Here is a 57671-nt window from a genome sequence, read left to right as displayed (position 1 = left end):
GCCGCCCGGTCGACCTCGGCGTAACGGTCGGCGGCCTCTCGCACCGCCGCCGCGGCGGCGGCCAGTCGACCGGCGGCTGCGCGGGCCTCCCGGGCCCGGTCGTCGGTGGCGGTGGTCCACTGCCGGTGCAGCGCCCGACCGATCTCACCCGGGCGGCCCGGCGCGTCGGCGCCGAACGCGGCCTGGGCCGGATCGCAGGCGGTGACGGTGTGCGAAACGAGGGTGAGCGTGGCGCTCGCCTCGTCCAGTCGGGCGGAGAGCGCGCGCAGTGTGTCCATCTCAGGCCCCCGCGAGCGGTCGGTAGGCGGCGAACGTCTCGTTGTGCAGCTTTTCCCGGGCCCATTCGGCGGCGTCGGCCGCCGCGGTGACCGCCGCCTGCACGGAACCGGCCACGTCGCGCGGGCTGCGGGTGTGCAGCGGCCCGAGGAACCGGACGTCGGTGATCCGTCCACCGGCGGTGACCACCACCTCGACCAGACCGTCGGGCGAGCGGACGGTCACCTCGACGGTCGACACCGCCTGGTCGAACTCGGCCTGGAGGGACTCGATCCGGCGGTAGCGTCGCACCGCCTCCTCGATCCAGGCTTCGTCGATCTCCCCCCGCGGCATCGGCGGACTCCTCCCGGGCGATCCATTACTCAGTGTGCTGCCACCGTCACCACGGCACACGGACCGTACCGCACCGCAATCGGGCCTGTCGATGCCTGTGGACAACGCCGGGAAGGCGCGGGTCAGCCCTTCCAGAGGGCGAGCATCATCGCCTCGACCGCGATCCGCGGCTTGACGTTCGCCTCGATCGCCGCACGGCAGGCGAGCACCGCCTCCAGCCGACGCAGCGACCCCTCGGCGTCCCACTTCTGGGCGCCGGCGCCGGCCAGCGCGGCGGTGTCGGTGTGCACCGGGGCGACGGGCGCGCGCAGCGCCATGGTGAGCGCGTCCCGGTAGAAGCCGGCCAGGTCGACCAGCGCCCGGTCCAGGGCGTCGCGCTGGGCCCGGGTGGCCCGGGACTTCTGCCGCTTCTCCAACTCCTTGAGCTGCCCGGCGGCACCCCGGATCGCGCCGGCCGCGCCCCGGCCGGTGCCGCCCGCGCCGAGCGCGGTCTCCAACGCCGCCCGCTCGGTCGTGTCGGACTCGGTGACCGACGCCTCGGCCTCCGCCTCGGCCGCCTCGATCAGCGCGGACGCCGCATCGAACGCCGCGCCGACACCGGTCAGCCGGCGGGGCACCGCGAGCACCGCCTCGCGCCGTTTGCGGGCCTCCGGGTCGCGGGCCAACCGGCGGGCCCGACCCACGTGACCCTGCGCGGCGGCCGCCGCCCACTGCGCCACGTCGGGCGTGATGCCATCCCGACGAACCAGCACCTCGGCCACCGCGGCGGCCGGCGGCTGCCGCAGGGGTACGACCCGACAGCGCGACCGGATGGTCACCGAGATGTCGTCCGGGTGGGTGGACGGCGCGCAAAGCAGGAAGACCGTCCGCGGTGGGGGTTCCTCGATCGCCTTGAGCAGCGCGTTGCCGGCGGCCTCGGTGAGCCGGTCGGCGTCCTCGATGACCACCACCTGCCAGCGCCCACCGGACGGGGTACTGGCGGCGCGGAGCACCAGCGCGCGCATCTCGCCGACGCCGATGGAGAGCCCTTCCGGCACCACCATCCGCACGTCCGCGTGGGTGCCGCCCATCGTGGTGTGGCAGCCGGGGCACTCACCGCAGCCGGTGCCGTGCACGCACTGCAGTGCGGCGGCGAACGCCCGGGCGGCAACCGAGCGGCCGGAGCCGGGTGGCCCGGTGAAGATCCACGCGTGCGTCATCCCGGACGACGGGTCCATTTCACCGGCGGCCGGCGCGGGCTCCTCATCGCTGGCCGGGCTGGCGGCGACCAGTGCGGGTGCCCGGTCGGCCGCGCCAGCCCGCAGCACGGCGGCGGCTGCGGCTGCGGCGCGGCGCAGCTCGACCACCGCCTCGTCCTGACCGACCAGGTCGGCGAAGACGTCCGACATCAGGTCTTGTGCTCCATCGTCACCAGCTCCGCGTCGGATAACTCAGGCTGCACCGAGGTGTCCGGGCCCTGCGCCGGTCGCGGGTGCACGATGCCGCCCGGCTTCCCGAGCATTTCCTCGACCCGCCGGACCACCAGCCCGTTGATCTCGTCGACCGGTCGGGAAGCGTCGAGCACCAGGTAGCGCTTCGGGTCGGCGGCGGCGAGGTCGAGGAACGCGTACCGGACCCGCTCGTGGAAGGCGATCGACTCGGCCTCCAGGCGGTCGGTGCCGGTGTTGCGCGAGGCCACCCGGGACAGGCCGGTGTGCGGTTCGACGTCGAGCAGCACCACCAGATCGGGCTTGAGCCCACCGGTGGCCCAGGAGGAGAGCCAGGAGACCTCGTCGACGGGCAGCGTCCGGCCGGCGCCCTGGTACGCCAGGGACGAGTCGACGTACCGGTCACTGATCACCACACCGCCCCGGACCAGCGCGGGCCGGACGACGGTGGCCACGTGGTGCGCCCGGTCGGCGGCGTAGAGCAGCGCCTCGGCCCGGGGGGAGGGCGCGTCGTCGCCGGAAGTGTCCAGCACCAGCGACCGGATCCGCCGACCGACCGCGGTGGCCCCGGGTTCACGGGTGACCACGACGTCGCGCCCCTGGCCGCGCAGCCGCTCGGCGAGCGCGGCGAGCTGGGTGGACTTGCCGCCACCCTCGCCGCCCTCGAACACCACGAACAGCCCGGCGGAGACGAACGGCTCGGCCGGCATCAGCGGACGACCCCGGATGGAGCCCCAGAGGTCGGCGAGAACGGGGACGCCCTTCTTGTCGTCCATCTGGCCGAAGGCGCTGATGCCGGCGAAGATGCCGGCGGCACCGGCGGCGAGCAGCAGCAGTCGAGTGGATGAGATGGAAATGCCCAGGTCGGCGATGGTCAGCTTGCGGGAGCCGCCGACGCCGACCAGCAGGCTGCTCAGCCCGATGGCCAGGATCAGCACCAGCCGGGTGCCGATCTGCACCACCGCGAAGACCCGGCCGCGTACCTCGTCCTTGATCTCGCCACCGAGCAGGGTGGTGCCGGCCAGGAAGGCCATGCCGGCGCCGGCACCGACCAGCACCGCGCCGACGATCGCCATGGACAGGTGGATGGCGAAGGCGAGGGTCATCACGGCGGCGCTCGCCAGCACGATGCTCATGCCGAACCACCGGCGCCGGGACATCTCCTTGACGACCATCGGGCCGAGGCCGATGCCGAGGGCCAGGCCGACGAAGATGGCGCCGAAGAGCAGGAAGAAGGCGGCGTCGCCGGCGCCGAGTGAGGCAGCGAAGAACTTGGCCGTGCCGATCACGATGCCGCCGCCGGCGAACGCGCCGAAGATGCCGAGCACCAGGCCGCGGACGAGCCGGGTCTGGCCGATGTACTTCCAGCCCTCGGCGAACTGGCGCCGCATGCTCTGCTCGTGGCGCTGCCGATCGCCGGTCTGCGCCTGGCTGATCTCCTTGATCCCGAAGGCCACCACGAGGGCGGTGGCCAGCCGGGAGAAGGAGTTGACCCAGAGCGCGAGCTGGGCGGGCTCCGCCCAGCCGAGGTCGCCGCCGACGAGGGCCCGGACGCTGCGGTCGAGCGCCGCGGCGACCAGCGCCGCGAGGATCGGGGTGAGGCCGTACGTGGTGATCAGCGTGAGCTGGTTGGCCGCCTCCAGCCGGGCGCGCGGGATCAGGTTGGGGACCGCGGCCTCCTTGGCCGGAATCCAGATCAGCGTGATCGACTCGATGAGGAAGGTGGCGACGGTCGCCCAGAGGACCACCACCGCGCCGCTCGCCCCGGCCAGCGCCACCATCGGGATCGAGGCGAAGAGCACGAACCGGAGCACGTCACAGATGACCATCGTCCAGCGTCTGTCGAACCGGTCGGCGAGCACGCCGGCGATCGGCCCGAGCACCAGCGCGGGCAGCAGCCGGATGGCGATAACGCCACCGAAGGCCGCGCCCTTCGCGGTGCTGCCCTGCACCTGGGAGGCGGCGAAGACCGAGGTGGCCAGCAGGCCGAGCCAGTCACCGAAGGAGGCCGCGCCGAGCACGATCCAGAGCCGGCGGAACGGCTGGATGCGCAGCACGGACCGGATGGCGGCATAACCGGATGGATCTACCTGACCACCGCTGGACGGGTTGGCGGCGTTGCCTGACTGGTCGCTCGATCGCGACACGCCGGGCGACTCGCCGCTGTTCTGGCTTTCGATGGCCGTACCTCCACGTGCCGGCCCATCGCTGGGCACCTCCGGTGCAACACTCTAGACCCGGTGGGGGGCCACCCCCCGGGCGACATTCTCCTGCTCGCTGAGCCTAGGCCGCCGAAGGTACCGGCCGCAGCCCGGACGTACGCGAGGGTATTTCGCATTCTTCGTCAGACAGTTAGCGTGCACACGTGGCCATCGAAAGCGACAAACTTCGCGAGCGCCTGGATCGGGCGACTGCCCACCTCGACCCCCCGTACGCGGTGGTCGACCTCACCGCCTTCGACGCCAATTCGGTCGCCCTGGCCGATCGTGCCGCCGGAAAGCCGGTCCGCCTCGCCAGCAAGTCGGTCCGCAGCCGAGAGTTGATCAGCCGGGCTCTCGCGCGTCCCGGCTGGCAAGGCGTGATGGCGTTCACCCTGCCCGAGGCGATCTGGCTGGTCCACGCCGGCGTCAGCGACGACGTGCTGGTCGCGTACCCGAGCGCGGACCGGGCCGCCCTCACCGAGCTGGGCGCCGACCCGACGCTCGCCGCGGCGATCACCCTGATGATCGACGGCACCGGCCAACTCGACCTCATCGACGCCATCAGACCCCCGGGGCAGCGCGCCGAGCTACGGCTCTGCCTGGATCTGGACGCCTCCTGGCGACCACTGCGTGGCCGGGTGCACGTCGGCGTCCGCCGCTCACCGGTGCACAGCGCCCGGGCAGCCGGCGCGCTCGCCGCCGCCGTCGCCGGTCGGCCCGGCTTCCGGCTGGTCGGGCTCATGTCGTACGAGGCGCAGATCGCCGGCCTGGGCGACGCGCCGCCGGGGCAGACGCTGCTGGCCGGCGCGATCAGGCTGGCCCAGCGCGGGTCGTACCGCGAGTTGCTGGCCCGCCGTGGTGCGGCGGTGGCCGCGGTACGCGAGCACGCCGACCTGGAGTTCGTCAACGGCGGCGGCACCGGCAGCGTGGCCGCGACCAGCGCCGATCCCGCGGTCACCGAGGTCACCGCGGGGTCGGGCCTGTACGGGCCGACGTTGTTCGACGCGTACCGCGCCTGGCGGCCCACCCCGGCGGCCTTCTTCGCCTGCGCGGTGGTCCGCCGACCGACGCCGGAGCTGGCGACGGTGCTCGGCGGCGGCTGGATCGCCTCCGGCCCAGCCGCCGACAGCCGGCTGCCCCGGCCGTGGTTGCCGGCGGGGCTGAAACTGGTCGGCACCGAGGGCGCCGGCGAGGTGCAGACTCCGCTGTCCGGGGCGGCGGCGGCCGATCTGCGCGTCGGCGACCGGGTGTGGTTCCGGCATGCCAAGGCAGGTGAGCTGTGCGAACGGGTCAACGAGCTGCACCTGGTCGAGGGGGACGCGGTGGTGGCGACCGTCCCCACCTACCGGGGTGAGGGGCAGGCCTTCCTCTGAAGCCGGGCAGCCGCCCCCGCCGCCGGCCGAGACCCGCGCCCGCGTCGACTCAGACGGCCGGGGCCACCTCGGCTTGCTTCCCGACGGTGGACCGGCCGCTGTCCGGGCCGTCGACCTGGCGGTGCAGGTACTCCCGGATCAGCGCCTTCGCCTCCAGCAGCACCCGCTCGTCGCCGTCGGACTTCCGACGGAACGCGAGTTTGATCAGCGCGTCCGCCGCCTCGACCGCGATCTCCAGCACGAAGCGCAGTTTGGGTACGTCGGTGAGCCCGAAACGCTCGGTGAGCACCCGGGCCAACTGGTCGGCGATCACGCCGTTGTTGTCCCGCTGCTCGTCGAGCAGGTGCAGGTCGACCACGTCGCCGAAGTGCAGGGTACGGAAGCCGGGGACGGTGCGGTGCATCGTGATGTACTCGTCGATGCCCGCGTCGACGCCATCCCACCAGTGGGTCATCTCGTCGGACGCGAACCGCTCGTCGAGGCGCTGGAGGTAGGACTCCATGGTCCGCAGGGTCAACGCCTGCACGATCGCCCGTTTGTCCGGAAAGAACTGGTAGACCGACCCGATCGCCACCTCGGCCCGCTCGGCGAGCAGGGTGGTGGTCAGTCCCTCGTACCCCACCTCGTCGACGAGTTCGGCGCAGGCATCCAACATGCGCTGTACCCGCGCGACACTTCGACCTTGCACCGGTACGCGGCGCAGCGGCCCGGTCGTGGCGGCTGGTGTGGACACTCTGCGCCACCCCCCTTCGACGGATGAACATATCTCCACGTCACGAGTCCGTGACTACCGGTACAACGAGCGGATCGCAATTGCGGTATTTACCAGCTAGAACGTTCCTGATATGAAGTCAGTTCATATTCATGAATGAGGAGTGCGCATGGTCCGCACCACACCGCCCAGGGTTGGATGGTCCAACTGGGCCGGGAACCAGCGTGGCAGCGCCAGCGCGATCCTGCGCCCCGGCTCGCCGACCGACGTCGCAGAAGCCGTCCGATCTGCCGTGGCCGACGGCGCTCGGATCCGGGTGACGGGCAGCGGCCACTCGTTCACCGCCGTCGCACTGGCCGACGACCGTCGGATGGACCTGTCCGAACTGGACACCATGGTCAGCGTGGACGTCGCCCAACGGCTCGTCACCGTGCCGGCGGGAATGACCCTGCACGCCCTCAACGGCCTGCTCGCCCGGCACGGCCTCGCGCTGCCCAACCTCGGCGACATCGACGCGCAGACCGTCGCCGGCGCGATCTCCACCGGCACCCACGGCACCGGCGCCGGCTACGGGTGCCTCTCCACCTTCGTCGAGGCGATCACCCTGGTCACCGGCACCGGCGAGGTGCTGCACTGCACCGCCGACGAACATCCCGACGTCCTCGCCGCCGCCCGGGTGTCACTCGGCGCACTCGGCGTCCTGGTCGAGGTGACCCTGCGCTGCGTGGACGCCTTCGTCCTGCGCGCCCACGAACGCCCAGCCGAACTGGCCGACGTGCTCGGCGAACTGCCCGAACTGATCGGCCGGCACGACCACGTCGAGTTCTACTGGTTCCCGTACACGACCCGGGTCCAGGTCAAGGCCAACGACCGGGTACCCGTCAACGACCGGCCGCTGTCCCGTTGGCGCGGCTGGATGGACGACGACTTCCTGTCCAACACGGTCTTCGCCGGGGCCTGCCGACTCGGCCGAGCCGTGCCCGCGCTGGCCCCCGGAATCAGCGCAGTCTCCGCGCGCGCCCTCACCGAACGCCAGTACACCGGCCGCTCCGACCGGGTCTTCTGCACCCCGCGCCGGGTCCGCTTCATGGAGATGGAGTACGGCCTGCCCCGCGAGGCGTTACCGGAGGCACTCGCCGCGCTCCAACGCATCGTGGACGGCCTGCCGTTCAAGGTGCTCTTCCCGGTGGAGGTGCGATTCACCGCCCCCGACGACATCTGGCTGTCGCACGGCTACGGCCGGGACAACGCCTACATCGCCGTACACCAGTACGTCGGCATGCCGCACGAGCCGTACTTCCGGGCCTTCGAGGACGTGGCCACGGGGCTGGGCGGTCGCCCACACTGGGGCAAGCTGCACTACCGCGACGCCGCCTCGCTGGCCACTGCCTACCCCCGCTTCCCGGACTTCCAGGCAGTCCGCGACCGCCTCGACCCCCACCGCATCTTCACCAACCCCCACCTGAACCACATCCTCGGGGCCTGATGACCCCCGGCGGTGCGCGCCGGCCGCGAGTTGTCGAACGCGCGCTAGAGGGCGAGGTCGTCCAGGTGCACCGCGTCGGCCATGGCCGACACCGCGTTCGACGCCGTCGAAGGTGAGGGCCGCCCGCTGGTCGCCGACGGCGACAGTGGCGGCACCAATGGTCAACGGAGTACGGCCGTAGCGGTTCGTCAGCCGTACCCGGAATGCCTCCCCGCCGCCCAAGCAGGGCCAACGGGCGTAGATCTTGGACAGTTTCCGTCTTGACGGAACGGAAACTGTCCAAGATCTACAACAGATCGGGGCGAAGCGCGGTTTACTCGGTGCTGGTGGCGGCCTTGCGCGGGGCGGCCTTCTTCGCCGGGGCCTTCTTGGCCGCCGTCGCCTTCGCAGCCGTCGTCTTGGCCGCAGTGGTGGCCTTCGCCGTGGTGGTCTTCTTCGCGGCCGTGGACTTACTGGCGGCGGCCGTCTTCTTGGTGGCCGCGGCCTTCTTCGCGGGGGCCTTCTTCGCCGCCGCCTTCTTCCGCGGCGCCGGACCCTTCGCCCGCTTCTCAGCCAGCATCTCGGACGCTTCCTCGAGGCTCAACGCCTCCGGCGTCTGCCCGCGCCGCAGCGACGCGTTGAACTCGCCGTCGGTCACGTACGGGCCGAACCGGCCGTCCTTGATCACCAACGGCTTCTCGGTCGCCGGGTCCACGCCCATCTCGCGCAACGGCGGTGCCGCGGCGCGCCGTCCACGGGCCTTCGGGGCGGCCAGCAGCGCCAGCGCCTCGTCCAGGCCAACCGTGAACATCTGCTCCTCGGACTCGAGCGACCGGAACTCCTCGCCCCGCTTCACGTACGGGCCGTAGCGACCGTTGTTCGCGAAGACCTCGACGCCGTCCGGCGCGACACCGATCAGCCGGGGAAGGCTGAGCAGCTTGAGCGCATCCTCCAGGGTCAGCGAGTCGGGGGTCTGCGTCCGCAGCAGCGACGACTTGCGCTCACCGCTGGACACGTACGGGCCGAACCGGCCGGACTTCAGCACGATCGGCTCACCGGTGGCGGGGTCGTCACCGAGCTTGCGCTCGCCGCTGCCGCCGAGGAACAGCTCGTGCACCTTCTCCGGGGTCAGCTCGTCCGGGGCCAGGCCCTCGGGGATCGGCGCCCGGTCACCCTGGGTGCCGCCCTCCTCGCCCTCGCCCGAAGCCGCCGCCGCCGGCTGCTCGCCGCCGGGCAGCTCCCGTTGCAGGTACGGCCCGTAGCGGCCGACCCGCACCACGACCTCGCGACCGTCGTCGTCGGTGAAGAGCGGGATCGAGTTGACGCTGCGGGCGTCGATGTCGCTGAGGTTCTCGGTGACCAGCTTCTTGAGCCCGCCGGAACGAGCGATGTCCTGGTCGCCGGCACCGTTGGAGCTGCCGAAGTAGAACGCGGTGAGGAAGTCGACGGCGGCATGGTCACCGCCGGCGATCTCGTCCAGCTCGTTCTCCATGGTGGCGGTGAAGTCGTAGTCGATCAGGCGGGGGTAGTGCCGCTCCATCAGCCCGATCACCGCGAAGGCCAGGAAGGTCGGGATCATCGCCTGACCGCGCTTGGTGACGTACCCCCGGTCCTGGATCGTCTGCATGATCGACGCGTAGGTGGACGGGCGGCCGATGCCCAGCTCTTCCAGGGCCTTGACCAGCGACGCCTCGGTGTAGCGCGACGGCGGCTGGGTGTGGTGGCCCTGAGCGGCCAGCTCGTCGGCGGTCAGCGGCTGGTCCTTGACCAGGGTGGGCAGCCGACGCTCGGCGTCCTCGGCCTCGGCGTTCTCGTCGTCGCTGGACTCGACGTACGCGCGCAGGAAGCCCGGGTCGGTGATGGTCTTGCCGGTCGCGCCGAAGTCGGCTTCCTCCTGCGCGGTGGAGACCGCCCGGATCCGCACCGACACGCTGGAGCCGACCGCGTCGGTCATCTGCGAGGCGATGGTGCGCCGCCAGATCAGCTCATAGAGCTTGAACTCCTCCGCGGACAGCTCCTTGGCCACCTCGCCCGGGGTACGGAAGTTGTCCCCCGCCGGGCGGATCGCCTCGTGCGCTTCCTGCGCGTTCTTCACCTTGCCGGTGTAGCGGCGCGGCTCCGGCGGAACGCTGCGCTCGCCGTACAGCTCGACGATCTGTCGGCGGGCCGCCGAGATGGCGGTCTCCGACAGGTTGACCGAGTCGGTACGCATATAGGTGATGTAACCGTTTTCGTACAGGCGCTGCGCGGTGCGCATCGTCTGCTGCGAGGACAGGCGCAGCTTGCGGGCCGCCTCCTGCTGGAGGGTCGAGGTGATGAACGGCGCGTACGGGCGACGGCGGTAGGGCTTCTCCTCGACCCGGGTGACGGTGAACGGCCGCCCCTCCAGGCGGGCCGCGAGACCCCGGGCACCGCTCTCGTCGAGGTGCACGACGCCGGCGCCGGCCCGGACCCGACCGGTGGTCGGCTCGAAGTCCTTACCGGTGGCGATCCGGTCGCCGTTCAAGGCGATCAGGGTGGCGTTGAAGTTTCGCGGACCCTCGCCCGCGTTGGCCACCGCGAGGGTGGCCAGAATGTCCCAGTATTCGGCGGTGCGGAAGGCCATCCGCTGCCGTTCCCGCTCGACCACGATGCGGGTCGCCACGGACTGCACCCGGCCTGCCGAGAGCCGCGGCATGACCTTCTTCCACAGCACCGGGGAGACCTCGTAGCCGTACAGGCGGTCGAGGATCCGGCGCGCCTCCTGGGCGTCGACCAGGTCACGGTCGATCTCCCGGGGGTTGGCCACCGCCGCCTGGATCGCCGGCTTGGTGATCTCGTGGAAGACCATCCGCTTGACCGGCACCTTGGGCTTGAGCGTCTCGACCAGGTGCCAGGCGATCGCCTCGCCCTCGCGGTCCTCATCCGTCGCCAGGAAGATCTCGTCGACCTCCTTGGCCAGCTTCACCAGCTTGCTGATCTGCTGCTTGCGGTCGGCGGAGACGACGTAGAGCGCGTGGAAGCCGTTGTCGACGTCCACCCCAAGTCGAGCCCAGGGCTCCTTCTTGTATTTGGCCGGCACGTCGGCGGCGTTGCGCGGCAGGTCGCGGACGTGACCGAAGCTGGCCTCCACGACGTACCCCGGGCCAAGGTAGCCCGAGATCGTCTTGGCCTTCGCCGGTGACTCGACGATGACCAGACGGGTGGTTCCAGCGTTACTTGGCACGTCTCTCCCCGACCTCACTCCTGCTCGTGGCCTGCCGGCCCCCGGACAGCGACCGTTCTCGACCCCGCCGTAGCACCGGCGGTCCGGATGTCCAACGTAACGCGTCGCCCGCGATTCGGGTTTCGCGGGCCGCAAACCGCTTCGACGCGGCGGTCGCCACCGCCCCGCCCCGTTCGGCACTGCCGGACGGCGCCACCGTACACCGTGGGTAGGGCTCCAAGCGGGTCACTGTGACGATGGCGGGCTCACGACCGAGGTCCGACCCGCCCGTTTTCCGCCTGGATCAACCCGCCAGCTGTCCGGCACCGGACACCCGGACGCCGCAGCCCCGACCCCACGCCGAGGGTCAGACCGGCCAGGCTTCCGGTGGTGCTGCTCGCGGCGGTTCGCCGACCAGTTCGGCCAGCCGGGCCAACCGGCGGCGGCTGGTGATCCGGTAGGCCGGGCCGCCGTCAGCCGGGCCGAGCAGCGTCCCGGCCAGTCCGGTCGCCGCGAGCGCGACGCCGATCGACTCCCAACACTCCTTGTCGTCGGGGCCCAGCCGCAACAGGAGGCAGTCGGGAGGCTCCGGCGTACCGGCGGCGGCGAGCCACAGCCGCAACCGCCGGCCGGTCAGATGAAAGGCAGCCGGCGGGCGTTTCGTCGAACCGTGCAGCCAGGCGGCCGCGAGCGGCTTCAAGATCCGGGTGTACGACGTACGAACGGCGTGTCGCTCGCCTTCGATCGGCTCCCAGCTCGCCGCCAGCCCGCGCGACGCCAGTTCGGCGACGAGCACGTGCACCCGCCACGCGGCGTCCACCTGCACCGAGAGACGGGCGGTGCCGCCCATCCGGACCACCTCAGCGGGCCCGGCGAGCAGCCCGGCGAGGTCGGCGACGGTGGGTTCGGCCGCGTCCGCGCCGAAGAAGACAAGTTGCCGGCCCGCGTCGTCGCTCTGGACCGGGGCCTGCTGAGGGGAGCTGCTCTGCGCGGGGAGGTTCTGCCGCGCGCCGCCGCGGCGTCGCCCGGGGGTGGGCGTGTCGGATTCGGGCGCGGGAAACAGCGCCGGGGGCGGCTGCGCCTTCCCGGTGTCACCGAGCCCGCTCAGCGACACTCCGGCACCTCGTCGAATGCCTGTTTCAACTCCTCGGAGTTGAGTTTGCTGGTGTCCAGCGCGCTGGCGTCGTACTCCTTGTTGAGGGTCTCCACCGCGGCGCGCACGCCGTCGTAGAAGACTGTCGGCTCACCGGTGCCCAGGCCGTCGATGGTGTCCCGGGCGCGGCCGTAGGCGTCCCGCATCTTCCCGAGCGAACTGCGGAAGCCCGCGGAGATGGCCTCGCCGTTGTCGGTCTCCGGGATGCCCGCCTTCTCCACCTTGCGGCGCGCGGCCTCGCTGGCCTGCTCCGCCCCATCGAAGAGCCGCACCAGGTTCTCCTTGGCCTGCGCCGGCGTGGTCTGTGCGGTCATCTGCTCGTCGGTGCTGCTGGTCAGCTTGTTGATCTCGGAGCGCCACGGGGTGAGCGCGCCGCAGACCGAGGCCGCCCAGGCTCGTGGGCTGGGGCCGCTGCTACAGCCGGCCAGGACGACGATCGTGGCCAGGACCACCGTGAGCTTTCCGGCGGCAGACGCCCGGCACGTACGCATGCGTTGCAGCGTACGGCCTTTGGCCAGGTGTGGCACCGGGCCGTTCCTGGGTCAGGCGTTGACCGTCTCCGGGCGGTGATCGGTGCTGCCCGCGCCGGTGTTGCCATCGGCGTCCGAGTCGGACATCGCGATGCCCTTGCGCTTGCTGAACACCACCGACGCCACGATGATCAGCGTCGCGACCAGCGCGATGCCGACGCGCAGGCCGACGTTGCGGTCGTCGCCGACGCTCCAGGCCACCACGGCGGGCGCGATCAGCAGCGAGACCAGGTTCATCACCTTGATCAGCGGGTTGATCGCCGGGCCGGCGGTGTCCTTGAACGGGTCACCGACGGTGTCGCCGATGACCGTGGCCGCGTGCGACTCGGAGCCCTTGCCGCCGTACGCGCCGTCCTCGACCAGCTTCTTGGCGTTGTCCCAGGCCCCACCGGAGTTGGACAGGAACACCGCCATCAGGGTGCCGGCACCGATCGCACCGGCCAGGTACGCGGCGAGCGCGCCGGGCCCGAGGCCGAAACCGACAGCGATCGGCGCCAGGATGGCGAGCAGGCCGGGGGTCATCAGCTCGCGCTGCGCGTCCCGGGTGCAGATGTCGACGACCTTGCCGTACTCCGGGCGCTGGGTGCCGTCCATGATGCCGGGCAGCTCACGGAACTGCCGGCGGACCTCCATCACCACGGCCCCGGCGGAGCGGGACACCGCGTTGATGGCCAGACCGGAGAAGAGGAAGACCACCGCCGCCCCGATGATCAGGCCGACCAGGTTGCGCGGGTTCGCCACGTTCAGCGCGTTGAGGATCTCGTTGCCGACGTCGTTCACGCCAGCAGTCGCGTACGCGCTGCGGAGCGAGTCGGTGTACGAGCCGAACAGCGCCGTCGCGGCGAGCACCGCCGTGGCGATCGCGATGCCCTTGGTGATCGCCTTGGTGGTGTTGCCGACCGCGTCCAGCTCGGTGAGCGTGCGAGCGCCGTGCTCGTCGATGTCGCCGGACATCTCGGCGATGCCCTGGGCGTTGTCGGAGATCGGCCCGAAGGTGTCCATCGCGACGATCACGCCGACCGTGGTGAGCAGGCCGGTGCCGGCCAGTGCCACCGCGAACAGCGACAGCGTGATGGAGCTGCCGCCGAGGAGGAAGGCGCCGAAGACACCGGCGCCGATCAGCAGCGCCGAGTAGACCGCCGACTCCAGCCCGATGCTGATGCCGGCCAGGATCACGGTCGCCGCACCGGTCTGCGAGCTCTTGCCGATGTCCTGCACCGGCCGCCGGTTGGTCTCGGTGAAGTAGCCGGTCAACGCCTGGATCGCGCCGGCCAGCACGATGCCGATCACGACCGCGCCGATGGCCACCAGCCGCGGGTTGCCCGGGGCGTCGGTGAGGCCGCTGTCGAACTCGCCGAAGGTCGCCGGCAGGTACGCGTAGGCGGCGATCGCCACCAGCACGGCGGAGAGCGCCGCGGACAGGTAGAACGCCCGGTTGATCGCGGTCAGGGCATTGCGGTCGGACGCGCGCAGCCGGGTGATGAAGACGCCGACGATCGCGATCAGCACGCCGATGGTGGAGATGATCAGCGGGAAGACCAGGCCCTCCTCGCCGAACGCGGCGCGGCCGAGGATCAGCGCGGCGACCAGCGTCACCGCGTACGACTCGAACAGGTCGGCGGCCATGCCGGCGCAGTCACCCACGTTGTCGCCGACGTTGTCGGCGATGGTGGCGGCGTTGCGCGGGTCGTCCTCGGGGATGCCCTGCTCGACCTTGCCGACCAGGTCGGCGCCGACGTCGGCGGCCTTGGTGAAGATGCCGCCGCCGACCCGCATGAACATCGCGAGCAGCGCGGCGCCGAAGCCGAAGCCCTCCAGCACGGTCGGCGCGTCAACCCGGTACACGAGGACGACCAGCGCCGCTCCGAAGAGGCCGAGGCCGACGGTGAGGAAGCCGACGACGCCACCTGTTCGGAAAGCGATCTTCATGGCCGCCTCGCGGCCACCTGCTCGCTCCCTCGCGGCGGCGGCCACGCGCAGGTTGGCCCGGGTGGCCAGCCACATGCCCGCCCCGCCGATGAACGCGCTGAACAGAGCGCCCACCACGAAGAAGAGCGAGCGGCCGATCTTCACCGCGAGCTCGCTGCCATCGGTGTCGTGCACCGGGAGCAGGAAGAGCAGTACGACGGCGACGACGACGAAGATCGCCAGGGTGCGGAATTGACGGAGCAGGTAGGCCGAGGCGCCCTCCTGGACCGCCCCCGAGATCTCCTGCATTTTCTCGGTGCCCTTACCAGCGGCCAGCACCGTTTTTGTCAGGGCGGCAGCGAAACCGAGCGCCACCAGCGCGACAACCGCAGCGATGACGACGTAGGTGACATTGCTTCCGGTAAGGGAAAGCCCGCCGCCGTCGGCGGCCAAGGTCTCGGACATCTGTGTCCTCCTGTTACCGAACAATCGCGCCGGTGAGTGGAGACGCACTGACCGACGCCTGGATGCGGACTCGCAAGCGCGGCCAACCCACCAGCGGACCAGCGATGACCACCCATACCCGCTGGCTGCGGGATGGGTCACTTGCTGACAACCCGGGTACTGTAGCCCTCCGCAGTGTTGGAGGTCACACCCAGGTGGCGCCGTGTCGCGATGATCTTCGTCGCTGTGTTATGAAACGAAATCTGATATAGGGCCCGATCCATGCAAAGAAGGCCGCATCCCCAGCAGGGGACGCGGCCTACGCAGCGGAATCGGTCAGCGGCCGACCGGCCACACCATCCGCACCTCGGTGCCGATGCCCTCGTCGACCGGGCGCACCTGCAGGTCCTCGACGAAACCGGCGAGCAGCGCGAAGCCGACGCCGGTGGTCAGCGCCTCATCGGTCAGCGACTCGTTCGCCAGCTCGTCCGGCGGCAGCGCGGTCAGACCAATGCCCGCCTCGATCGGCGCCCGGTCCACCACCCGCACGGCGTACGACCCACCGTCGGACATTTCCACCAGCACCGGGTCGGCCAGGCCGTACTGCCGGTGCAGGGCCACCGCGCGCGTGCACGCCTCACCGATGGCCAGGCGCACCTCGTCCAGGAGATCCTCGCGGACACCGGCCCGTCGGGCGACGGCGACGCCGACCAGGCGGGCGGTGCGCACGTGCACCGGAGCGGGCGAGAACGAAAGCTTGACTGTCGCCATCACGCGCCGGCGCCCGCCGAGTCGGCGCTGACCGCCGCGTCGACCGTCGGGTGCAGCGGAAACACCTGGTCCAACGCGGTGATCCGGAAGATCTTGAGCAACGGCTCCTTGTCACAGACCAGGGCGAACGAACCGCCGGCCGAGCGGAGCCGCTTGAGCGCGCCGACCAGCACGCCCAGCCCGGTGGAGTCGAGGAAATCCACCCGACCGAGGTCGACCACCACGTGACGAGCCCCACCGTCGATCAGTTCGAGGAGCCGTTCCCGGAGCCGGGGCGCGGTGTAGACGTCCACCTCACCACCGACCTCGAGCACCGTGTGCTCACCCACGGTGCGGGTCGCCAGCGACAGCTCCATCGGTCCTCCTCGCCAGAGCCGTAAACTCTCGTGGGCATCTAACCACTACCGCCGGGGCGCCCTGCGAACGCCAGCGGAGGCTTCCCCTTACCCCGGTGTCCGACTTTTCATCTCCGAACACCAGTGCGAGAGTGCAGGGCGTGACCTCCAACGACTTCAGCTCCGCGCGCCACACGCCGCGCCACGACCTGGAGTCGTCGCCCGCGGCCACCGTATCCGCTGGTCCCGGCCCCGGACCAGCGCCAGCCGATCTGCTGCGCCGGTTGCGCGCCCGGGGTGCCGGCGACCCGGTCACCCACGTCGAGCGGGTGCCGGCCCGCGCCGGGGTGCCCGCGCCTTGGCCGTCGTGGGCACCGGCGGAACTACGCACGGCGTTCGCCGGGCGCGGCGTGGTCGCGCCCTGGCAGCACCAGGCCGAGGCGGCCACCCTGGCGTACGAGGGCCAGCACGTGGTCGTCGCCACCGGCACCGCGTCCGGCAAGTCACTGGCGTACCAACTGCCGGCCCTGGCCACGCTGCTCGCCGACCCCCGGGCCACAGTGCTCTACCTGGCGCCGACCAAGGCACTCGCCGCGGACCAGTTACGCGCCGTCGCCGCGCTGGAGCTGGAGGGGGTACGCCCCGCCTGCTACGACGGGGACACCCCGCGCACCGAGCGGGAGTGGATCCGCCGGCACTCCCGGTTCGTGCTGACCAACCCCGACATGCTGCACCACGGCATCCTGCCCGGGCACGCCCAGTGGTCCGGCTTCCTGCGCCGACTCGCGTACGTGGTGATCGACGAGTGCCACACGTACCGGGGTGTGTTCGGCTCGCACGTCGCGCACGTGCTGCGTCGACTGCGCCGGCAGTGCGCCCGGTTCGGGGCCACCCCGGTGTTCGTGCTCGCCTCGGCGACCTCCGGTGACCCGGCTACCGCAGCCGGGCGGTTGACCGGCCTGCCGGTGACGGCGGTCACCGAGGACGCCTCGCCGCGCGGCGGCGTGACCTTCGCACTCTGGGAGCCGCCGCTGCTGCCACCGGACTCGGGCTCCGCTTCCCCGGTGTCACCGGGCTCGTCGTCCCCGGCGCCCCCGCAGGCGAGCGGTGACCACGACGACCTCCGGCAGGTCCGCCGGTCGGCGCTGCGTGAGACGGCGGACCTGCTCGCCGACACGGTCGCCGAGGGGGTACGCACCCTCGCGTTCGTCCGCTCCCGCAAGGGCGCCGAGGTGGTGGCCGCCAACGCGCGTCGAGCGCTGGACGACGCGGTGCCGGGGCTCGGCGACCGGGTGGCCGCCTACCGGGGCGGTTACCTGCGGGAGGAACGGCGCGAGCTGGAACGGGCGCTGCTGCACGGCGACCTGCTCGGTCTGGCCTCGACCAACGCGCTGGAGCTGGGCGTGGACCTGGTCGGGCTCGACGCGGTGCTGATCTGCGGCTACCCGGGCACCCGGGCGTCGCTGTGGCAGCAGGCGGGCCGCGCCGGGCGTTCCGGGCAGGAGGCCCTCGCGGTGCTGGTGGCCCGCGACGACCCCCTGGACACCTACCTGGTGCACCACCCGGAGGCGATCTTCGGCGCGCCGGTGGAGGCGACGGTGCTCGACCCGGCCAACCCGTACGTGCTGGCACCACAACTCGCCTGCGCTGCGGTCGAGGCACCGCTCACCCCGGCCGACCTGGCGCTCTTCGGCGAAGGGGCGAAGGAGGCGATTGACGAGCTGGTCGCGGCGGGGGCGCTGCGACAACGGCCCACCGGTTGGTACTGGCGGCACCGGGAGCGGCCCGAGGTGGACCTGCGCGGCGAGGGTGGTGCCCCGGTCGCCGTGGTGGAGTCGTCGACCGGCCGGCTGCTAGGCACTGTCGACGGCGGCTCCTCGCACTTCCTGCTGCACCCCGGCGCGGTCTATCTGCACCAGGGCGTCTCGTACGTCGTCGACAAGCTCGACCTCGCCGACGGTTGTGCGCTGGTACACGCCGAGGAGCCGGACTGGTCCACCCACGCCCGCGACGTCACCGACCTGTCCGTGGTGTCGGTGCGCTCCTACGTGGACGCCGGACCGGTCGGCATGTTCCTCGGCGAGGTGGACGTGACCAGCCAGGTGGTGTCGTACCAGCGGCGGCGGATCGCCACCGGCGAGGTGATCGACACCCGGCCGCTCGACCTGCCCACCCGGGAACTGCGCACGGTGGCGGTCTGGTTCACCCTGTCACCGCAGTCGCTGGCCCTCGCCGGGGTTCAGCCGGCCGATGTGCCGGGTGCGCTGCACGCCGCCGAACACGCCGCGATCGGCCTGCTGCCGCTGATGGCCACCTGCGACCGGTGGGACATCGGCGGACTCTCCACCGCGCTGCACCCGGACACCGAAGCACCGACCGTCTTCGTCTATGACGGGCATCCGGGGGGCGCCGGGTTCGCCGAGCGGGCGTACGGGACGGCGGCGGCGTGGCTGCGGGCCACCCGGGACGCCATCGCGGAATGCGGCTGCGAGACCGGATGCCCATCCTGCGTGCAGTCACCGAAATGCGGCAATGGCAACAACCCCCTCTCCAAACCGGACGCGATCCGGGTGCTCGACGTGGTGCTGACGAACCTGCCGGACTGAGCACCTTGCATGAATCTGTATGGCACGGGGCACAATGATGTGGGAGCGCTTCCATCGATGCCTATGTTGCTGATCGCCCCCCGTGCCCGAGGAGAAGCTGTGGCCGACACCATCGCCGAGACCGTCGACCTGCTCTACACCATCGACCAGGACAATCTCACCCTCGACCAGCAGATCGCGCTGGGGTCGGCACTGGCCGCCCTGGCCCAGGCGGAACGGCTGGAACAGATCAACGAGCGGCTGCGCGGCATCCACCAGGTTCTCAACACCTGGGCGCTGCGGGCCGCGACCTCCGTCGACAGTCGCTGAGGTTTCCTGGAGTGATCCTGCAAGGGCACCAGTGATCACTCTGTGCTGGGTAGTCGTCCAACGGGCTCGACGGCTACCCAGCCGCAACTGATCGTGGGCAGCGGGGAGGGCGGTATGTGTCGGGCTGTGCGAGACTCCGGCGCACCAACCCCCAGAGGAGTTCACATGCAGCTCGACAACTTGCAGGGCCAGCACCAGTTCTACATCCGCCAGCGACTGCGCATGATGGTCAACCAGTACGAGGTCCGGGCCGTCTCCCCGGATGGCACCGAGGGTGAGTTGTTGGCGTTCGCGCAGCAGAAGCGGCTCGCCTTCAAGGAGCAGGTGACCATCTACACGGATGACTCCAAGCAGCAGCCGCTGCTGGGCTTCAAGGCCCGCCAGCGCATCGACCTCGGCGCCACCTACGACGTCACCGACGCGACCGGCAACCCGATCGGCCTGTTCCGCAAGGACTTCGCCCAGTCGCTGCTGCGCTCCACCTGGCACGTCGAGCAGGCCGGCCTGCCGCAGGTGACCGGCCAGGAGCGGAGCATGCCGGTGGCGCTGCTGCGTCGATTCGTGGACTCGCTGTCCTGGTTGCCGTACCACTTCGACTTCACCGCGGGCGGCCAGCCGGTCTTCACCGTGGTCAAGAAGTGGGGCCTGCGCGACAAGTACATCGTCGAGATGCAGAACCCGCAGATCGACCGCCGCCTGGTCATCGCGATGGCTGTCGCTCTCGACGCGCTCCAGGCCCGCTGACGCACCCGGCCCGGACGAGGGCGGTGCGGTGACCCTCAGTGGTCGCCGTCGCAGCCACCCACTCCTCGGCCGCCGGCCGGGACCTGGACCTCGACCAGTCCCGGCCGGCAGGCCGCTGGACCGCACTGCCCCCGGACGGCAGGCCGTTGATGACTCGGCCCCCTGGCTCGTCCGGTCGCCCCTCTGGAGCTGATGTCGTAAACGCATCGCCCTTGATGTCATAGCCGATTCAGCTCCACAGCACCCACCAATCCCGCGAGAGCCCCTCGGTTTCCTTCGACCACGCGCCGGCCGTACCTCTCACTTGGGGCCGCGACGCGGGTCAAGCCACTCCCTTCACCGGCCGCGCCCCTGCGCTGGCCGCAGCCGCCCCCGCTGCGGCGGTGAGCAGAGACACCACAGCGAGGGGTCAGCCCCGCACCGGGCCGGCACGGGCGCTCGCCGCAGCCACCCGGGCCAGGCCGGGTAGTGGCGTGAACGCCACCTCGACTGTCACCAGCACGTCCAGCCCGTCGAGGTGACAGCCGACCAGCCGGCCATCGTTGCGACCGGCGAGGTCGGACGCGGACGCACAAGCCACAGCGTCGCCGTCGAGCGCCCGGGCTGCCCCGGCCAGCGCGCCGAGGTCGGCTGCTACGGCCGCCCGCTGACTCGCCATTCCGGCGGCGGCGATGGCAGCGCCAAACGTCCCGAACACCACGAAGACGAGCCCCATCGCCAGCAGCAGGACGGTCGCGCCACCTCGTTGCCGGTCCAGCCGACCGGCAACGAGCCCTCCGACAGCCGGTGAGTTACTGGCGTGGCGTGACGGATTGTCAGTTAGTGGCACTACCAACTCCCCTCGTGAGCGCCCGGTTCGACGGCCGCGACGGCGGTGGCGACCACGGTGATGCGCGGTAGCCGCCCGCCCAACGTCCGGACGGGTGCCCTTACCGTCGCGTGCGCCCGGTCGCCTTCGACGGACACCGACACCGCCGCCCCCGGCGGCGCCGCCCGGTTACCCTCCGCGCTGCCGTCCGCGCCCCGGGCGGCGGCCAGCGCCGCCTCCCGCGCAGCGTGCAGGCAACTCGCCCTGGTAGTGACGGCGTTGACCGCGGTCAGGCCGGCGAGCAGGAGCAGAAGCAGCGCCGGCAGGCCGGCCGCCAATTCGGCGGTGAAGGATCCCCGGTCTGCGCCGGTACGGACTGCCCTCCCACCACCACCGGCTACCCGAAGGGATCTCTGCTCGTCGCCGGACACCCGGCCGACGGGGCGGAACCTCCGCCGGCCGACAGACGGACGTCCGACGACCGCAGACCTTGGGATGCGGCTGGCCTGCCGGCGCCCGCTCACTTCAGTGCCCGGTCGATGACGGCGGTCAGCGCCGACTGGACGTTGCCGGAGGTCAGCACCTTCAACAGGATCCCGGCGAAGGCGACCGCGGCGAGCGTGCCCACGGCGTACTCGGCCGTGTTCATTCCGGCATCGCCGCGCAGGCGTGCGATGAGTTTGCGCATGACTGTTTCCCTTCTCGATGGGTCAGAGCACGTCGCCGAGAACGGCGACGATCACCGGCACGAGGCCGGCGAGAATGAACGCCGGCAGGAAGCAGAGCCCCAGCGGCAGGACTATGAGCACACCCGCTCGGCGGGCCGATGCCTCGGCAGCGGTGGCCCGGTCGGCGCGCAGGTCGTCGGCGAGCCGGGTCAGTGCGCCGGCCAGGGCGGCACCACTGTTGGCCGAGCGCAACGCCGCCGCGGTGAGACGCTCCGCGCCGGGCACTCCGTCCAGCGCGGACCATGCCTCCGCTTGCCCGCCACCAAGCTGCAGCGTGCGGCCCACCCGGGCCAACCGGCCGGCGAGCGGCCCATCCAGCGCCTCGGCGACGGCCAGCACCGAGCGGTCCACGGGGGCGCCCGCCCGCATCGCCGCGGCCAGGAGGTCGGCGGCGAGCGGCAGGTCGGCGGCTTCCCGCTGCCGCCGCTTACGCACAGCGGGCGGCTCGATCCGCCGCAGCAGGACATCAAGCAGGACCGCTGCCGGGAGAGCGCCGAGCAGCCCGAACCAGCCCTCGACGACGACGGCCACGGCGAGCCCGCCCAGCACCGCCACGAGCCGAACCGCGTCCGGCCGCCGCCTGGCTGAACTGGGCCGACTCGCCGAACTGCGTCGGCCCGCCGAGCTGGGCTGGCCGGCAGTGCCCCGGGGCGTCATCCGGCCCGCCCCGGCGTCGCGCCCAGCCGTTCTGCCCAGAGGAGACCCACGACCTGCAGGGCGATCGCGACAACAGCGCAGGCACCACCAATTGTGCTGTGCAGAAGCACCGCCATGGGGTCGACACCTATGCCGTACCCCAGCCCGATCCCACCGACCGGCAGCGCCGCCAGTAGCCAGGCGGTAGCCCGGGCACCGGCCGCCTGGGCCGCCGCCGCGGCCAGGCCCCGGTCGGTCGCCCGAGCATCCGCCTCGATCCGTTCGATGAGCTCCGCCAGCGGCGCGCCGGTCCGGTCGGCCAACCGCACCGCCGCCGAGGTCAGCTGACCTAGCCGGTCCGCCCCGTCACGGTCCACGGCCGCGACTTCGAGCGCTTGCGGGACGGGAAGACCGGCCCGTAGGTCCGCCGCGAGACCGCACAGTTGGTCCAGCCCACGTCGTCGGGTCCGCTCGGCGCTCCGGTTGAGTCGCCAACGCAGCACGGCGCGCACGGCCAGCGTGCCGTACCCAGCCATCGCTACCGCCGCCACCGGACCGCCGACCACGGCACCCACACCGCCGCCGAGCAGACCGATCACCGGCAGCACGCCGGCGGTCGATCTGGGGATGCGCACCGACGGCGCCGTACCTGATGTTCTGCCGGTCGGGCCGACGCCCCGGTGGGCGCGGCAATCGGCGATCGCGCACCCGCCGTCCCCCACCACGCCGCACACGTCGCTCCGACATCCCGGGTCCAGGTCGCCGTGTCCATCGGCGGTCGCGGGGCCGGAGACGTCGTGTGGACCGTCCACGTCCGATCGGCAGGCACCGAGCGTGATCGTGGCCGCCGACGCGGCAGGCCGTTGAGCCGGGTCGGGCATGGTGATGGCCTCCTCCGGCCGAACGGTGCCGATCGGGCGTCGGGGATCTCGACGGGCCGGCGGACGCGTCGGGCCCTCCGGACGGGTGAACCCGCCTGTCGCTGCCGGCCACCTCGGGCTGCGGGCAACGTCCCGGCCGGGCCAGCCCAGTGCCGTCCGCCTTCCGTTGAAACCGGCAGTGGCACCCGGCTCGTCAGCGATGCCGACCAGATGACCCGAGGTCGGGGCGGCGCCAGTGCCGTCGACCAGCCCATCCGCCGTGCGACCGAGTTCCCTGATCCACTGCACCAGGGCGTCATCCGGATCGAGACCGCCGGCCCGCCGGCCCGGTGCCAGCACGCGACGTCGACGGGCCCGAGTGCTCCGTACCGGCCATGCCACCAGGGCGGCGGCGATCAGGAGCAGCGCCGCGACCAGCATCGTCTCGGCGGTCATACCGGACCCGCCGATCCGGGCCATGGCTCGCTGAGGATGGGCGGCACCGCCACTCCCCGCTCCCGCAGCAGCGCCCCGAGGGCACGGGCGGCGAGCCCGAGCCCGCTGCCGCGTACCCAGGCGGGCACCGCTGTCACCAGCCGTTCGGGTCCCTCGGGCAGCAGCAGGCAGACCGACTCCAGGACGCGGCCCTTATCGCCCCGTCGCACCTGGAACAGCACCTGCAACGCGGCGGCCACCTGGGCGTGCAGCGCGGCGCGGGGCAGCCCACCCAACATGCCCAGGGCCTCCAACCGGGCCGGCACGTCCGACGGTGTGTTGGCGTGCAGCGTGCCGGCGCCCCCGTCGTGGCCGGTGTTGAGCGCGGCCAGCAGGTCGACCACCTCACCGCCGCGGCACTCGCCGACCACCAGCCGGTCCGGGCGCATCCGCAGCGCCTGCCGGACCAGGTCCGCGAGACTGACCACGCCCGTGCCCTCCACATTGGCGGTACGCGCCTGGAGCCCCACCACGTGCGGATGCCCCGGACGCAGCTCGGCGGCGTCCTCCACCAGCACGATCCGTTCAGTGGCCGGCACCATCCCCAGCAGGGTGTTGAGCAGGGTCGTCTTGCCTGACCCCGTGCCCCCGGTCACCAGGTACGCCAGCCGGGCCGCGACGACGGCGGCGAGCAGGGGTGCCAGCGGTCGTGGCACGGTCCCCTGGCGCACCAACTCGTCGAGGGTGAACGGGCGGTGCCGGAAGGTCCGCAGGGACAGGTAGGGACCCTCGGTCGCCACCGGCGGCAGCACGGCGTGCAGTCGGGTGCCGTCGGGAAGCCGCGCGTCCGCGTACGGCGAGCCGTCGTCGAGCCGCCGCCCCGCGCTGGCGATCAGCCGCTGCGCCAGCCGGCGGACGTCCTCGACCGAGCCCACCGGCACGGCGACCTGGTGCAGCCCCGAGCCGCGGTCCACCCAGACCCGAGCGCCGTTGACGAGGACGTCGGTGACCTCCGGGTCGGCGAGCAGCGGCGCCAGTGGCCCGGCACCGACAAGGTCGTCGCGCACCCGGTCGGCGATGCGCAGCATGGCCGTGTCGCCGAGCACTGCGGCGGTGGGCTCGGCGCGTACCGCGGAGACGATGGCCGCCGCGGTCACCGGGGTGGTGGCGGCGGCGATCCGCTGCCGTACCCGGGCGGCGAGCGTGCCGTCCTCCGGCTGGCCGGTCATGCCACACCCGTAGCCGGCACGCCGGTCAGGTCGGTGACGATCCGTTGGCAGAGCGCGGCCAGTGGGCCCTTGCCCCCGGCGGCCGGCGCCTCCCCCCGTTCCAGCCCACGGCAGAGCCCCGGCTCGGGGCGCAGCGTGCCAGCCAGGGGAAGGCCCAACGCGCGGGCCACCTCGGTCGCCCGCAGCCGCCCCGGCGCGGGCCCACGCACCACCACCGAGAGCGCAGCGCAGTGCGGGGCGGCTGCGGCCACCACCCGAGTGGCCGCCGCGGTGGCACGTAACTCGGCCGGCACCACGACGAATGCCTGGTCGGCGGCCTGCAACGCCACCACGGCCGCGTCGTCCAACTGTCGGGGCAGGTCGATCACCACGAAGTCCCGCCCACGCCGGGCCGCGTCGACGGTCGCCGCCATCGCTGTCGCCGGCAACGCCAGCATCTCGCCGCGGTCCCAGGAGAGCACCACGAGATCACCCCGGCTGGGCAGGGCCCGCACCAGCGCCGGGGCGTCCACCCGCCCGTCGGCACCGGTGAGCGACGGCCAGCGCAGCCCTTCCAACTGCTCCCAACCCAGCACGAGGTCGAGGCCACCACCGAGCGGGTCGGCGTCGACCAGGAGAGTGCGCAGCCGCGCCCGGGCGGCGGTCACCGCAAGACCACCGGCGAGCACACTCGCGCCCGCGCCGCCCCGCCCGCCAAGGACCGCGACGACCCGGGCATCGACGCCGGCAGGACGGTCCGGATCATGTTCGGCGAACCGGTCCATCAGCCACGGCTCCGCGGCCGGCAGCGTGGCGACGTGCTCGGCCCCGATCAGCTCCGCGATCTGCCAGCCGGGGTCGAGCTGACCGGCCCGGCCGAGCAGCACCAGCCGGGGCCGCTGCGGCAACCGGGCGCGCAGACACGCCTGCGCCTGGTCGGCGCCGAGCAGCACCAGCGGCGCGGGAAGCCAACGGGTACGGGCAGCCGCCGGATCGCGGGCGAGCTCCAGCTCGGTCCCGCCGACGGCGGCGAGCCGGAGCACATCATCGAGCAGTTCGTCGTCGCCGGTGACGACCAGCGGGAGCCGGCGGATCGGCGGAACCGTGGTACGGGGTGGCATCGCGGCCTCCAGCGGTCGGGCTCTGGTATGCCGCCGACCCTGCTCGGAATCCGCCCCACGAGCCGCCCCGATGTCGTCGCCTGTGGACAACCTGGTCGCCTGTGGAAAACCTCCGCCGGGACAGTTGATCTGCTACGAGCGCGGGCAACTCCGCAGGTACTGCCGCTGCGGGAAAGACAGCGGGGCCGCTCCCGAAAGGAGCGGCCCCGCTAGTCGGCGGTCAGCCGACCCGGTCGGTCCAGGCGGTATCGAGGATCACCTTGTACGAGCTGATCCGCACGGGCGACAGCGTCAACCGCTCATGAGCGAGCAATTCACCCGTCTCCGGATCGAAGATCAGAAGAGATTGCGCGTCGTGTTCACGGTCGTCGAAGGTGACGGCGACTCCGTTCCGACCGGCGCGGTCGGTGACCTGCCCCCGCCAGCGGTAGCCGGGCACGTCGGCGAGGACCCGCAGGACCGCCGCTCGGGTCACACGCGGTACGACGTACCGCCCGTAGAGCGTGCTGACCTCCTTACTCGCCGCCCCCGCGCCGTGCTCGACCTTCAGCAGCTCCCGCAGCTCGGACGGGACGGCCGACGGCGGCCTAAGCTCCCTGGGCGGTAGCGGAATGACACTCGGTGCCGGGGTGCCGGTGGCTGCTGGCCGCGCAGCGCTTTCGCGCTGCCAGTAGTCCCGAGACTCCTGGTCGGGGTACTGCGCCTCCAGTTGCAAGCTGGCCTGGTTACCGGTCCCGTCTGCGGCCTGCCAGATCTTCGTCTCGCTGGCAAAGGCCACGTGGTGGCGGCCGTCGGCGGACGTAATCACCGGATCGCCCCACAGCTTCGTGTGGTGGTACATGTAACGCCCGCTCTGGTGGTCGTACCCCGCATCTTTGATCTTGTCGGCCAGCAGGCGTAGCTGCGGGCCCGCCGCTGGCGGATCCGCGTCGAACTGGTACGCGACCGGCACGAGCACCGTGCCCGGCGCCGACTCCGGGGTGTCCGGTGTGGTCCCACCGAACGGTTGGAGCACCGCCACGGCACCGGCCGCGACCGCCAGCGTCCCGGCGGTCAGGACCAGCCGGCGGGTCGGACGTACCCGAGGACGCTGGGCGACCATCGCGGTCGCCCCGACCCGGTCGATCAGCTCACGCGCCGAGACCAGCGGTGGCCCGACTTCGGCGGTCCGCGCCGGGTCGGCCGGGCCGAGAAGAGTACGGGTCCGCTCTACTCCGAACATCACAGCTCCTCTCTGGTTGCCAACATCGGGCGACGTCGGGCCCGAGCGGGCTGGTCCGCCATTGCTTCGGCGAGACGACGCCGGGCCCGATGTAGCCGCACCGCCGCGGTTGGGCCGGTACAGCCGAGCACCTTCGCCGCCTCGGAGACCGTCAACTCCTCCCAGCCGACCAGCCGAAGAATCTCCTGATCAAGCTCGTTGAGGGTGGCCAGCGCGGCCCGGACGTCCGCGACGCCGACGGTCGTGTCAGCACCCGGTGAGCCGGCCAGCCGCGTGAGGTCGACATCGGTGATCGGTTGGAGATCCGGGGCGGCACGCCGCGACCGCCACTGGTTCGCCAGAAGGCGCCGGGCCACCCCGTACAGCCAGGGCAGGCTGCGGTCCGGCACCTCGACGCGGCGACGCCAGGCGACGACGAAGACCTCCTGGGCCAGCTCCGCCGCGGCGTCCCCGTCGGTGAGTCGACGCAGGCCGTATCGAACGATGTGCGCGTACTCGGCGGCGTAGAGACTGGTAAACCAGCCCTCGTCCCGCTGCGGTGGACCCACTCGAACCCCCAACTGCCTCGGCGACTCTCACAGTGGCTTGTGTCGCTGAGGGCAGCGGGATTACCGCGCGGCCGAGGGCAGGTGCCGCCCAATGGGAAACGAGCGATGCGGTCAGTCGTCGATCGCCTGGTAGACGGTGGTCCAGAAGTCGTGCCACATCGGCAGCCGCTGGTCGCCCGCGTGGGCGCGCTGCATGAACACGATCGCCGTCAGGTCTTCGGCGGGATCGTTGTACCAGGCGGTGCCATAGAAACCGGGCCATCCGTAGCTGCCGACCGACGGCCCGAGGTGCGTGCGGCGGGTGCGGACCGACAAGCCGAGACCCCAGCTGATGGCATCGAAGTATCCGGGCCAGAACCCGGAGACGGTTTTCTGCTCCGCCGTCAGCTGGTCGCTCGTCATCAGCGTCACCGCCGGCCGCGACAGCACCCGCTCGCCGCGGTGGGTGCCGCCGGCGAGTAGAGCCGAGGCGAAGGCGAGGTAGTCCTGGGCGGTCGAGACGAGCCCGCCGCCACCGGACTCGAACACGCGGGGTCGACTGAACCGCCCGTCGGGGGCGTCTTCGACAACCGGCTCGCCGGTGGGCGCGTTGTCCTGCTCGTACGCCGTCGCGAACCGGCCGATGCTGTCGCTACCCACGCTGAAGGCGGTGTCGGTCATGCCGAGCGGCTTGCAGACCCGCTCACGGATGGCATCTTCGAAGGACATGCCGGTGGCCCGGGCGATGAGCACACCGGTCACGTTGGCGGCGGTGTCGTACATCCAGCGCTCACCTGGCTGGTGAACGAGGGGGAGGGCGCCGAGCTGGCGAATCCACTCGTTCGGCGACGGATATTCGAGTGCGTTCAGCGCGTCGGCAATGGGTACGGTTCCCGGCTCGGCGGGGACCATACCGGTGCCCAGGGTGCCGTCCAGTACGTCCCGCAGCGTTATCGGGCGTTCCGCCGGAACGGTGTCGTCCAGCGAACCGTGCGGATCGGCCAGCACCGTCATCTCCGCCAACTCCGGCAGCAGATCGTCGACCGGGCCATCGAGGCGGAGGGTGCAGTCCTCGACGAGGGTCATCGCGCACACGGCGACGATCGGCTTCGTCATCGAGCCCAGGCGACAGATCGTGTCGGCCGCCATCGGCGTCCGCGACCCGGCGCCCTCGAACGCGAGATGACCCGTTGCTTCGATGTGCACCTCACCGTGCCGGGCGAGGACGGCCACCACTCCCGGTACGAAGCCGGACTCGACGTGGTGCTCAAGCAATCCCCGTACCCGAGCCAGCCGTTTCGACGAGAAACCACCGGTAGCCACCTGTTTCCTCCTCAGCTCGCCCAGTTCGGCAAGTTACACGTCACGCGGCGATCACACGGTCCGCGACGAGGTGGGGCGCGGTAGGACGGGCTGGGCTTCGCGGTCGGAACCGAAGCGGACGGCCGCTTCGTCCCACCGTTGACGGCTTCGGTGTCGCCGTTGAAGGATGGGCGATGTCCGAATACGGCCGGGATCTACTCACGTGATTACCTATGGCTCAGGGCCAGGCCAGGGAGCCGGTAGGCGTCGCGGATCCGCCCGGGGCACTCACTGTCACGCGACCCGAAATCATCCGGCGCACCCAGAAGAGGTCTTGTGAAGTTTCTTCTCACTTCCGCGGGCATCAGGAACCCGAGCATTTCCGGCGCACTCGTCGACCTGCTGGGCAAGCCGATTGCCGAGTCCAGCGCCCTCATCATCCCGACCGGTGTGTACCCCTTCCCCGGCGGTGCTGGCCGGGCGTGGCAGGCGATCACCGGTAAGGCACCGCACCCGATGTGTGACCTGGGCTGGAAGTCCCTGGGGGTGCTGGAACTCACCGCGCTGCCGACCATCCGGGAAGAGAACTGGGTCCCGGCGGTCCGAGAGGCCGACGCTCTGCTCGTCTGGGGCGGCGACGTGCTGTATCTGACCTACTGGATGCGTGAGTCCGGCCTGGCGGAGCTCCTGCCATCGCTGAATGAGTCGGTCTACGTGGGGATGAGCGCCGGGAGTATCGCGGTGACCCCCTACAACTGCGACGCGGAGTTCGACCTGGATTTCGTGCCCGCCGGCAGCGATATGGCGGTCGGAGCCGACCGGGCGCTGGGACTGCTGGATTTCGCGCTGTATCCGCACCTCGATTGCGAGGGCATGGAGGACGCCACGGCGGCCAACATCGAGAAGTGGGCGTCCGGGATTCCGGTCCCGACGTATGCGATTGACGATGAGACAGCCATCAAAGTGGTCGACGGCGCCGTTGAGGTCGTCTCCGAGGGGAACTGGCGGCTGTTCAACCCGTCTTGATGTTTCCCGAAGCTTCGAACCGATCACATCGCCGGCAGTCCACCTGTCACGTCCCACCAGATGCTTGACGCCTCCAGCTCTGAGCGTCTGAATCGACGCGGCCGCGACCGCCGTCCCGCCTCCCCGCTGCCCTCGCAGATTTCGCCCCAACGGCCTTCGCTGGCTCTCTGCTGCCTCCGGCGCCGGGGGACACCGCCCGGGAGCGACGTCAACGACGACGGCGACCTGTGACCAGCTGCGGAGCGCTCCCAGGAGAAAGGGACGACCCCCGTCGGGGGGAAAGTGACCTGACGTAGTAGCGAGTGTGACCAAGTGCCGTGCCGCATGGTCAGACGTAGCGGTCGTGGTGTTGAGCGTGATCGAAAGTCACCGTTCAGTACGGCGCTTGCTGACGATCCGATGACTGATGGATGACGCGCTGCGGGCGCCCGAGGACGGCCGGAGGCCGCCCGCAGGGCAGTCCGCGAGCGCGTGGCCAGCTCCGGGACCTGCCTTGCACTGGTGCCGCCATCTGATCGGCAGATTCCGAAGACCACGCCAAGGCCGTCCGATGCCGTCCGCCTGGTCCTGGACCTCAAGCGCTCGGCAACTCGATCGGTCCTGCCCCGTCCGCCAGTCAGCCCGGTGGCTCCCAGACTGTCAGATTGGAAATTGACAAGAACCCTCTCGATACAGCGCTTCGCGTGGCAGAACCGCTCACGAGCGGCCTGATATGGCCCCGGCGGCACCACCTTTTGACCCAAGGAAGGACATTCCCCTCAGCGCCTACGGCTTCCATTGCCCCCGAACGTCCACCAAGGCCACCCGTTCAGCCAGAGCTTGCGACGATGGCGGGAACCCCAACGACAGCCCACCCCTGTACTTTCCTTGCCCAAGCGGGCACGGCGGGCTCTCAGCGTCAGACGGTCTTGACCGTACGCGCTCGGGATAGCACTCTCAGTCCACGTTCAGGGCTGCGTAACCACGGGGGAGGGTTTACAGTTGACTAAAGTCAGCCGCAGGTTGATCTGCGAGGGGGACTGTTACGTGATCCACTGCGCCGTTCGTGCGGATGGTCTCACCTCCCCTGCCTCCGCCTTCCTCGATCATCTAAGTCAAGGAACGTGGATCGAAGATCCAGAGTTCACGGACATTCCAGATGAGGCACAAATTAGCCATTACGACAAGTTCTTGGTGTTCTGTAAAACGTTGGCAGACTCTGGAGAGCCCTACTACGCGGGAGCAGTCAACAGCCTGCGGGACGGGGTATGGGAATTCAGACTGGGAGCCAAGCGATTGTCATTCTACGATACTCCGGGGGACGGAACTTACGAGCCAAAGCTACGCCCTGGCACTGCGGCGGAGGCTAGTCGAGGCGAATATTATTGGTTTCCCGACTTCGATGAGTTCATTAGGCTCGGCCACGCTTTTCCTAAAGAACAACAATGCACCACGGATAAGGACCTAGAACTAACCGTTGTTGTACGCGAGGAGGACCTGAGCCATGACCGAGCGAGCTAACAAGGAACTCTCGCTTTACGACGAACGCGCGTCTACGGTCACAGGAACGCTGGGGCTCGCCGCCGCTACCGCAGCCGCGATGGTTGCCCGGCTCTTCAATGCGGGTAAGAACGCCTCTGGGCTCACCTCGCGAGAGGTGGCATCGAAGCTAGGTATCACCGAAGGTCGGGTCTCACAGGTGCTGAAGGGTGATGGCAACGTCCACATCGCAACCGCAGCTCGCTTCCTTCGCGCCATGGGCTACGAAATTTCCATTTCTGCGGTTCCAGTTGAGCCGGACCGCGGACCCCTTAACCTCACGGGCCGTCGTTCGCGCCGACGGACGGTCCTAGAAACAGAAAAGTCTTTTGAGGTATATATGCAGAAATTCCTGACCCATGAAGGACCGATGGAGGTGCCGATGATCGTCCCAGCCGACGATACTCTGCACACCGTCCCATTCGGTGGTCCGTCTCAGGTCGCGAAGGTACGAGTTTCCGCTAGCGGGCGCACTCGCCGCCTTCTACCAAAGGGTGAGGCTTGGCAAGCCGACGATGTCGAAGTTCACCACGTGGGAACGTGAAGAGCGACATGCCGAGCGCCAGCCAAAGTCTTCTCGAGCAACTGAAGCTCGACTCACTTGTTCTTGACGAATGCCAAGTTGTGCGCGGTGAGGCAGGAACCGCCAAGCCAGGGAAGGTCGAAACCGAAATAGATGTCTCCTTCTCTAGCCAGGACAACGTCGTATATGTCGTCAAGTCGACCCACAGCTTCATGAACTCTAGTGGGGAATTACTAGCTCGAATTGAGGCGTCATACGTGGCGTCTTACTCATACGACGGTCCCGATCCGGAGGATGAAGAAATTGAAAATTACGCTCAGACCGCTCTGATGATCCAAGTGCTACCTTTCATCCGCGAATTCCTCGCGTCGATGACGAACCGGCTCGGCCTCACGCCGTTCTATCTTCCTCTCTTCGGGAAGAGGGCTACAGTTCTTTACCGACCCCAACCCGAAGCCCAGTGAAGCCTCTGCCCCGACTAACTGTGGAGCATGGCGTCGATACAGGGTTGGGACGGATCTCCTCTTCGGGCAGTTGCAGACCTTCCAGTCTTCCTAGACGGGGACAAGGTGGAGCGCGCTACTGGCCGACCTTGGACCGCGCCCACCGGCTGGCTTGGCTGTACGGATGGCTGTACACCCGACCTTTAATCCGCGCCCCCGGGTGATGCGATCCCCCGGCCACTCCTGGCTGTGAGCGTCGGCGGTCGCCCCCAACGCTCGCCCTGCTTATGAAATAGCATTAACCAGGGCGCCAATCGGTATCGAGGCGCCCAACAGACATAGGGTTACCAAACGGCGGGTGCCAGACGACTGCCCCCCTTCTCCTTGCAACTCAAAAGCAGGAAACATCCAATTATGCAGACGCTGCATTAAGAGAATCGGCCAGGTCGCCATAAACACCAGGCCCCCGACCACGAGGCGGACATCCCACCCAGCCGACTTTGCCAATACAAGCCCAACGAAACCACCGAGGACTGCCGCCACAGACACAGCGAGACCGAATCTAGAATTCTCTGACCGCAACGGGGACCAGCGAGGCACCCCCTTCTCGATCTCGTCCGCGAGCCTGGCGTATGCCTGCTTGGCCCATCCGGTCCGCCCAGACACCACATCGATAACAACTGCCTCGCTTGCATTCCGCGAGAAAGTTACGCTAAGTCGCTCAGCCGGCCAAAGCGCGGCCACAAATTTTAGACTCGCGACACTTCTCCGATCAATCTCCGGCAGCACCTCCGATATGGGCCCTGCCACTTCATCCTCATCTTCCACGACGAGCCCAACGAACGGATAGACCTCGCCGTCGCCCGGTGTGATGTATACGCTGTTGGAGTCTCCGACAATATTGATACCCTCGGCTACCTTGAAGGCCGACCTCCGCTGCTGCTCCTCAGCTTCAAGCTCTCGCAGCCGCGCTGAATGCAATTCTTCGACAATCTTGCCGAGGCGTTCAAGATCGGTCATCTCACCAGACCACGCGTGCCACTGATGGCGTTTGCGGAAGCTGCGCCTGACGGTACTCATGGTTCAGTCGGCCCCTCAGCGATCGACGTCCTTACACGGCCACGGCATGATCCTAGCGATGTGGCCCATGCCATCCCGTCTGCCGCCGACCCACACTCCGTGGAGTGGGCCAGGGCCAGGGTGACAAGGTGGAGCGCCCTACCGGACGAACGACCTTGTCACGCTGGCCCTGGTCTGCTCGGCTTGCCTGGGTCGGTGGCTGGCGGGATGGCATCCCACCACCCACGAACAGGAACCGTTCAGCAACTCCATCTCGGAGTCGTCTGGCCTCCGCCGGAGGCATGCCGCTAATCGGCCGGCGTGCCGGCCGATGCCGGCGCTTGCGCCGCGAGCAGGCCGAGCGCGTCCGGCGCGGCCCGCATGCGGGCCGCCTTGATCCTAAAGAGACTGTTTCGGCAGTGGTATCGCCCATCACCCGCCGGATCAGGCGTTGCGTGCCAGGTTTAGGCGACGTCTCGCTTACAAGCTCTGTGCATCGCGTCCGCATACCTCCGGGAAGAGCTGCACGCTCGGAGCTGCGTTCAGGCCAGTGCTCGTCAGAGTGCTGCCGTCCAGCGCCGTTGCTGTCAGCGTTGCTGTCGACAGCCACTCCGCCGGCGACCCGGCCGACCCCCGCTGGCTGACGTCTCCATCGTCGGTTGGCATCGCACGAGCCAGCGGGCAAGATCGGCCCGTGGCTCACGAAGAAGGCTTTCTCCGCTGCGAGGTGGTCGCATGGTTCAGCCAGGATTTCCCGGGCTGGGTGCGCGTCCGCCTGGTCGACGCGGACGGCAAGTCGTGGTTCTTCGTCGACAAGATCCCAGCCTTCACCGGCGGTCAGTTAAGCGCCGATACTCCTCTGCCAGCACCAGTTCATGTGCGATGCGACATCATCGGACGTGACGACGACCGCGCCCTAGTCATCTCCACCCAGCCGGATGGGGTCGAAGCAGAGAGTGGGCAGAGGCTGTTCCGGGTGCGCGAGGACCAGCTGGACCGACACACGGTTTAGGAGGGGATTAGCGCTGGCACGAGCACCCAGCGTCCTACCAGGATGGACAGCCTCCGGCCGCTCAAGGGCACGCGTGATCATTCCGCGCATGTTCCGGATCTTGTGACGCTACGCCTCGGTGACTTCTTCGCGATTGCTGCCCAGCACGCAGCCGTCAGGGTCCGATCGCGCCTTCTGAACCCCAAGCAGCGAGCCATCAGGCAGGGTGACGGCGACGACCGGTACGTACTCGTGGCCGTCGGGCTCCCAACCGATTACCCTGCCGACCTCGCGTTCAGAGCCTTCCTCGGCTGGCTGGGACAGCCACAACTCATAGCCTTGAGGGATCATCGAGGCAACGTATCCCCGCCAGGCCATGCTTCTAGGTCTTCTGTCAGCTACCTGATCCGTTGGAGCCGCTGAATCCGGCGTACAAGCGACTCGCCGGTCGCCCGCCAGTCCAGGCGTCAGCACAAGCGCTCGGCCTGCTGTTTCAGGGGCCCCTGCTGGTCGTCGTCGGTCAACGGTGGTCGGCATCTGCCGGCCTGGCACGGCCCACACGGCCCTGCGGCGGCCCCCGGGACAGGACCTCTCACCGCTAGGTCTTTCGGATCAAAGGCCCGGTAGGTACAGTGCGAAACGAACCAACTCCAATCAGTAAGGGGGCAGGTTGACAACCTATCCGGCCAATGCGCTTCCCTTACGCGGCAACCTCGACGTAAAGCAGTGCATGGAGAAGCTACAAGACGGCGTTCTACGTGCGATAGCTGCCGCTGCCCGCTGCTCATTAAGCAAGCCCGATCCCGATCCGGGTATCGATTGGATGGTTCACCACGCGAGCGAAAGTCATACTGACGATTTTCAGGCATTGCTGCGGATTCAGCTTAAGAGCACCTATCAGATTTCCCATTCGGAGCTTGGCGATACTTTTCCTTTCGTCCTAGAAAATGCTCACCTGAAAAAGCTAGCGAGATCTCCCGTCACAATCCCGAGCATTCTAGTGGTGATGATTCTGCCACGTGAGCTCGCCAGTTGGGTGAAGGCTTCGCCTAGCGACTTCACGATCCGCCACTGTGCCTACTGGGTCAATCTTGAGAGCCACCCAGTCACGGGGGTAGAAAAAACTTCGGTACGCGTTCCGACCAACCAAGTCTTTGACGATCTTTCACTATGTGGGATGATGGAGCGGATTGGGAAGGGAGGAAAGCCGTGACTGCGCCTTCGGACGTATTTGAACTCAAGGGTTCGTGGATAAGCGCGGCAAGCCTCCTGACCTATCTAGAACAGCGTGGCTGGAGTCGCGTTGGTGGCCGTGAAGGCCTGTATGCCAGGCTGGCTGAGGTGGCAAGCGATAGCACCGACAGTGTCATAGTGCCTCTAAACTCCGCAATGGAGGACTACGAGGACCTCCTTCGTGTTGCTGTAGGAGGAACGGCGGCCCGTCTTGGACTCGGCGAGGTCCAACTTTTGACGGAGCTCGATGTCGCAGTTGTCGGCGACAAGGTGCGATTTCGTAAGGATGTGCCGACCCCCCACGGGTCCATACCGTGGCCCTCTGGTCAATCGCTGGTGCAGGCTGCGGGACGCGCGTTAGAAGCCGCCGCGAAGGCGGAGCGTCAACGCCTAGCCTATTTCGGGGCACGTCACAGAACGTCGGCTAAAGCCTATCTCGAAGCTGTGCGGATGGGTCAAACTGAGCTTGGCAGCTATGTTGTCACAGCCTTAACGCCTACTGAGGATATTACCGGATCAACCCTCGAAATACCCGGCCTGACCACCCCACTTAATGGTAGGGCTGTCGCTGAGACGTTAGTAACGGCCTTGAGCGCAACACGCGACGCCGTCGACCACTTCCGGCGTCACAGTTCGGTGGCAATCTTCACGGACGCAATCGAATATGGCGCGTCATACGAGCTTTCTCGATCCTTGACTGGTCTTGTAGAACGCTCCAATGGCGCAGAAGTGTCTGTATCGTGGCACGCCATGCAGGGCGACTCGGAGCTCAGGCAGCCGGTTTCGGTAACCTTCGAGCCACCCGATATCCCGGCCTTGACGCGAGCATCGACGCTATACGCACAAACAGAGCCCCCGTCCGACGTGACCGTACTAGGCACGGTCACGCTCCTCGACAGGCCGAGTCCGGGATCGGTCGGTGTGATCCGACTGAACGTCATTGAGGGGTCACCCGCCAATAAAATCCGAGTTCGCATTCCCCACGACGCCTACGATGTGGCAATTCAGGCACATATTGAGGGCAAAGCGATACGAGTATCCGGCCGTCAGTCCAGGGAAGGCCAGATGTACTGGCTATACGAGCCGTCGGCTTTGGAGCTAGTCCAACTTCCTAGACGCCAGCAGTACCAGCAGGGCTCAATGTTCGACTCGACTGGCGAGCTAGAGGATGACGATTAGTTAGCGTCCCACCATCCCGTCTGCCATCGACCCGCCCTTCTGGGGAGCGGGCTACCGCCCGGCCCGCCATGTCAAGCGGACCTTGACGGCTCATACGGGCGCTGGCGGGTCGGGCGGTGGTCTGCTCGGCTTGCCCGGGTCGATGGCAGGCGGGATGGCTGCCGCAACCACCCGTGGACCGTGACCCGCCGACGGTCCCGGCCATCCTGGAGCCGGAGCGCCCCCGCCGGAGGCGCAGTAACCGCAATCCCGCGACCGCCGCCAGCTCGCCGACGCGGCCATGCGTGCGCTCCCCTACGCCGCGCGTGCTCGTGGCCGCGCGGCCCGGCCGGCTGCCGGCCCATCACCTCACTCGTCAACGGCCTGTCGTGCTGCGGCGGCCCCTTGGGCTTTCCGCTTCCGCGCCAGCCGCCGGGCGTGTTGCGTGGCTGGAGTCGGAGCGCCAGCGGAGCGACGGACGCGCGCCCAGGCGGCGGCGCGTGCGGCCCGTTCAGGGCCGCCTTGATTGTGTATCGAAACTGCGGTCTAGATTGCGCTGCCGTGTTCGGCATACGCGGACACGCCGTTACTGCGCGCTGCGATAGCGGTGCGGATCCTACGGGCGAGCCGGGGCGGGCCGTGCTGTTCCAAGGACCCTGCACTCACGTAGCGCCACTCGGTAAGTTCACCGTCTGCGAAGCGAATGTCGCGTTCCTGCTCTGCGCCGAGTGATCCGCCGTCGAAGATGAAGAGGAGCTTGTCGCCTTCGTGCTCGGCGGGTGCCCAGTCCACGACCAGCATCGGCCCGACTGCCGGAGTAAGGCCCAGTTCCTCTTGGATTTCGCGTATGCAGGCTGCTCGGGGTGACTCGCCGGGTTCGACGTAGCCGCCGGGGATGTCCCAGTGCTTCTTGTAGCTGGGGCGTACGAGGAGCACGTGGCCTTCGTCGTTGAAGAAGAGGGCGCCGGCGGCGACGCGTGGGGTTGCCATGGGTGGCATCTCGTTGGCCGTCACCAGGGCAGCCTAGATGGACTGGGTTCAGTCGAGCACCTTGAGTCGCTGGGCCAAGCCGACCAGTTCGGCCGAGGGCTTGCCGCGCTGCCGTCGGATCCAGGTCAGCGCGAGTTGGCGGCTGAGAAAGTGGTGCCGAACCTGCTCGGGTGCCATCTGTTCGGCGTCGAGGATGACGGCCTGGGCATCGTCGACGCGGTTCCACGCGCTGTAGGCGCGTGCGACTTCGAGGGCGTGCCGTACCCGACGCTCCATCGGTAGCCCGGCGGTGTCGACGCGCGGGCCGAGGTCGATGGCGACTTGTAGGTCGCCCAGCTCGGCGGCGGTGGCGACACGGTGGATGGCGACGTTGGTCGGGCCGAACGCGGTCCATAGGTGGTTGGCGTCGGCTCCGAGTTGGGCGGCGGCCTGGTCGGCGGCGGCGAGGAAGGTACGGGTGGTGGTGGCGTCGTTCGAGCGGGCTGCGGCCATCGAGCCGGAGAGGAACAGCGTCCCGTATACGGAGAGAAGCGCTGGTGTGGCGTGCTTGAGGTAGGGCTCAAGGTAGCCGGCGGCGTCTTCGGTGAGGCGTACAGCTTCGGTGTAGCGGCCGGTGGCGTGCAGGGCATGTCCGACGGAGCGGAACAGGGAGCCGGTGACGAGAGGGTCACCCGTGGGTCGGACGGCGGCCAAGCCGCGGTCGGCGGCGATCCATGCCAGGTCGCTCTCTCCAAGCTTGGTGAGCTGGGTAGCGGCGAGTTGGTACGCCAAGCCGAGAAGCCGACGAGCCTGGTCCTGGCCGTCGCCGTCGTGGTGGTCGGCGGCGGCCTGGGCGCGGTGCAGCAGCTCGGGCAGGCGGCCGGTCACGTACCCGAAACGGGAGTCCTGGTAGGCATCCCAGAGGGCGCCTACCTCCTTCCTGAGCACAGCGACGCTCGTTGGCTCCGCGTCCGTGTCGCTGCCGAAGGGGCCGAGGGCGCGGTAGTCCATCAGGGCGGCACGGAGGGCGGGGACGGTCGCGGTGCCGCTGTCGCCGGTCCAGTCGAGCAGCGAGGGTTCGCCGAGCAGGTCGCCGAGGGAGACGTCCAGGACTTCGGCGAGGGACTTGATGACGGAGAGCCGGTCCAGCTCGATCCGGTTGTTCTCGATCTTGCCCAACCAGTCGGCGGTGCGGCCGATGAGTCCGGCGAGGACTTCCTGGGACAGGCCGCGTCGGTAGCGGTACCAGGCGACGCGTTCGCCGATGGTCAGGTTGTTGGTTCTTCCGCGCACTGGTTCACCGTCTCCCCTCGGCCGGCTGCAACCCCGGAAGGATTTTCCGGGTTGCTGGGCGGTTTGTGCCACAACCTGTCTGCATGACGGGGCTGAACGTATCGAGCAACTGCCAATCCTGCTCGGGCGCGGGCTGGAAGTACACCCTCGCCCGCACCGCTGTCCGGGGGATGGGGCGTGGGTCGGAGCGGACCCGATCTCTGGCCCGACGGTCCTGCCTGGACTGCGCGGGTTCCGGTCGCGCGGCGACCTGCTGAGGCTGGCCCGGGGTGGGTGCTGGTGTGGGGCCGCGACCCGAACGACGGCCCGTGAATAGCCCGCCCGCCTCGGCGCTTCGCACGCCGACGCCGCGCCGGCCAGTTGTCCCCGTACCGGGTGACCTGGTGCTGATCGATGGTCGGGCGTCGGTGCAGTTTGGCGGCGATCGGGTGCTGTGGTTGCGGGTGACCTCGGTGTGCGACAAGCCGACCTATGACGGCTGGGTGTGGCTGACCGGCTACTCCATCAACCCGGCGAGCGGCAAGGCGCTGGCGCGGCGGGAGGTCTTCGTGCAGATCGCCGGCCTTCAGGTCCAGCCAGGCAAGACCGACAACGCGCCGCCTCGCAACGTGGCGCCGGTGACGAGGAGACGCGGTGTTTGATGTTCGGATACGACTCGGCGCGGTACTGGAGATCGACACGGCCGATCGACTCCTGCCGTCGGACGGGCCGGTGACGTTGTGGGTGACTGGAGTTCGGCTGGTGGCCCACCGCCCTTCGGACGATGAGTGGATTTGGGTCGAGGGGGTCAGGATCGGTCCGTCCGGCCGCCACGGCCGGCAGGCGCGAATCCTGGTGCGCGCAAGCTTCCTGCTGCCTGAGGGACCGGCGGATGACTACACATCTGTCAGTGGCCCTGCGTGACCAGCCCCGGACTGCTCAGGCGCAGCTTAACCAGCACACCCGTCAGACGTCGTTGGGCGCTGCATCGTCTGCGCCGGGAAGCGGACAGCTTGAATCCTGCAAGGTTGCCTAGATAGGTTCTAGCTGTCCTGCAAATGCTGACAAGTGACTGGTCCTGTATTTACTAGTTACCGACCCAAGGCTGGGTGCAACTGATGGCGTACGAGGTTCCGACGCCGAAATACCTGCGCGTGTTGAACACGCTGCGGAAGCGCATCGAAGATGGCGACTACACCCCGGGTGCTGCGCTGCCGTCGGAGAACCAGCTCTGCACGGAGTTCGGGGTCTCTCGCCCGACGGTGCTCAAGGCGCTGGGCATCCTTAAGCAGGATGGCTGGATCGAGTCGCAGCAGGGCAAGGGCAGCTTCGTACGCGGCCGGCCAGCTTCCGGCCGTACCTCACCCGACTACGCCCGCGACGCGGTGGAGTTGGACGAGACCGGAGAGACGGAGATCCTGCACGTCGGCCCGGTGCTCGCCTCCCCGCGCATCGCGGCGGAGTTGGAGATCCCGGAGGGTACGCCGGTCTACGAGCGGCGCCGCCGTACCGTTTCCGAGGCGGGGCCGGTGGACCTCGTCGCCACGTTCGTCCCAGTGGACATCGCGGTCGGGACCGCGATCACCAAGGCGGAGCCGATCCCGGGCGGCCTGCTTGACCTCATTGCCCGCCACAAGGGCCTGCGGGCTGACTACGCCACCGAGCGCATGACTGCCCGCCGGGTCAGCGAGGTCGAAGCTGAGGCGTTGGCCGTGCCAGCCGACGAGTCGGTCATGAGCGTTGTCATCACTGTTCATCAATCATCCGGTGACCCGATCATGACGTCGATCCTGGTGATGCCAGGTAGTCGGCATGAGATCGAAGACATCTACGCGCTGTCCTGAGAGGCAGCACCCGCATCCCGGCCGCTCCGGCGCGCGATAGCCCTTTCCGCTCCCCGGCGCATACGCCTCGAAGCGCCGGGAAAATTTTGAAGGCGGCGGACCTCGTTCGGCGTCAGCTCGGGCCGGCTGGCTAGGGCGATCGCGGCGGCGTAGGGCCTGACGTCCCGCTGGGCAAGCAGCAAGGCGACCTGGCTTAGGACGTTGAGTAGCACGACCCGGCCTGCCTGTGGATGGCCAGCGACGATCCAGAGCAGGCGGTTTCGATCCCACTGGGAGAACTCGCCCATCAGCAGCTCCGTCAGGACGGATGCATCGCTGCGGATGTTCGATGCGACTGCCAGTCGCACGAAGGAGAACGGGTTCCGAGCGAGGACCCGTAGTCCTTCGACGTCAACCCGTGGGTCCGTGGCGAGAGCCAGGTAATCACGCGGGGTACGAGGACTGGGAAGTAGCGCCTCGATATCCATCTTCTGCCTTCCTCCTCGCCGAACTCTCCACATTGTGCGGCGGACTCACATTTGCCTTGCCTGTACTTACAAGCTGGCGTAGCTTGTAAGACCAACCGTTGTCCGGATGGCGACTGGTGAGGCTAGGAGGTTGCCCCAAGTGGTTCCGATGACGTTGAAGGTGCCGGTCCCGTCCGAGTACGTCTTCCCCGCCGGGGCGCTGTGCCTCGGAGTATCGCCGCAGATCGACTTTGAGCGGCGTAGTGAAGCGGACAACCAGGCCCGGGACAAGGAAACCGGGGAACGGGTGTGGGTCGTGCGGGTGATGGACCTGGACCCGGAAGCGGGAAAGTTCGGCCGGTCGACTGAGGTGAAGGTGAAGGTGGTCGCGCCGCAGCAGCCAGTGCCGCCGCCGTCGACGGTGCCGGGTTACCCGCCGGCTGTGGAGTTCGAAGGCTTGACCTTGACCCCGTATGTGGATTCGCAGCGGTGCAAGCCCGGGCGGTCTTCGGGTGACTGTCGCTCCCGGATGGCGTACTCGCTGCGGGCTAGCGCTATTCGTCCGGCGTCGGTGCTGCCGGGTTCGATGGCTGCCTGATCGGTCGCTGTTTGGCGCGCGGGGCGGGTCGTTTCCCCGCCAAGAGTCCCGGCCCGCTCCCGCGCTCTCCCATCCCTCGTCTGATGAAGGAGGGCGTGATGCCCACCGTAGTTCACCCTGCCTTGATCATTGCCGTGCCGCTGCTGGCCGGCGCGCTGCTGGTGGTCTTCCGCCTCCACCTGGGGGGCCTGCGACACGCCTACCGGGAGGTGGAAGCGGCGATCCGTTCAGCGCTGCAGCTGCCGCCCGCTCTCGGCTCGGTTTCCGCGATCCGTTGCCCGCGTTGCTGCCGGTGGGTGAAGCCGCGCCGGTTCGATCTGCGCCGGATGTCGTGCCGGTCCTGCGTCTCGACGCTGGGCCGTGGCCGTGGCCGTGGCCGTCGCGGTCAGGGCGGTGACCTGCGCCTCTGATCAATATCATTCCGGGGGACAAGATCCCCGTCGCGCCGATGAACGTGCGTCTTCCCGCGTGGCGGGTTCCGGGTTGGCTGCTGGTGGCTGGGTCGGGGTCTGGTCCGCCTTGCCGTGCTGGCGGCCCGATACTGGTGGATCACCGTGCCTGCGGGCCTCGCGCTGTGGGTGCGGGTCGAGCTCGGGGGCCTCGTCCTGGCCGGCGTGCTCGCGGCGGTCGCCGTCGGCTGCGTGGTCTGGTGGCGGTGGCACCCGTCGTCGTGGCTGCGATTCGGCTGGTACCCGCTCGTTGCCCGAGTCCGCGCCCTGGTGGTCTACCGGCCTCGGTGGGCGTCGGTCATGGCCACCTGCAGGCTGGCGACGGTCTTCGGCGGTGACCGGTATGTGCCTCGGCTGCTGCGGGTGCGCTGCGACCGGTGGGGCGATGAGCTGACCGTGCGGATGCTGCCGGGCCAGGGCATGAGAAGGCGTCGACGACGCTGGACCGGTACACGCACACGCCCGAGGACTACGCCGACCGGGTCCGGCTGACCTTCGCTGACGATTCGCTGACTTTCCGCCCGTCGCCTCGACCGGCTGACCCGGGAGGTGTGCCTTCATCTGGTCGGGAGCGCTCCCCGGGAAAGGGACGACCCCCGTCGGGGGGAGACGGGGGTCGTCGGAGGTTCGGCTCCGGGGGGGTCGAGCCGAACCACTCAGCGGCCACGGGGGGTGCAACCGCTGAGGGTCTGCCTGTTTCGAGGATGTGAAAGCTCGTCGTACGGACAAGTCTGCCTGAGCGGACCCGTCACGTCGAGTGGTGCTGACTCCACTCAGTGCGAAAATCTCCTCGCAGAGTGTGAGCGTGATCACGCGGAGCGGAGATGGTGCTGCCGGCCCGCAGGTCTGAGGGGTGGCATGACCCCGGGCACCCGCCGACGATAGACCATCCGGCTAGACTTTCGCGCCGTGGGCCGAAGTGCCGCTTTCTTCGATCTGGACAAGACCGTCATCGCCAAGTCGAGCGCCCTGGCGTTCGGTCGGCCGTTCTACCGGGATGGGCTGATCACCCGGCGTGACGTGGTCAAGTCGGCGTACGCGCAGCTGATGTTCCGGCTGGGCGGCACCGACGAGCAGACCATGGCCCGAACACGGGACTACCTGGCTGCGCTGTGCAAGGGCTGGCAGGTGGAGCAGGTTCGCCAGATCGTCGCGGAGACGCTGCACGAGCTGATCAACCCTTACGTGTACGCCGAGGCCGCCGCCCTGATCGTGGAGCATCAGGCGGCTGGGCGGGACGTGGTGCTGGTGTCGGCGTCGGGTGAGGAGATGGTCCGGCCGATCGGCGAGCTGCTCGGGGTGACCGACGTGATCGCCACCCGGATGACGGTGCGGGACGGCCGGTACAGCGGCGAGGTCGAGTTCTACGCGGCCGGCCCGAGCAAGGTGGAGGCGGTCAGCGAGTTGGCCGCCGCCCGGGACTATGACCTGGCTGATTCGTACGCCTATTCCGACTCGTACAGCGATCGTCCGCTTCTGGAGTGCGTCGGCCACCCGAGTGTGGTCAACCCGGACCGGCAGTTGCGCAAGCTGGCGTCGGAGAACGCGTGGCCGGTGTTGGAGTTCCGGCACCCGATCCCGCTGGGCCGGCGCCTGCGGGAGCGGCCGGCGGTCCCGGTGGCCGCGGCGGCGCTGGGGGTCGGGGTGGGCGTGGCCATCGGCATCGCCTGGTACGGCCGGCACCGTCGCACCCGCACTTCCACCACCACCGCCTGACGGGCCCAGTCCGGCGGTACGTGCGGCAGCCACCGTTTGATCCATCCGCTGGCGGCGGCGCTGCAGCGCGAAGCCGAGTGTCGTCTATCCGATTCAGTGCGTCGCTCCTGCCTGACCACGCAATTGAGCGACCGCTCAAAAAGTCGTATGCTCCGTTTGAGCGACCGCTCAAGACGGGGAGATCCGCATGGTTGACGACGACGAACCGACTCCGCGCCGCACGAGCGCGCACTGGATCCTGGCCGGCCTGATCGCCCTCTTCGGGGTGGTCCTCTTCGTCGGTGTGGTCCGCCAGGGCCGGGCCGACAGCGCGGTGCTCTTCGTGGCGCTTCCAGTGCTGCTGGCCGCCGCCCTCGCGCTCACGCCCCGTCGGACGGCTCACGGCAGGGTCTTCGCGGCCACCACGATGGCCCTGCTGCTGGCGGCGGTGGCACTGCACGAGGGCGCGATCTGCGTTCTCCTGGCCGCCCCGCTGGTCTACGCGGTGGCGCACGGCACCACCGCGCTGATCCGCGTCCTGCGGGACGCCAACCGCCCGTACGCCCTGGTGGCCGTACCCCTGCTGCTCCTGCCCGGTCTGGAGGGCAGCGGCCTCGCTGCCCGGGTCGCCCCGGAGCAGACGGTCGAGGTGACCCGGGTCGTCGGGCTCCCGGTGGACCGGGTGGCCGAGCGTCTCACCACCGGCCCCCGGCCGACCGACGTGCGGTCCGTGCCGCTGCGGCTCCTTGGTGTGCCCACACCCGGTCAGGTCACCGGCGACGGGCTCGACGTCGGCGACCGGTGGATGTTCGGCTACCACGGCAGCGCGCACGGGCCGGGCGGCCACCTGCTGGCCGAGGTGGAGAGCGCCGCACCGGGGCGGGTGGGCTTCCGCTTCGTCGAGGACAGCTCCATCACCGCGCGCTGGTTCACCTGGCGGCACGCGCAGCTGAGCTGGCGGGCGATCGACCCCGGGCACACCGAGGTCCGGGTGCGGGTCGACTACACGCGGGGTCTGGACCCGTCGTGGTACTTCGGCCCGGTGCAGCAGGTGCTGCTCGGCGCCGGGGTCGGGCACCTTCTCGACATGCTGGCGCTGGAGTGACTGTCGCCCGCTGGCTGAGCCTGGCACTCCCCCTGGCCGCCGTGCTGGCCGTCGGCGCCCGGGAGCGGGACCGATCGGTGCGGGCCGCGGGGCTGCTGGCGTTCCTGACCGCCGGGATCGGCATCGCCGCGCTGCACGAGGTCGCCGGCCTGGCCGGCTGGCACGCCTTCGCCCCGGTCGACGGGGCGTACCGGGGGATGCCGGTGGACCTGTGGATCGGTTGGGCGGCCCTCTGGGGCCCACTGCCGGTGCTGCTGCGCCGGGTGCTGCCGCTGCCAGTCGCGCTGGGTCTGCTGTTGTGGGTGGACGCGGTGGCGATGCCGGCGCTGCATCCGCTGGTCAGCCTCGGCCCGCACTGGCTCGTCGGGGAGGTGGTCGGGCTGGTCGTGGTGGCGCTGCCCGCGCAACTGCTCGGTCGGTTCTGCGCCGACCGCCGGCACCTGGGCGCGCGGACGTCACTGCAGGTGGGAGTCTTCGCCGCCCTGTTGCTCTGGCTCATACCCACGCTGGCCTTCGAGGTGGGCGACGGGTCGTGGGCCGGGCTGGTCGAGCTGGACCGCGCCGGGATGCTGGTCGTGGCGCAGCTGACCGTGCTGGTGGCCGCGCCGGCGGTGGCCGCCGTCGTGGAGTTCGCCGCCCGGGGTGGTGGCACCCCGTACCCGTGGGACCCGCCCCGTCGTCTGGTCACCACCGGCCCGTACGCGTATCTGGCCAACCCGATGCAGCTCGCCGCCGTGGTGTTGCTGTTGTTCGTCGCGGCGGTCACCCGGAGCGTCGCCCTGGTCCTCGCGGCGCTGTCCGCTGCAGCGTTCGGCGCAGCGGTGGCCGGACCGCACGAGCAACACGACCTGCGGACGCGGTACGGCGAATCCTGGCGGTCCTACCGACGGCAGGTACGCGACTGGTGGCCGCGCTGGCGGCCGTACTCCTGCGAGCCGGCGGCGGTGCTCTGGCTGGACGACGGCTGCGGGCCCTGCGCGGCCACCTGGCGGATGCTGGCCCGGCGGCATCCGGTCGGGTTGCGGATCCGACCGGCCCGGGAGCACGAGCAGGTGCTGTGGCGGGCGGAGTACGTGGGCGGCGACGGCCATACGGAACGGGGCCTGGCCGCCGTCGCCCGCGGACTCGAACATGTCCACCTCGGCTGGGCGTTCGTCGGCTGGACGCTACGACTGCCCGGAGTCGCCTGGCTGGCCCAACTCGTGACCGATGCGATGATCACAGCGCCGCATCCGGCCCGCCCGAGAGGAGAGACATGGCCGACACCAAGCAACGCCTCCTCGACGGCGCCATCGCCGCCATCCGCGAGCACGGCATCGCCGGCGTCTCCGCCCGCACCATCGCCGCCGCCGCCGGCGTGAACCAGGCGCTCGTCTTCTACCACTTCGGCACTGTGGACGACCTGCTGGCGGCGGCCTGCCGGGTCAGCACGGCCGCGCGGGTCGAGCAGTGGTCGGCCCGGCTGGCCTCGGCCGGGTCGCTGCGCGAACTGCTCGCCGTCGGGCGGGCGCTGCACGAGGAGGAACGCCGGCTCGGCAACGTCACCTTCCTGGCCCAGATGTTGGCGGGGGCGCAGGCGGACCAACGGATGGCCGCCCCGACCGCCGGAGCGCTCCAGTTGTGGGTGGACGAGATCGAGGCGGTGCTGCGGAGATTGCTCGCCGGTTCCCCGTTCGCCGAGGTCGCCGACGTGCCCGGGCTGGCCCGCGCGGTCTCGGCCGCGTTCATCGGGCTGGAGCTCTACGACGGCGTGGACCCGGCGGGCGCCGACCGGGCGATGGCCGCGCTCGACCAGCTCGCGCTCCTCATGGAGATCGTCGACGATCTCGGGCCGATCGCCCGCCGGGCGCTGCAAGCCAAGGTCAACCGGGTGACGCGGCGGGACTGAGCACCCCTCAGGCGGCGGCGAGGATCTCGTCTCCGATGGCGGTGAGCTGGTCGGCGCCGACCTCGACGGCGGCCATGTAGTGACGTAGCCAGGAGCGCAGCCCGTCCGGGGTGCCGGTGGCGAAGGCACCGGCCGCGCCGACGTACTCGGGCTCCCGCTCGTGGTGCCCGACGTCGACGGCGAGCAGGCCACGCGGGTCGAGGCCACTGGCGAGCAGCACCAGCCGGGCGGCCCCCCGGGCCACCACGCCGGACGGCCCGGCGAACGGGCGCAGGTTCAGCAATTCCCCGTGCACGACCGCGGCGAGCACCAACGGGGAGACCTTCGTGCCGCCGGCGACGAGGCCGGCCAGCCCGTCCAGCCGGGTGGCGACCACGGGGTCGGCCACCGGCCGGCCCAGCTCGGCCTCGGGGACGATGTCGCGGGCGGCGAGTACGTGCAGCTTGGCGAGGGCCTGGCGGGGCGCCTTCGGCCACAGCTCGCTCAGCCCTGGCAGCGCCCCGGCGACCCGCAGCGCCCCCTGGAGCACCGGGTCGGTGACGGTGCCCGCCCGGACCGCCTCACGCTCGTGCCGGGCCCCCTCAAGGGTCGCGCTGGCCACCGCGGAGCGCAGGCTGACCTCGGCGGCGACCTGCCCACCGTGCCGGCGCAGCGCCCGGTGCCCGAGCGCCTGGTCGAACCGCTCGCGGGCCTGCTCGACGGCGGCGGTGATGTCGGCGAGCGCGAGCAGGGGCGCGAGCGGGTCGGTCGTCACCCCGCCACGCTAACGACCCGGCCCGGCCCGGCGGGCCGCACCCGCCCGCAAGGCGACCCGGACCACCCGACCCGAACCGGCACGGGCAAGGTCAACACGGGTTTCGTGAAGTCGGGGTATCCGCCTCCCCTGGACACCGCGACTTTACGGAACCCGTGTCGATCAAGGCGCGTCGCGCGGTGACCCCGGCGGGGACGGGAGGGACGGGCCGCCGGGCGCGCGGCGGGGGCCACTCGGCGCGACGCAGTGGGCAGCCGTGGCCGGCCGAGGGCTCCGCGACTACCCTCGTGCCATCGAGACGCAGGTCACCCCGAAGATGAGGAGCCACGGCATGAGCGAGGCATTGGCCAATCTGCTGAACGAGACGCGCCAGTTCCCCCCGCCGGCCGAACTCGCCGCGCACGCCAACGTCACCATCGACGCGTATGCCGAGGCTGAGGCCGACCGGCTGGCCTTCTGGGCGAAGCAGGCCGATCGGCTGGCCTGGTCGAAGAAGTGGGATGAGGTGCTCGACTGGTCGAACCCGCCGTTCGCGAAGTGGTTCGTGGGTGGGCAGCTCAACGTCGCGTACAACTGCCTGGATCGGCACGTCGAGGCGGGTCTGGGCGACAAGGTGGCGATCCACTGGGAGGGCGAGCCGGGCGACACCCGCACCATCACGTACGCGGACCTGCACGCTCTGACCTGCCGCGCGGCGAACGCGCTCACCGATCTGGGGGTGACCGCCGGCGACCGGGTGGCGATCTACCTGCCGATGATCCCGGAGGCGGCGGTGGCGATGTTGGCGTGCGCCCGGATCGGCGCCGCGCACAGTGTGGTCTTCGGCGGCTTCTCCGCCGACTCGTTGAGCAACCGGATCCAGGACGCCAGCGCCAAGGTGGTGATCACCGCGGATGGTGGTTACCGGCGGGGCAAGCCGTCGGCGTTGAAGCCCACGGTGGACGAGGCGGTGGCGAACTCCCCGTCGGTGGAGCACGTCCTCGTGGTCCGCCGCACCGGTGAGGACGTGGCGTGGTCGGACAAGGACCACTGGTGGCACGAGACGGTGGAGACGGCGTCGGCCGAGCACACCGCGCAGCCGTTCGACGCCGAGCACCCGCTGTTCATCCTGTACACCAGCGGCACCACGGCCCGCCCGAAGGGCATCCTGCACACCACCGGCGGCTACCTCACCCAGGTGTCGTACACCACGCACGCGGTGTTCGACCTGAAGCCGGAGACGGACGTCTACTGGTGCACGGCCGACATCGGCTGGGTCACCGGGCACTCCTACATCGTGTACGGCCCGCTCTCCAACGGCGCCACCCAGGTGATGTACGAGGGCACCCCGGACACGCCGCACAAGGGCCGGTTCTGGGAGATCGTCGACAAGTACGGGGTGAGCATCCTGTACACCGCTCCCACCCTGATCCGCACGATGATGAAGTGGGGCGACGACATCCCGGCCGGTTTCGACCTGTCGTCGCTGCGCCTGCTGGGCAGCGTCGGCGAGCCGATCAACCCGGAGGCGTGGATGTGGTACCGGCAGCACGTCGGCCGGGGCGAACTGCCGGTCGTGGACACCTGGTGGCAGACCGAGACGGGCGCCATCATGATTTCGCCGTTGCCGGGGGTGACCGCCGCCAAGCCGGGTTCGGCGATGACGCCGCTGCCGGGCATCGTGGCCGACGTGGTGGACGACCAGGGCCAGCCGGTGCCGAATGGTGGTGGTGGCTACCTGGTACTGCGCGAGCCGTGGCCGTCGATGCTGCGCACCATCTGGGGTGACGACGACAGGTTCATCGACACGTACTGGTCGCGTTTCCAGGGCATGTACTTCGCCGGCGACGGTGCGAAGAAGGACGACGACGGGCACATCTGGCTGCTCGGCCGGGTGGACGACGTGATGTTGGTGTCCGGGCACAACATCTCGACGACCGAGGTGGAGTCGGCGTTGGTGTCGCACCCGTCGGTGGCCGAGGCGGCGGTCGTCGGCGCGACCGACCCGACCACCGGTCAGGCGATCGTCGCGTTCGCCATCCCGCGGGGCAGCACGGACATCACCGGTGACGCGGGCGAGCAGCTCATCGCCGACCTGCGTAACCACGTGTCGAAGACGCTCGGCCCGATCGCCAAGCCGCGGCAGATCATGCTGGTGCCGGAGTTGCCGAAGACCCGCTCCGGCAAGATCATGCGCCGGCTGTTGCGGGACGTGGCGGAGAACCGGTCGCTGGGCGACGTGACCACGTTGCAGGACTCCTCGGTGATGGAGCTGATCTCCTCGGGGATGGGTGGCACAAAGTCCGACGAGGACTGACGGTAGGCGTACCCCAGCGGTGGGTGGCGGTCCGGACGGGCCGTCACCCACCGTTGTCTTTTGTGGAGGTACGCCCGCAGCGCCGATGTGATACGTCGGTTAAACAGATAACGCATCGATCACGTTCCCGCCGTACGGGTTGTTCGTCATTTAGTTTCACGCTCGTTGGGCGGCCCCGATGGCTCCACCGCGCACCGGGTCCGGCTGACAACATCTGCCGAGAAACGGAGTGGCATGAACAGAAACTCCCGTCCGGGGTCGCGCCGACGACTACTCGTCGCGCTGCCCGTCATCGCCCTCGCGGCCACGTCACTGACCGTGAGTGCCAGCGCGGCCGCCAAGCCTTCGTCCGACACCCCCCGGGCGGTGATCGGGGCGGACGAGTACTACATCAACTACGCCGAACCCGAGGTGCAGCCGGACACCGCCGGCCGTGAGGTGAAGGGCAAGGGTGGCATCTACACCCCTGCCGTGGAGTCCGCGCGTGAGTTCGACCAGAAGCACGCCCGGGGCAACCCGGTGGCGGCACGGCAGCTCGCCAAGGACGAGGCCAAGTCGCTGAAGACCGGCCAGAACCCCCGCAAGTTCAAGAAGGCGCCGACCACCCAGACGGCGAAGCTGCTGACGCTGCTGGTGGAGTTCAACGACAAGGCCAACGACGACTTCACCGACGTCATGGTCCCCAAGACGGTGTTCGAGGACCGCACCTGCGTGCCCGGCACGGTGCAGAACGGCCCGAAGCACAACAAGATCCCGGACCCAGCGCGCCTGCCCCATCAGGACAACAACTCGATGTGGGTGCCGAACTTCTCGCCGTCGCACTACAACAAGATGCTGTACAGCAAGAAGGGCATCACCGAGCGGGTCCGCACGGACCTGAAGGGCCCGGACGGCAAAAAGGGCATCGACCTGTCCGGTCGCACCATGCACAACATGTACCTGGAGATGTCCAAGAACGCGTACACGGTGGACGGGCAGGCCAGCCCGTGGATCACCGTGCCGCACTCGGAGGGCTGGTACGCGGCCAACCGCTGCTTCCAGGACGAGACCGGCGCCTGGGTTCCCGGCCGTGAGCAGTCGATGAACGGCCACCCGGACAACCCGGCCGGCGCGGGCCGGCTGGCGACCGACGCGATCGACGCGCTCGTCGCAAAGGACCCGGACTTCCCCTGGGCCGACTACGACATCGAGGACCAGGCCGACCGCGACGGTGACGGCAACGTCTTCGAGCCGGACGGCGTGATCGACCACCTCGTGCTGGTGCACGCCGGTCAGGGCAAGTCCCGCGGCGGCGGCGCCGAGGGTGTGTACGCCGTGTGGGCGCACTCCTCCACTGTCGCCGGTGGTTACACCATCCCGGGCACCAACCTGAAGGCGTCGAACTACATCGTGCAGCCGGAGGACGCCGGCGTCGGCGTCTTCGCACACGAGTTCGGCCACGACCTGGGTCTGCCGGACCTCTACGACACGTCCGGCAACGCCGACTCCGACGTGGACTTCTGGGACCTGATGGCCTCGGGCTCGCACTCGGGTGAGATCTTCCAGGCGCTGCCGACGCACATGGGCATCTGGGACAAGTGGGTGCTCGGTTGGGCCGACCCGCTGACCATCCGCCCCGGGTCGAACCCCCGCGAGGTGAAGCTCGGCCAGACGTCGCGTACCCCGATCGACTCCGAGGACGGCATCAAGGTCGACCTGCCGGACAAGGTGACGACGCTGGCCACCCCGCACAGCGGCACCAAGATGTGGCACAGCAACAACGACCAGGAGTGGGCCGACGTCAAGCTGAGCCGCTCGGTCGACGTGCCGGCGGCCGCCGACTCGAAGTTCTGGATGTGGAACAACTACATCATCGAGGAGGACTGGGACTTCGGCTTCGTCGAGCTCTCCACCGACGGCGGTACGACCTGGACCGAGCAGAAGGTGTACGACGAGGGTGGCACCGTGGTCACCACGCCGGACGGCTACCCGGACCCGAACGGCCGGATGAACGACTTCGGCGGCAAGAAGTACGGCCTGACCGGCAGCACCGACGGCTGGCGGCACGACTACGTCGACCTGTCGGCGTACGCCGGGACGACCGTGCAGGTGCGGCTGCGCCTCGCCACCGACGAGGCGTTCGAGGAGCGCAACTGGTTCGTCGACGACTTCTCGGTCACCGGCGGTGGCGCCACCACCTGGAGTGACGACGTCGAGGGCGGCGACAACGGCTGGACGGCCACCGGCGGCACCTTCGTCGACACCAACGGCGCGGGCTGGAAGGTCTCCAGCGGCACTGAGATCCACGCCCAGTACTACCTGGCGGAGTGGCGCAACTTCGACGGCTTCGACGAGGGCCTGCGGTACACCTACGACACCATCTACTCCCACGAGGCGTGGAAGGTCGACCGGATCTCGTACAACGCGCCCGGCATGCTGGTCTGGTACCGGGACACCGCGCTCGGCGACGTCAACCACGTCACCGGGCAGATGACCTCGCTGCCCAGCTACGGGGCCAAGGGCGGGTTGCTCATCGTCGACTCGCACTTCGACCCGCTGCGCCGCACCGGCGAGGCGGCGGTGAAGGACCCGTCGGTGACGGACAACCTGCCCAGCCGCCCGCAGTCGTCGAACGCGGCCTTCTCGCTACAGCGGACGTACCCGTTCAACGAGTGCCTGGAAGCGGCGGACGAGCCGTACAGCTCGTACTGCACCAGGTTCAAGGGGCTGCCGCCGGTGAAGTCGTTCAACGACGCCAAGGGCTGGTACCCGGGCATCGAGATGCGCGACGGTGCGGCGTACGCCCGGGACAACGACGCGTCGGTGGTCCTGCCGTCGCGCGACAACGCGCCGTACACCACCCGGGTCACCAACCCGGACGGTAGCCCGGCGCCGGAGTTCTACGGCGTGACCCTCGGCGGTGGCGCGATCGTGCTGGGCACCGGAAACCCCGGTGACCAGGGCGTGAACTACGGCGTCTCGCTTACCGTCAAGAAGGCGGCCGGGGACAACTCGTCCGCCACGATCTACGTGACCCCCGCGAAGAAGTAGCGGTTTCGCAGATCAACAACTGAACGGTGGGGCCGGTGGCGGAGACGCTGCCGGCCCCACTGTCGTGCTCCGAACACGTTGATCGAAATGGGTCGTTGCCATCCGAGTCGTCGGGTACGCGCTGGTCAACGTCCCTGATGAAGCGCAGATGTGTGACGGTGAAAAGCGTTCCCAACAAAATCTTGCTACAAATCGACGCGTCCGTCTTCCCACCCGTCCCGGCAGTGTCTATGTTCACCATTGGTCCCACTAGTGGGATCGATCTCCCACCGGCCTGTACCCCCGTTGGGCCGGTTCCCTCACACCGGAGGTACCACGTGCGCAAAGTCGCAGTGGGTCTGCTCGGGCTCTCACTGACGGCGACTGGCCTGGCGTTCGGCCCGTCCGCCTCGGCCGCCCCGCAGCCCAAACTGCCGGCAGCGGCACCGGCCGCTGCCGAACCACAGGCGCTGAAGGACGAACTCCCCGACAAGCTCGAGGAGAAGCGCCGCGAGCTGCGTGAGCAGGGTCTCGCTGACGTGCTGAGCGGGCGCAGCAAGCCGATCGAGCGCAACGGCAGCACGGTCGTCAAGGTCGGCAAGGTCGGCAAGGCCGGCGGGGCTGGTGCCAACGCCCGCGCCGCCGCCGGTGGCGGCCAGCAGACCAGGGATCAGTACGTCGAGCTCAAGCGTGAGCGGACCGACAAGATCTTCGTGATCCTGGCCGAGTTCGGTGACGAGCGGCACCCGTCCTACCCGGACAAGGACATGAACCCGGACATCGCCGGACCGGCGACGTTCGAGGGTCCGCTGCACAACAAGATCCCCGAGCCCAACCGGGCCGTGGACAACTCCACCATCTGGCAGCCGGACTTCAGCCCGGAGCACTTCCGCCAGATCTACTTCGGCACCAACCCGGGCGACGAGTCGCTCAAGCAGTACTACGAGGCGCAGTCCTCGGGTCGCTACACCGTCGAGGGTGAGGTGACCGACTGGGTCAAGGTCAAGTACAACGAGGCCCGTTACGGTCGCTCCGACGACCCGAAGGCCGACGACGACCCGACCGGCGACCCCGCCGTCTGCGGCGACAACGTCTGCTCGAACACCTGGGCGCTGATCCGCGACGCCGCCGACCAGTGGGTCGCCGACCAGAAGGCCAAGGGCCGGACGGACGCGCAGATCGCCACCGAGATGAAGTCCTTCGACCAGTGGGACCGCTTCGACTACGACGGTGACGGCGACTTCAACGAGTCGGACGGCTACATCGACCACTTCCAGATCGTCCACTCCGGCGGCGACCAGGCCGACGGTGACCCGCAGCAGGGTGAGGACGCGATCTGGAGCCACCGCTGGTCGGCGTTCAACAGCTCGCCCGTCGGCCCGCCGAACTTCCCGATCGGCGGCACCCAGATCGGCAACACCGGCGTCTGGATCCGCGACTACACGATCCAGCCGGAAAACGGCGGCCGCAGCGTGTTCTACCACGAGTACGGCCACGACCTGGGCCTCCCGGACGACTACGGCCCGGCGGACAACAGCAACGAGCACTGGACCCTGATGGCCCAGAGCCGGCTCGGCGCCAAGAACGACGTCGGCATCGGCGACCGGGGCGGTGACCTCGGTGCGTGGAACAAGCTCCAGCTCGGTTGGCTCGACTACGAGGTGGTCAACGCCGGGCAGAAGCAGACGCTGAAGCTCGGCCCGCAGGAGTACAACTCCAAGGAAGCGCAGGCCGTCGTGGTCGTGCTGCCGAAGCGGGAATACACCTTCAACTACGGCGCGCCGTTCGAGGGCTCCAAGCAGTACTTCTCCGGCAACAAGGACAACCTCGACGGCACGATGACGAGGACGTTCGACCTCACCGGCAAGTCCGCGGCGGCGATGTCGCTCAAGGGCAAGTACGCCATCGAGGCCGGCTACGACTTCCTCTACTTCGAGGCGTCGACGGACGGCGGTCAGACCTGGACCGACCTGGACGGCACTGTCAACGGCCAGCCGATCGGGGTCGACGGCGCTGGCCGTCCGGCCCTCGCCGGCACCAGCAACGGCGCCTGGGCGGACATCAACGTTCCGCTGACCTCGGTCGCCGGCAAGGTGGCGCAGGTCCGCCTGCACTACGTCACCGACGGTGGTGTCTCCGAGGGCGGCTTCTTCGGCGACGCGATCACCGTGACCGCCGACGGTCAGACCGTGCTCAGCGACGGCGCCGAGACCGACGCCGGCTGGGCGCTCGACGAGTGGGAGATCGTCGGCGCGACCTACACCGACGAGTTCGACAACTTCTACATCGCCGGCAACCGGTCCTACGTCTCGTACGACAAGTACCTGAAGACCGGCCCGTACTTCTTCGGCTACGCGAACACCCGCCCGGACTGGGTGGACCACTACGCGTACCAGGAGGGCCTGCTCATCTCGTACTGGAACACCCGCTGGTCGGACAACAACACCGCCCCGGCGTCGGCGTCCAACCCGGGCGGTCACCCGGGTGAGGGTCGCAACCTGTACATCGACGCGCACCCGCGCCCGATCTACAACCTGACCGGCGCTCCGTGGCGGGCCCGCGTCCAGATGTACGACGCACCGTTCAGCCTGAACAAGGCGGACTCGTTCACCCTGCACCTCGACAGCCAGCCGCAGTACATCCGTGGCCAGGCCGCTGTGCCGCTGTTCGACGACACCAAGAAGTACTTCTACGAGGAGCTGCCGAACCACGGCGTCAAGCTCCCCGCGGCCGGTGTCAAGATCAAGGTTCTGGAGCAGGACGGCACCTCGATGAAGATCCGGGTCAGCTGACCACTGATCCCGCACCAACCAGCGACGCCCGGGCAGGTCACCTGCCCGGGCGTCGCCCTTTCTGCGACACCTCCCGGACGGCCGGACCGAGTTGGTCGAGCCGGCTCCCCTGGCCCCGGTCCGGGACAACCCGGGACTTTCCCCTGTTCAGCAAGACCACCAGGGCCACCTGCGGCAACCGGGTCCTAGGCTGTCTGCCATGACCGACCAGCGCGACGGAGCCGTCGACGAGTCCTGTGTCCTCACCGAGGGGCCGTGGACGCACCGCTTCGTCGGCGCCAACGGCAGCCGGTTCCACGTGGTCGAGGCCGGCACCGGGCCGATGGTGCTCTTCCTGCACGGCTTCCCGGAGCACTGGTGGGCCTGGCACCAGATGCTGCCGGCGATCGCCGACGCCGGCTTCCGGGCGGTCGCCGTCGACCTGCGCGGCTACGGCGCCAGCGACAAACCACCCCGGGGGTACGACGGTTACACCCTCGCCGCCGACATCGCCGGGCTGATCCGCGCGCTCGGTGAACGATCCGCAACGATCGTCGGCAGCGGCCTCGGTGGCATGGTGGCCTGGACGGTGGCCTCGTTCCACCCGTCCCTGGTTCGCCGGCTCGTGGTGCTGGGGGCGCCGCACCCGCTGCGGCTGCGCGCCGCCATCTTCGCCGACCCGCGCGGGCAGTTCACCGCCTCCACCCCGGCGTTGAAGTTCCAGCTACCCCGCTACGAGCACGTGCTGACCCGCGACGGCGCCGCGGCGGTCGGGGAGATCATGCGCCGCTGGGGCGGTCCGCAGTGGGTGGCCGGGCCGGACTTCGAGGCGTACGCCGAGCGGTGCCGGGAGGCGATGTGCATCCCGCAGGCCGCGTTCTGCGCGCTGGAGGGTTACCGCTGGGCGTTCCGTTCACTGCTGCGGCTGCACGGCTACCGGTTCGTCCGTCTGATGCAGAAGCCACTGTCCATCCCCACCCTGCAACTGCACGGGGCCCTGGACGCCGCCTCCCTGCCCCGGACGGCGCTGGGCTCCGGCCGGTACGTCGTCGCCCCGTACGAGTGGCGACTGCTCGACGGGGTGGGGCACTTCCCGCATCTGGAGGCACCGGAGTTGGTGCTCGGCGAAATCCTGCGGTGGGCGAAGACCTGACCGGTCAGACCCGCTGCTCCCGCAGGTCGGTGACCTCGGCGGCTGGTGCCCACCCCTGGTAGACGCCGAAGTCGAAGACTTCCAACCGCATCGCCTCGGCCACCGGCCAACGACCACCTGTGTATTCCACCCGCAGCCAGGCGTCGTGCTCGCCGAGCACGATGAACGGCTGCCCCTTCCAGGTGCAGGTGGTCCGCACGTACGCCAGATCTTCGATCTCGGTCGCCGGCAGCACCCGGACGTAGCGGCCTGCCCGGACCTCCTCGAAGCCCTCACCGGGCTCGGGCTGGTACAGGCGGATGTCGTCGCCGTCCGGGCTGGCCTGGTATTCCCGGCCCTGCCAACGGGCCACGTAACCGTCGCGCATCACGCCTCCCCGAGCCGTCGCCAGGTGACCGAGTCGGTGTCCAGCTCCGCGACCACCCGCTCGGTGCCGTCCGCGCCGATCCGCCAGAGTTGGGCACCGTGCGGCAGGCGCGCGCTGTCCACTTTGAACTCGGCAACCACGTCGCTGCTCTCGCCCGGGGCGAAGCCGTTGCCCCGGAACGGCGGGCGTTCGATGACCCAGCCTTCCATGGCGCGCATCGCCGACTCGTTCTGACCGCCGTACGGGATGCGGTAGAGGCTCGGCCGGTGCGCCGGCCAGCGCAGCACGTAGATCTCGTCGGCGTCCGGGGCGAACGGCGAGCCGGGGTAGCTGAGGCCGAGCGCGTCGTGCAGCTGGGCTGGTGTGGTCAGGTGGGACAGTTCACCGGCCCGGTGCACGAACCCGGACACCCGGTCGTACCCACGATCCAGGTAGTACGCGAGCTGGCTGGGCGCGATCGCCTTCTGCATGACCGTCGGCCGGGTC

The 57671-nt window shown here is 69.5% G+C and carries 52 protein-coding genes and 1 pseudogene (1 of these 53 running past the window's edge); 24 read left to right on the top strand and 29 right to left on the bottom strand.

The annotated features are described in order from the left end of the window. The 4 genes from DLJ59_RS14445 to tmk all read right to left on the bottom strand — a co-directional run. Positions 1-278: the 5' portion of a hypothetical protein gene (locus DLJ59_RS14445; protein WP_124773020.1), read on the bottom strand. It extends 28 nt beyond the left edge of the window; the window shows 278 of its 306 coding nt (coding positions 1-278); its start codon is at positions 276-278; its stop codon lies off the left edge, out of view. Between the two features lies 1 nt (position 279). Next, complete coding sequence (locus tag DLJ59_RS14440; protein WP_007454690.1) at positions 280-609, bottom strand: YbaB/EbfC family nucleoid-associated protein; 330 nt, start codon at positions 607-609, stop codon at positions 280-282. 122 nt (positions 610-731) lie between these two features. After that, entirely contained in the window at positions 732-1997 is a 1266-nt protein-coding gene (locus DLJ59_RS14435; RefSeq protein WP_124773019.1) for a DNA polymerase III subunit delta', read from the bottom strand. Beyond that, entirely contained in the window at positions 1997-4093 is a 2097-nt protein-coding gene (tmk, locus tag DLJ59_RS14430; RefSeq protein ID WP_124773018.1) for a dTMP kinase, read from the bottom strand. The genes DLJ59_RS14435 and tmk overlap by 1 nt, the downstream gene beginning before the upstream one ends. A 308-nt stretch (positions 4094-4401) precedes the next feature. Between tmk and DLJ59_RS14425 the strand changes: the two genes are divergently transcribed. Then, positions 4402-5610 (top strand): amino acid deaminase/aldolase, encoded by a 1209-nt coding sequence (locus DLJ59_RS14425; RefSeq protein ID WP_124773017.1) that lies wholly within the window; start codon positions 4402-4404, stop codon positions 5608-5610. Positions 5611-5659: 49 nt separating this feature from the next. Here DLJ59_RS14425 and DLJ59_RS14420 read toward each other — a convergent pair whose 3' ends face one another. Then, entirely contained in the window at positions 5660-6265 is a 606-nt protein-coding gene (locus DLJ59_RS14420; RefSeq protein WP_124773016.1) for a TetR/AcrR family transcriptional regulator, read from the bottom strand. Between the two features lie 226 nt (positions 6266-6491). Here DLJ59_RS14420 and DLJ59_RS14415 point away from each other — a divergent pair, with 226 nt between their 5' ends. After that, positions 6492-7808, top strand: a complete 1317-nt coding sequence (locus tag DLJ59_RS14415; RefSeq protein WP_124773015.1) for a D-arabinono-1,4-lactone oxidase — start codon at positions 6492-6494, stop codon at positions 7806-7808. Positions 7809-8121: 313 nt separating this feature from the next. On the opposite strand, the gene topA is transcribed toward DLJ59_RS14415, so the two are convergent. From topA to DLJ59_RS14385, 6 genes are all read right to left on the bottom strand, one after another. Further along, a complete protein-coding gene (topA, locus tag DLJ59_RS14410; RefSeq protein ID WP_124773014.1) occupies positions 8122-10992 on the bottom strand; it encodes a type I DNA topoisomerase in 2871 nt (956 codons plus the stop codon). 346 nt (positions 10993-11338) lie between these two features. Then, entirely contained in the window at positions 11339-12079 is a 741-nt protein-coding gene (locus DLJ59_RS14405) for a hypothetical protein (RefSeq protein ID WP_425271422.1), read from the bottom strand. Beyond that, positions 12076-12615 carry a nucleoside/nucleotide kinase family protein gene (locus DLJ59_RS14400; protein ID WP_124773012.1) on the bottom strand — a complete coding sequence of 180 codons (540 nt, stop codon included), beginning with the start codon at positions 12613-12615 and terminating at the stop codon, positions 12076-12078. The genes DLJ59_RS14405 and DLJ59_RS14400 overlap by 4 nt, the downstream gene beginning before the upstream one ends. A 51-nt stretch (positions 12616-12666) precedes the next feature. Next, positions 12667-15027 carry a sodium-translocating pyrophosphatase gene (locus DLJ59_RS14395; RefSeq protein ID WP_124773011.1) on the bottom strand — a complete coding sequence of 787 codons (2361 nt, stop codon included), beginning with the start codon at positions 15025-15027 and terminating at the stop codon, positions 12667-12669. Positions 15028-15342: 315 nt separating this feature from the next. After that, positions 15343-15780: an ATP-binding protein gene (locus DLJ59_RS14390; RefSeq protein WP_030334228.1), complete on the bottom strand. Its 438-nt coding sequence runs from the start codon at positions 15778-15780 to the stop codon at positions 15343-15345. Further along, on the bottom strand, positions 15777-16133 hold the full coding sequence (locus tag DLJ59_RS14385; RefSeq protein WP_030334225.1) for an STAS domain-containing protein: 357 nt from the start codon (positions 16131-16133) through the stop codon (positions 15777-15779). Before DLJ59_RS14385 ends, DLJ59_RS14390 begins: the two co-directional genes overlap by 4 nt. A gap of 131 nt (positions 16134-16264) precedes the next feature. Between DLJ59_RS14385 and DLJ59_RS14380 the strand changes: the two genes are divergently transcribed. The 3 genes from DLJ59_RS14380 (at position 16265) to DLJ59_RS14370 (ending at position 19771) form a co-directional block, all read left to right on the top strand. Next, the gene (locus DLJ59_RS14380) at positions 16265-18718 is read left to right on the top strand and encodes a DEAD/DEAH box helicase (protein WP_425271421.1); all 2454 of its coding nucleotides are present in this window, start codon (positions 16265-16267) and stop codon (positions 18716-18718) included. Positions 18719-18817: 99 nt separating this feature from the next. Beyond that, positions 18818-19027, top strand: a complete 210-nt coding sequence (locus DLJ59_RS14375) for a hypothetical protein (RefSeq protein WP_030334221.1) — start codon at positions 18818-18820, stop codon at positions 19025-19027. A 165-nt stretch (positions 19028-19192) separates the two neighbouring features. Then, positions 19193-19771, top strand: a complete 579-nt coding sequence (locus tag DLJ59_RS14370; protein WP_124773009.1) for an LURP-one-related family protein — start codon at positions 19193-19195, stop codon at positions 19769-19771. Between the two features lie 409 nt (positions 19772-20180). Here the strand turns inward: DLJ59_RS14370 and DLJ59_RS14365 are convergent, their stop codons facing one another. The 10 genes from DLJ59_RS14365 to DLJ59_RS14320 form a co-directional block, all read right to left on the bottom strand. Continuing rightward, positions 20181-20528 (bottom strand): Rv3654c family TadE-like protein, encoded by a 348-nt coding sequence (locus DLJ59_RS14365; protein WP_244236017.1) that lies wholly within the window; start codon positions 20526-20528, stop codon positions 20181-20183. 71 nt (positions 20529-20599) lie between these two features. After that, the gene (locus tag DLJ59_RS14360) at positions 20600-20917 is read right to left on the bottom strand and encodes a TadE family type IV pilus minor pilin (RefSeq protein ID WP_124773029.1); all 318 of its coding nucleotides are present in this window, start codon (positions 20915-20917) and stop codon (positions 20600-20602) included. A 182-nt stretch (positions 20918-21099) separates the two neighbouring features. After that, positions 21100-21267, bottom strand: a complete 168-nt coding sequence (locus DLJ59_RS14355) for a DUF4244 domain-containing protein (RefSeq protein ID WP_081883916.1) — start codon at positions 21265-21267, stop codon at positions 21100-21102. Positions 21268-21289: 22 nt separating this feature from the next. Continuing rightward, a complete protein-coding gene (locus DLJ59_RS14350) occupies positions 21290-21964 on the bottom strand; it encodes a type II secretion system F family protein (RefSeq protein WP_124773008.1) in 675 nt (224 codons plus the stop codon). Continuing rightward, positions 21961-23283: a type II secretion system F family protein gene (locus tag DLJ59_RS38080; RefSeq protein ID WP_341869590.1), complete on the bottom strand. Its 1323-nt coding sequence runs from the start codon at positions 23281-23283 to the stop codon at positions 21961-21963. Before DLJ59_RS38080 ends, DLJ59_RS14350 begins: the two co-directional genes overlap by 4 nt. After that, positions 23256-24467: a TadA family conjugal transfer-associated ATPase gene (locus DLJ59_RS14340; protein ID WP_124773007.1), complete on the bottom strand. Its 1212-nt coding sequence runs from the start codon at positions 24465-24467 to the stop codon at positions 23256-23258. Before DLJ59_RS14340 ends, DLJ59_RS38080 begins: the two co-directional genes overlap by 28 nt. Next, positions 24464-25567: a septum site-determining protein Ssd gene (ssd, locus tag DLJ59_RS14335; RefSeq protein WP_124773006.1), complete on the bottom strand. Its 1104-nt coding sequence runs from the start codon at positions 25565-25567 to the stop codon at positions 24464-24466. Before ssd ends, DLJ59_RS14340 begins: the two co-directional genes overlap by 4 nt. Positions 25568-25787: 220 nt before the next feature. After that, positions 25788-26789, bottom strand: a complete 1002-nt coding sequence (locus DLJ59_RS14330) for a CU044_5270 family protein (RefSeq protein ID WP_124773005.1) — start codon at positions 26787-26789, stop codon at positions 25788-25790. Further along, positions 26789-27337 carry an RNA polymerase sigma factor gene (locus DLJ59_RS14325; protein ID WP_167493854.1) on the bottom strand — a complete coding sequence of 183 codons (549 nt, stop codon included), beginning with the start codon at positions 27335-27337 and terminating at the stop codon, positions 26789-26791. The genes DLJ59_RS14330 and DLJ59_RS14325 overlap by 1 nt, the downstream gene beginning before the upstream one ends. Before the next feature lie 111 nt (positions 27338-27448). After that, positions 27449-28639: a serine hydrolase domain-containing protein gene (locus DLJ59_RS14320; RefSeq protein WP_124773003.1), complete on the bottom strand. Its 1191-nt coding sequence runs from the start codon at positions 28637-28639 to the stop codon at positions 27449-27451. Positions 28640-28954: 315 nt separating this feature from the next. On the opposite strand from DLJ59_RS14320, the gene DLJ59_RS14315 reads away from it, so the two are divergent. The 3 genes from DLJ59_RS14315 to DLJ59_RS14305 all read left to right on the top strand — a co-directional run bounded on the left by DLJ59_RS14315 (position 28955) and on the right by DLJ59_RS14305 (position 32149). Continuing rightward, entirely contained in the window at positions 28955-29644 is a 690-nt protein-coding gene (locus tag DLJ59_RS14315) for a Type 1 glutamine amidotransferase-like domain-containing protein (protein ID WP_124773002.1), read from the top strand. Between the two features lie 1483 nt (positions 29645-31127). Beyond that, complete coding sequence (locus DLJ59_RS14310; RefSeq protein WP_124773001.1) at positions 31128-31706, top strand: helix-turn-helix domain-containing protein; 579 nt, start codon at positions 31128-31130, stop codon at positions 31704-31706. Next, positions 31703-32149, top strand: a complete 447-nt coding sequence (locus tag DLJ59_RS14305) for a hypothetical protein (RefSeq protein ID WP_124773000.1) — start codon at positions 31703-31705, stop codon at positions 32147-32149. The genes DLJ59_RS14310 and DLJ59_RS14305 overlap by 4 nt, the downstream gene beginning before the upstream one ends. Positions 32150-32413: 264 nt before the next feature. On the opposite strand, the gene DLJ59_RS14300 is transcribed toward DLJ59_RS14305, so the two are convergent. Further along, on the bottom strand, positions 32414-33148 hold the full coding sequence (locus DLJ59_RS14300; RefSeq protein WP_124772999.1) for a hypothetical protein: 735 nt from the start codon (positions 33146-33148) through the stop codon (positions 32414-32416). 733 nt (positions 33149-33881) lie between these two features. On the opposite strand from DLJ59_RS14300, the gene DLJ59_RS14295 reads away from it, so the two are divergent. Further along, positions 33882-34199: a hypothetical protein gene (locus DLJ59_RS14295; RefSeq protein WP_124772998.1), complete on the top strand. Its 318-nt coding sequence runs from the start codon at positions 33882-33884 to the stop codon at positions 34197-34199. Between the two features lie 108 nt (positions 34200-34307). Here DLJ59_RS14295 and DLJ59_RS14290 read toward each other — a convergent pair whose 3' ends face one another. Next, a complete protein-coding gene (locus DLJ59_RS14290; protein ID WP_124772997.1) occupies positions 34308-34529 on the bottom strand; it encodes a hypothetical protein in 222 nt (73 codons plus the stop codon). Positions 34530-34848: 319 nt separating this feature from the next. On the opposite strand from DLJ59_RS14290, the gene DLJ59_RS14285 reads away from it, so the two are divergent. Beyond that, the gene (locus DLJ59_RS14285; protein ID WP_208648691.1) at positions 34849-35391 is read left to right on the top strand and encodes a DUF4365 domain-containing protein; all 543 of its coding nucleotides are present in this window, start codon (positions 34849-34851) and stop codon (positions 35389-35391) included. Next, positions 35388-36590 (top strand): hypothetical protein, encoded by a 1203-nt coding sequence (locus DLJ59_RS14280; protein ID WP_124772996.1) that lies wholly within the window; start codon positions 35388-35390, stop codon positions 36588-36590. Before DLJ59_RS14285 ends, DLJ59_RS14280 begins: the two co-directional genes overlap by 4 nt. 525 nt (positions 36591-37115) lie before the next feature. On the opposite strand, the gene DLJ59_RS14275 is transcribed toward DLJ59_RS14280, so the two are convergent. Both DLJ59_RS14275 and DLJ59_RS14270 read right to left on the bottom strand, forming a co-directional pair. Then, a complete protein-coding gene (locus DLJ59_RS14275; protein ID WP_244236016.1) occupies positions 37116-37583 on the bottom strand; it encodes an NUDIX domain-containing protein in 468 nt (155 codons plus the stop codon). 24 nt (positions 37584-37607) lie between these two features. Next, positions 37608-38831: a helix-turn-helix domain-containing protein gene (locus DLJ59_RS14270; protein WP_124772995.1), complete on the bottom strand. Its 1224-nt coding sequence runs from the start codon at positions 38829-38831 to the stop codon at positions 37608-37610. A 383-nt stretch (positions 38832-39214) separates the two neighbouring features. On the opposite strand from DLJ59_RS14270, the gene DLJ59_RS14265 reads away from it, so the two are divergent. Next, positions 39215-39472, top strand: coding sequence for a hypothetical protein (locus DLJ59_RS14265; protein ID WP_124772994.1), 258 nt, complete (start codon positions 39215-39217; stop codon positions 39470-39472). Between the two features lie 456 nt (positions 39473-39928). Next, entirely contained in the window at positions 39929-40654 is a 726-nt protein-coding gene (locus tag DLJ59_RS14255) for a GntR family transcriptional regulator (RefSeq protein ID WP_124772992.1), read from the top strand. Here DLJ59_RS14255 and DLJ59_RS14250 read toward each other — a convergent pair. Further along, positions 40639-41121: a hypothetical protein gene (locus tag DLJ59_RS14250; protein ID WP_124772991.1), complete on the bottom strand. Its 483-nt coding sequence runs from the start codon at positions 41119-41121 to the stop codon at positions 40639-40641. The two genes, DLJ59_RS14255 and DLJ59_RS14250, sit on opposite strands and share 16 nt — an antisense overlap. Before the next feature lie 148 nt (positions 41122-41269). Between DLJ59_RS14250 and DLJ59_RS14245 the strand changes: the two genes are divergently transcribed. The 7 genes from DLJ59_RS14245 to DLJ59_RS14210 all read left to right on the top strand — a co-directional run bounded on the left by DLJ59_RS14245 (position 41270) and on the right by DLJ59_RS14210 (position 46835). Continuing rightward, the gene (locus DLJ59_RS14245; RefSeq protein ID WP_208648690.1) at positions 41270-41698 is read left to right on the top strand and encodes a hypothetical protein; all 429 of its coding nucleotides are present in this window, start codon (positions 41270-41272) and stop codon (positions 41696-41698) included. A gap of 83 nt (positions 41699-41781) precedes the next feature. After that, positions 41782-42108, top strand: a complete 327-nt coding sequence (locus DLJ59_RS14240; protein WP_244236015.1) for a hypothetical protein — start codon at positions 41782-41784, stop codon at positions 42106-42108. Positions 42109-42252: 144 nt separating this feature from the next. Beyond that, complete coding sequence (locus DLJ59_RS14235) at positions 42253-42639, top strand: hypothetical protein (RefSeq protein ID WP_244236014.1); 387 nt, start codon at positions 42253-42255, stop codon at positions 42637-42639. A 417-nt stretch (positions 42640-43056) separates the two neighbouring features. Beyond that, the gene (locus DLJ59_RS14225; RefSeq protein ID WP_124772990.1) at positions 43057-43863 is read left to right on the top strand and encodes an HAD family hydrolase; all 807 of its coding nucleotides are present in this window, start codon (positions 43057-43059) and stop codon (positions 43861-43863) included. A gap of 187 nt (positions 43864-44050) precedes the next feature. Further along, positions 44051-44947, top strand: a complete 897-nt coding sequence (locus tag DLJ59_RS14220; RefSeq protein WP_124772989.1) for a hypothetical protein — start codon at positions 44051-44053, stop codon at positions 44945-44947. After that, the gene (locus DLJ59_RS14215) at positions 44944-46308 is read left to right on the top strand and encodes a methyltransferase (protein WP_124772988.1); all 1365 of its coding nucleotides are present in this window, start codon (positions 44944-44946) and stop codon (positions 46306-46308) included. Before DLJ59_RS14220 ends, DLJ59_RS14215 begins: the two co-directional genes overlap by 4 nt. After that, complete coding sequence (locus DLJ59_RS14210; protein WP_124772987.1) at positions 46203-46835, top strand: TetR/AcrR family transcriptional regulator; 633 nt, start codon at positions 46203-46205, stop codon at positions 46833-46835. The genes DLJ59_RS14215 and DLJ59_RS14210 overlap by 106 nt, the downstream gene beginning before the upstream one ends. Positions 46836-46842: 7 nt before the next feature. Here DLJ59_RS14210 and DLJ59_RS14205 read toward each other — a convergent pair whose 3' ends face one another. After that, positions 46843-47589 carry a Fic family protein gene (locus DLJ59_RS14205; RefSeq protein ID WP_124772986.1) on the bottom strand — a complete coding sequence of 249 codons (747 nt, stop codon included), beginning with the start codon at positions 47587-47589 and terminating at the stop codon, positions 46843-46845. Between the two features lie 331 nt (positions 47590-47920). Here DLJ59_RS14205 and acs point away from each other — a divergent pair, with 331 nt between their 5' ends. The 4 genes from acs to DLJ59_RS14185 all read left to right on the top strand — a co-directional run bounded on the left by acs (position 47921) and on the right by DLJ59_RS14185 (position 56818). Next, a complete protein-coding gene (gene acs / locus DLJ59_RS14200; RefSeq protein ID WP_124772985.1) occupies positions 47921-49885 on the top strand; it encodes an acetate--CoA ligase in 1965 nt (654 codons plus the stop codon). 234 nt (positions 49886-50119) lie between these two features. Further along, positions 50120-52915, top strand: coding sequence for an immune inhibitor A domain-containing protein (locus DLJ59_RS14195; protein ID WP_124772984.1), 2796 nt, complete (start codon positions 50120-50122; stop codon positions 52913-52915). 332 nt (positions 52916-53247) lie between these two features. Next, on the top strand, positions 53248-55686 hold the full coding sequence (locus tag DLJ59_RS14190; protein ID WP_124773023.1) for an immune inhibitor A domain-containing protein: 2439 nt from the start codon (positions 53248-53250) through the stop codon (positions 55684-55686). A 199-nt stretch (positions 55687-55885) separates the two neighbouring features. Then, entirely contained in the window at positions 55886-56818 is a 933-nt protein-coding gene (locus DLJ59_RS14185) for an alpha/beta fold hydrolase (protein WP_124772983.1), read from the top strand. Positions 56819-56822: 4 nt separating this feature from the next. Here DLJ59_RS14185 and DLJ59_RS14180 read toward each other — a convergent pair whose 3' ends face one another. Further along, positions 56823-57188, bottom strand: coding sequence for a hypothetical protein (locus tag DLJ59_RS14180; protein ID WP_124772982.1), 366 nt, complete (start codon positions 57186-57188; stop codon positions 56823-56825). Beyond that, a pseudogene (locus DLJ59_RS14175) lies at positions 57185-57671 on the bottom strand (SseB family protein); the annotation flags it as partial. The gene DLJ59_RS14180 and the pseudogene DLJ59_RS14175, both read right to left, overlap by 4 nt.

The organism is Micromonospora inaquosa (genome assembly GCF_003857055.1).
Taxonomy (GTDB): Bacteria; Actinomycetota; Actinomycetes; order Mycobacteriales; family Micromonosporaceae; genus Micromonospora; species Micromonospora inaquosa.
Note: the sequence above shows the minus strand (reverse complement) of the source record. Positions and strands in the feature narration are given on the sequence as shown.

Coding starts and splice junctions, on each gene's coding strand:
- DLJ59_RS14440 (WP_007454690.1), bottom strand. CDS start 609: ATGCCGCGGGGGGAGATCGACGAAGCCTGGATCGAGGAGGCGGTGCGA.
- DLJ59_RS14435 (WP_124773019.1), bottom strand. CDS start 1,997: ATGTCGGACGTCTTCGCCGACCTGGTCGGTCAGGACGAGGCGGTGGTC.
- DLJ59_RS14420 (WP_124773016.1), bottom strand. CDS start 6,265: ATGTTGGATGCCTGCGCCGAACTCGTCGACGAGGTGGGGTACGAGGGA.
- DLJ59_RS14415 (WP_124773015.1), top strand. CDS start 6,492: ATGGTCCGCACCACACCGCCCAGGGTTGGATGGTCCAACTGGGCCGGG.
- DLJ59_RS14400 (WP_124773012.1), bottom strand. CDS start 12,615: ATGCGTACGTGCCGGGCGTCTGCCGCCGGAAAGCTCACGGTGGTCCTG.
- DLJ59_RS14395 (WP_124773011.1), bottom strand. CDS start 15,027: ATGTCCGAGACCTTGGCCGCCGACGGCGGCGGGCTTTCCCTTACCGGA.
- DLJ59_RS14385 (WP_030334225.1), bottom strand. CDS start 16,133: ATGGAGCTGTCGCTGGCGACCCGCACCGTGGGTGAGCACACGGTGCTC.
- DLJ59_RS14370 (WP_124773009.1), top strand. CDS start 19,193: ATGCAGCTCGACAACTTGCAGGGCCAGCACCAGTTCTACATCCGCCAG.
- DLJ59_RS14355 (WP_081883916.1), bottom strand. CDS start 21,267: ATGCGCAAACTCATCGCACGCCTGCGCGGCGATGCCGGAATGAACACG.
- DLJ59_RS14350 (WP_124773008.1), bottom strand. CDS start 21,964: ATGACGCCCCGGGGCACTGCCGGCCAGCCCAGCTCGGCGGGCCGACGC.
- DLJ59_RS38080 (WP_341869590.1), bottom strand. CDS start 23,283: ATGGCCCGGATCGGCGGGTCCGGTATGACCGCCGAGACGATGCTGGTC.
- DLJ59_RS14340 (WP_124773007.1), bottom strand. CDS start 24,467: ATGACCGGCCAGCCGGAGGACGGCACGCTCGCCGCCCGGGTACGGCAG.
- ssd (WP_124773006.1), bottom strand. CDS start 25,567: ATGCCACCCCGTACCACGGTTCCGCCGATCCGCCGGCTCCCGCTGGTC.
- DLJ59_RS14330 (WP_124773005.1), bottom strand. CDS start 26,789: ATGTTCGGAGTAGAGCGGACCCGTACTCTTCTCGGCCCGGCCGACCCG.
- DLJ59_RS14310 (WP_124773001.1), top strand. CDS start 31,128: ATGACCGAGCGAGCTAACAAGGAACTCTCGCTTTACGACGAACGCGCG.
- DLJ59_RS14300 (WP_124772999.1), bottom strand. CDS start 33,148: ATGACCGATCTTGAACGCCTCGGCAAGATTGTCGAAGAATTGCATTCA.
- DLJ59_RS14290 (WP_124772997.1), bottom strand. CDS start 34,529: ATGATCCCTCAAGGCTATGAGTTGTGGCTGTCCCAGCCAGCCGAGGAA.
- DLJ59_RS14255 (WP_124772992.1), top strand. CDS start 39,929: ATGGCGTACGAGGTTCCGACGCCGAAATACCTGCGCGTGTTGAACACG.
- DLJ59_RS14250 (WP_124772991.1), bottom strand. CDS start 41,121: ATGGATATCGAGGCGCTACTTCCCAGTCCTCGTACCCCGCGTGATTAC.
- DLJ59_RS14245 (WP_208648690.1), top strand. CDS start 41,270: ATGACGTTGAAGGTGCCGGTCCCGTCCGAGTACGTCTTCCCCGCCGGG.
- DLJ59_RS14240 (WP_244236015.1), top strand. CDS start 41,782: ATGAAGGAGGGCGTGATGCCCACCGTAGTTCACCCTGCCTTGATCATT.
- DLJ59_RS14220 (WP_124772989.1), top strand. CDS start 44,051: ATGGTTGACGACGACGAACCGACTCCGCGCCGCACGAGCGCGCACTGG.
- DLJ59_RS14210 (WP_124772987.1), top strand. CDS start 46,203: ATGGCCGACACCAAGCAACGCCTCCTCGACGGCGCCATCGCCGCCATC.
- acs (WP_124772985.1), top strand. CDS start 47,921: ATGAGCGAGGCATTGGCCAATCTGCTGAACGAGACGCGCCAGTTCCCC.
- DLJ59_RS14195 (WP_124772984.1), top strand. CDS start 50,120: ATGAACAGAAACTCCCGTCCGGGGTCGCGCCGACGACTACTCGTCGCG.
- DLJ59_RS14185 (WP_124772983.1), top strand. CDS start 55,886: ATGACCGACCAGCGCGACGGAGCCGTCGACGAGTCCTGTGTCCTCACC.